Origin of the sequence: Dyella choica, from assembly GCF_003977665.1 — a bacterium.
In the GTDB taxonomy this organism is placed as follows: domain Bacteria; phylum Pseudomonadota; class Gammaproteobacteria; order Xanthomonadales; family Rhodanobacteraceae; genus Dyella_B; species Dyella_B choica.
On the sequence record NZ_RYYV01000026.1, the window covers coordinates 1 to 52,734 of the forward strand.

The following is a 52,734-nucleotide window of genomic DNA, read 5'->3' on the forward strand; positions in this document are numbered from 1 at the left end:
GATGCTCGCAGACCTGGCTGCCGGCTTACTCCGATCCCGCCCCTTGCCGGAGCGGGATCTACGAAACCCTACTGAGACTCGACGCTAATCAAGTGCCCGGCAAGGCCTGCCAGGCGATAGAACAGCAGCACCGGCAAGGCGAGGCTACCGGAGCGCCCGATGGCCACGGTCGCGTACCAGGCACGCACCGGGTCTTTGTCGCCGATCAGCCGTGCAAGCAGCACCACCCGCTCCGGAGTGTCGACACGGCCGATGGTTTCGATCAACTCCTGGACCGAAAGGCTGTAGCCATTGGGAAGATGTCGCAATGCATGGTCGAGTATCGGAAGTGCTTCAGGCGGGAGACCTCCCATGTGCGCGATCGCCCGGATAAGCGCTTCGTCATACAGCGTTGCTGAAGTCGACTGCTCCCGATCCAGCTGCCGCAACAACTTGAGCGTAAGCGACGGGGAGCGCGGCTGGATAGATTCCAGTGAGCCAAGCACGGCCCAGCGCACCGAACTGCTCGAGTCGTCCAACGCGGACTCAAGCGCCTGCGTCGCGGCCACGGCCTGGTCTCTAAGCCGGTCCAGCCCGAGCGCTGCGTTGAAACGCCCGTTCTCGGAGCCCGTGCGCAACAAGACTGCCAACGGCACCACCGCGCTTTCGCCGAATCGGGGCATTTGATCGACCAGGCAAGAGTCCAGTGTGGTGTCAACTGTGCGAAGCATGCCCAGGAGCGTGTTCAACGATGCTTGCCGGGCAGCGGAATCGGATATGGCGCAGGGCGCGCGCCTAATCTGAGTCGCCTGCAACCGAGGTACGCAACATGCCCATAGACAGATCACCGCAACCAAACCGAGCCAGCTTTTCGGTGCATAGATGAAACCTGTAGCGATCACGAAATCCCCCTGATTCATGCATCGACTTCCTCCCTGGTCGCGTATCATCCGGCTTTTTTGCGGATAGCCACGCAGTGACCACAGACCCGATATTACGCGAACAGATTGTCGCCTACGGCTTGAAGCTGACCCCATCGGGCTTGAGCCAGGGCACCTCCGGCAACCTGAGCGTGCGGCACGGCAATGGCTTCCTGATCACCCCAAGCGGCACGCCCTACGAAGAGATCACGCCCGAGGGTGTCGTACAGGTGGCGATGGACGGGAGCCATGCCGAGGGGCTGCGCCCGTCCAGCGAATGGCGCTTCCACCGCGATATCTACGCCGCGCGCCCCGACCTGCATGCGATCGTCCATGCCCACCCGCCCTACAGCACCGCCCTGTCGATGTGCCGCATTCAGATCCCGGCCGTCCATTACATGATCGCGGTGAGCGGCGGTGATTCGATCCGCTGCGCCGACTACTACACCTACGGCAGCCAGGCACTTTCCGACGCTGTGATGCGGGCCATGGAGGGGCGACTGGCCTGCCTGATGGCCAATCACGGCATGCTCGCCGCCGGTCCCAACCTCGAACAGGCGATGTGGCGGGCGGTGGAGGTGGAAACCCTGTCCAGGCAATACGCGCTGGCCCTGCAGGTTGGCAAGCCGGTGTTGCTGACCGACGCCGAGGTGGCGCAGGCGCTGGAAAAATTCAGCAACTACGGCCTGCTGGCGAAACAGCCATCCATGCCGACTTCATGAGGAAAGCCCCGTGTCCGATCCCGATCGCGTACTGCTGTGCTACTGCACCTGCCCCGACACGGCCAGTGCGCAACGGCTGGCACAGGCGCTGGTGAACGAATCGCTGGCCGCCTGCGTCAACCAGGTTCCGGGCATCCGTTCCACCTATCGCTGGCGCGGCGAAGTGACCACCGACAGCGAGGATTTGCTGTTGATCAAAACCACCGAGGCGCGCTTCGGCGCGCTCAAGGAACGCCTGCTGGCGCTGCATCCGTATGAATTGCCTGAACTGATCGCGGTGCCGGTGGAACACGGGCACGCGGCTTACCTGGAATGGGTCCGCTCTGGCGGACATTGAGCTAAGGAGAGGAAGCGATGAACACCGAGGAAAACAAGCGCGTCGTCCATGAATTGTTTGCGCGCATCAGCAGGGGCGACCTGGATGGCATGCTGGCCTTGCTGAGCGATGATGTGAACTGGTGGATCGCAGGTGAGCTGGAAGGGGTTCCTGCCGCGGGTGACCACGACAAAAAGCAGGTGGCCGGCATCCTTGCGAGCATGCATCAGCAGTTGAAAGGCAACCTCCGGCTATCCGTGCACAGCCTTACCGCCGAAGACGAGCGGGTTTGCGCACAGGTCAGCGGCCATGGCGAATTGAACAACGGCAGGCTGTATCGGAATCAATATCACTTCCTGATCGGCCTTGAGGGCGGCAAGATCGTTTCGGTACGCGAGTATCTGGATACCAAGCACGTTGAAAAAACCTGGTTCTCGCCTTGAGTCATTGGCTGCTACCGCAATCTGCTCCCTCCCCTACTGCACGTAGGGGAGGGAGCGCATCACTGCACGTGTTGTCATACGGTTTACCTGGATGGGGGGCGCGCCATCGGTTGTGATGGAGCATTCGCGCTATCCCATACCGTCAACATAGCGCCCGGAGCCGCGACAAAGACCACCAGCATGGTCGCCGGCTCGATGGTGCTCGCATTGCCGCTGACGACGTGATGCGCACCCATCGGCTCGAACCAGCTATCGCCCGGGCCGTACGTGCGCACAGCGTCGCTGCCCACCTGGCTGCGTATGTGGCCACTCAGCACATAGACAAAGGCGTCGCCGCCGTGCCGGTGCGGAGCTGAGGATTGACCGGGTGCATACGTCACAGTGACCGCTTGCAACTGATGGTTGCGGACATCGGTCAACGGCGAGCTCAGCAGGGCGTGTTCTTCGGCGGCCAAACTGTTGCCGGACGCGCCCAGCGCCATACATAGGACAATTGCTGCCATGTAACGCATGGACCTATCTCCCTGCCCGATTCAAATAGCCGACAGCGTCTTCAGTTCATCACCCAAGTGGGCGTCCACCCCCTCGATGCGTCGCACTAGCCGTCCCTGTGCATCGAATACCAGCAAGGTGGGCACATGCATCACGCGGAAGCGACGGAACAGCGCGCCGGAATCGTCCAGGGCCAAAGGCATCCCCAGGTGGTGTTCCTGTTGGTAGGCACGCAGATCGTCCTTGCCTGCCCACAAAGTGGAAGCGATGCCCAGCCAGCGCACGTGGTCGTCACTCGACAGCGCCGTAACCTGCTCGCGCACCGCGCGGCAACTGGTGGCGAGTGCCGGGCGACTTTTCGCGAAATAGCTCTCGCACCACGGCGACATGAAGACCAGCACGGTGGGACGACCGTTGGTTGGCGAGGCATGCAAATCAAACGCGGTGCCCGAGAGGGTGGGAATCGCCAAATCCGGCAGTTGCTTATCCGCGCTGCTGGAGTCGCTTACTGCTGCCGTGGCAACCGCAGTAGAGGGGGCCGCCTCGCGCGCAGCCAGCAGGGCTGCATCCAGCTTCGCATTGGCCTCGTGACCGACGTACAGAATGCGGCCATCGCGTCCGATCACCACATGCTGCGGCGTTACGCGCAGGTGAAACGCCTCGCCGATGCTGCCATCGTCGAACACGATCGGCATCTTCAAACCCATGTCCTTGCGATAGCGGCGCACGTCGTCCACGGTGTCGTCGAAACCGACATCGACGGCGATCACCGCCATGTCCGAGCCTGCCTGCTCGTAGACGTGCCTCAGATGGGGCATCTGCTCACGGCAGGGCACGCACCAAGTGGCCCAGAATTTCAAATACACCGGCTTCTTGCCGTAGTAGCTGTTGAGGTCGATGGTTTGCCCGTCGATCGTCTTGAGCACCAGCCGGGGTGCAGGGGTACCGACCAGGCCGCGCGCCGCCGCCTGGGCATGCTGCTCGCCGGTTTCGGCCTGGACCAGGGCACTGAACAACATCAACAGCAATAGAACCACGATACGCACGTTCATCTCCTCGGATGGGGTGGGTGCATGCTCCCCATTTGGTGGACCGTCGATAAGAGCCACTTTGTGTCATTCCTGCGGGACCACCGGCTTGGTCATTCCGGCACAAGTCGTAGGCAGGGATGGAATCCCGGCATCGGAAAGCCCCATCTAGGAATTTTCATCCCAGCGCACTACCCGATCAGCTTCATCAGCTTGGCGATGCCTTCTTCGATCCGCGCCACATCGATCAGCCCGAAACCGAAGCCAAGGCCGTTAACGATCGCGCCATCCTTCGCATACCAGTCCAGCGGCTCCAGGTTGATCCCACTGGCCTTGGCGCGCTCAAGCCAGGCCTGGCTATCGACCGGCCCATCCAGCCGTGCTGCCAGATGCAGGCCGGCGTCAGACGGATACACATGCAATCTTCCCTTCCCGTACCGCTGCAAGGCATTCAGCAGCACATCGCGCCGATCCGCATACAGCTTGCGCATGTGCCGCACATGACGTACCAGGTGCCCTTCGGCAATGAACGCTGCCAACGTGTCCTGCGCCAGGACGTCGCCATGCCAATCGGCCTGATGCTTGGCATTGGCCAAAGCCGTACGCAGCCATGGCGGCACCACCGCATAGCCGAGCCGCAAGATGGGGAACAGGCATTTGGAAAACGTGCCGACGTAGCAAACGGTGTCGTCGCGGTCCAGCGTTTGCAATGCGTCCAGCGGCCGGGTGCTGTAGCGGAACTCGCTGTCGTAGTCGTCTTCGATCACCAGCGCGCCGTGTGTACGCGCAAATTCCAGCAACTGGACGCGACGCTGCGGCGACATCACCACGCCTAGCGGAAACTGGTGCGAAGGCGTCACGTAGATCACGTTCGTGTCGCGCGGTAGCTGGTCGACGATCAAGCCTTCCTCATCCACCGGAATGTCGACCACACGCGCGCCAGCGGCAAGAAACACTGCACGCAAAGGCGGATAACCGGGATCTTCCACCGCCACTACGGTTTGCCCCGGCGTGACGAGTACGCGCGCCAACAGGTCGAACGCCTGCTGCGCACCGCTCGTGACGACCACATCCTCGGCCTCGCACGACACGGCGCGGGCAAACGAGATGTGCTGCGCGATCGCCTGGCGTAAGGGCAGCCGCCCCTGCGCCAGATCGTAGACTGGTGCGGCCCTGGACAGATTGCGCAAGGCGCGTGCGGAAAAACGCCGCCAGACGTCGTAAGGAAAGGAGCGGCTGTCGGGAATCCCGAGGCGGAAGTCATAGGCGAAGCCGCCCGCCGGCATCGGTGCGGGCAAGCTCGCAAAGTTTTGCCAATACGGAGCCAGGCGGCCGTCGGGGGCCGAGGTGTCGGCCTGGGCATTCCGCCCACTGCGGCGCATGGCGAGATCGGCCACGAAATTACCGGCGCCGCGCCGTGCCTCGATATAGCCCTCACCGAGCAACAGGTCGTACGCCGCCACCACGGTGTTGCGTGACACCTCCAGCGCCTCGGCCAGCTCGCGCGTCGCTGGTAGCCGCAGTCCGGGCTTCAGACGCCCGTCGAGGATGGCGGTACGCAATTGGCGATGCAGGGCAGCCATGCGCTGGCGCGAGCCGCGTTCCGGCAATTCAAGCGGAAATTCGAAGGGATGTTCCACGCGGCAGGCCTAGACCAAACTGGACCCGTAGATTTGCCCTAATGTGGCTCTTTTGCAAGACCACAGCCTTGTCTAATCTGATCTCGAAGCGACGACCCACCGCCGCCGCGCCCGCCAAAACAGGTAGTTACGCCATGATCGATTTCTATTTCGCCGCCACGCCGAACGGATTGAAGGTAAAGCTGTTCCTGGAAGAGGCGCAGCTGCCCTATCGCCTCATACCGGTCAGGCTCAGCAAAGGCGAGCAGTTCAAGCCCGAATTCCTGGCTATCTCGCCGAACAACAAGATTCCGGCGATCGTCGATCACGCCCCGGCAGACGGCAGCGAACCGGTCAAGCTGTTCGAGTCCGGCGCGATCATGCTGTATCTCGCTGAAAAGATCGGCCGTTTCATCCCGCAGGACATCCACGGCCGCGCCGAGGTGCTGCAGTGGCTGTTCTGGCAGATGGCGGGCCTGGGACCGATGGCCGGACAGATCGGGCATTTCAACGTCTATGCCTCGGAGAAGGTGCCCTACGCGATCGAACGCTACACCCATGAAACCGCGCGCCTCTACGGCGTGCTCGATCGCCGGCTGGCCGATCGCCCGTTCATCGCCGGCGAATTCTCGATTGCCGACATCGCCTGTTACCCCTGGGTCGTCCCGCACGAAGCACATGGACAACGCCTCGCCGATTTTCCGCATTTGCAGCAATGGTTCGAAGCCATGGCAGCGAGACCGGCAACGCTACGTACCTATGAGGGCGTCGAGAACGTCTATGCACCCAAGCAAGCCTTGTCTGATGAGGAACGCACGCTGCTGTTCAAGCAGGGCGCAAAAACTCGCGCCTAGGCAAGCTACTGACAGGTCCTGTCACGGCATGGATCTAACCTCGACCCACCGCCCCAGTGAATGCATTCGCCATGAAAAAGTCCGACGTCGCCACGCTTGTACTGCTCGGTGCCCTGTGGGGAGCCTCGTTCCTGTTCATGCGCATGGGCGCAGCTCAGTTCGGCAGCATGGCGCTGGCGGGCATGCGCGCCATCGGGGCTGCCATCTGCTGCATCCCCTTGCTGATGTCGCGCGAGCGGCTAGCGGAATTGCGCGCGAACTGGCGTTCGATCGCCTTGATCGGCCTGGCGAATTCGGCGCTGCCTTTCGTGCTGTTCTCGTATGCCGCGCAGTACCTGCCGTCGGGGCTGTCAGCCATCTTCGACGCGATCGCACCCCTGCTGGTGGCTGCCTCCGGCTGGCTGTTGCTGGGCGAACGCTTGAACGCAACACAGGCGAGCGGCCTGGTGATCGGCCTGACCGGCGTCGTGTGGCTGATCGGCGGGAGCATGGGCTTCGGTCACGGTGGTGCGGGCATCGGCTGGGCGATGGCGGCCTGTGTAGGCGCCAACATCTGCTACACCTTTGGCGCGCACTACAGTCACCGGCGTATGCAGAGCGCCTCGCCGCTGACCGTGGCGATCGGCAGCCAGGTTGCCGCAGCCCTCATGCTGCTGCCCTTCACAGCGTGGATGTGGCCGGCCAAGTCACCCTCGCTGCCGGCCTGGCTCGCCATGTTCGGCCTGGCCGCAGCCTGCACCACGCTTGCCTACGTGTTGTTTTACCGGCTGCTGGCTCGTATCGGCTCCACCAGCGCGATGACGGTGCTGTACCTGATCCCTGTCTTCGGCGTGGTGTGGGGTGCGTTGTTCCTCGGCGAAAAGATCACGCTGGCGATGGCTGGCGGCTGTTCGGTGATCCTGCTGGGCGTGGGGCTCACCACCGGCATGTTGCAAATCCGCCGTTCCGCGGCACCCGCACCGCTGAACGCGGTCGAATAAACCCCAGCTCCAACGGCGAGCTGGCTCATAATCCCCATCGCGCCCCCACGCGATCCCCATGACTGGAGTTGGAATGCGCTCGCTTCACTACGGCCGCGTCGCCGCTTATCTGCTTACCCTGCTGACCTTGGCGTTCGGCATGCAGGCTCAGGCCCAGGACGCCGAAGACAACCTGCTACCGGTCACCGAGGCCTACAAACTCAGTGCCGACGCCAGCACGCCCGGCGTGGTCAAGCTGCACTGGGAAATCGCACAGGACTACTACCTCTACCGCGGGCGCATGGCCTTCAAGGGCGGCAATGGCGTCACACTGGGCGAAGCGCAACTGCCCAACGGCGAGAAACACGACGATCCCTACCTCGGCCCGGTGGAGACCTATCACCACGGCGTGGATGCCAGCATTCCCTACACGCTCGCCCCCGGCACTACGTCGCTGGTCATGAGCGTGCGCTACCAGGGCTGCCACGAGACCGATCCGAAGATCTGCTATCCGCCGCATACCGAGCAACTCACGCTGCCGGTTCCGGCGGCCGCTGGCGCGCCGCCCTCGAACAAGCTCAATGATCTGTTCCAGTCCGGCACACGAGTCTTGGGAGACGTCAGCCATGAACCGCTGCCGGCGGAACAGGCTTTCCATCTCGAGGCGATCGCCCAGGACGCCAATCACCTGCTGCTGCGCTGGACCATCGCCAAGGGTTACTACCTGTATCGGGACCAGACCCGGCTTTCCGTCAAAGACGCGCCAAAGCTTTCGCTGTCGCCTGCCTGGCCGGCCGGCGCCAGCCATGAGGACGCGCATTTCGGCAAGACCACGGTGTATTTCGATGAACTGACCTTGCCGGTGGCCATCAACGGCGATACCAGCGGCATGAAATGGCTCGCGCTGGTAGCCAGTTTCCAGGGTTGCCAGGACGGTGGCCTGTGCTACCCGCTGATGACGCGCGAAGCGCAGATCGATCTGATCGGTGGCAACAGCACGAGCATGCAGACAGCGGCCAATCCTGCGCCGGAGATGCCGCCTGCCGCGGCCAAGCAGAACCATTCGCTCGACGTCAGCTTCGTCTACGCCTTGCTGCTCGCCTTAGGCGGCGGCCTGGTGCTGAACCTGATGCCCTGCGTGTTGCCGGTGCTGTCGATCAAGGCGATCGGCCTGATCGAGAGCGGCGAAAATCCCGCGCGCCGCCGTATGCATGCCTTGATGTACACGGCTGGCGTGCTGGTGAGTTTCGTCGTGCTTGGTGCAGTGATCATCGCGCTGAAAACGGCGTGGGGCGCGCATCTGCAGAGCCCGTTGGTGGTCTCAGTGCTTGCATTGGTGATGCTGGCCGTGGCGCTGTCGATGTCCGGCGTGGTGCAGTTCGGTGCATCGCTCGGCAACACCGGCAGCTCGCTCGCGAATCGGTCTGGCCCGGCCGGCGATTTCTTCACCGGCGTGCTCGCCGTCGTGGTCGCCAGTCCCTGCACGGCACCGTTCATGGGCACAGCCCTGGCGTATGCGCTGGTAGCGCCGATCGCCAGTGCCATCTGCGTATTCGTCGCTTTGGGGCTAGGTTTGTCGCTGCCCTTCCTTGCCGTGGGTTTCGTGCCGGCATTGTCGCGCTGGCTGCCACGTCCCGGCCGTTGGATGGAAACGCTGAAGGAAGTACTGGCGTTTCCGATGTACCTCACGGCGGCCTGGCTGGCGTGGGTGCTCGCCAATCAGCGCGGCGCGGATGCGGTTGGCCTGCTGCTGGTGGCCGCCGTGCTGCTGGCGATGACGTTGTGGTGGTTCGAGCGCAGCCGCAATCGCGGTGTGCCGAGCCGCGTACTGGTGGTCTTGCTCGCGCTGTTCACCATGGCGCCGCTGTATTACCTCGCCACGCTGCCTCTGGTTGCGCGGACGACCGCAGGCACGGATGGCGTCGTCGCCTACTCGCCGGACAAGCTCGCCGAACTGCGCAAGGCCGGCACGCCGGTGTTCGTCGACATGACCGCGGACTGGTGCGTCACCTGCAAGGCCAACGAACACGCCGTGCTCAACGGTGATGACTTCAAGGCGCTGCTCAAGCGCACCGGCGCCGTCTATATGAAGGGCGATTGGACCAACGAGGACCCCACCATTTCCACCTTCCTGCAGGAATACCACTCTCCGGGGGTACCGCTGTACGTGGTCTTTCCGAAGGACGGCAGCACTGGCCGGAAGCTGCCCACGGTGCTGACCTCCGCGCTGGTGGAGCAGGCGCTGACCGAGGCGGCGAAGTAGACGGACTGCGACATGCGGGGCCGCAAGCGCTCATACTTGTGGCCCCGCTACTCGCTCCTCTCTCATGCTGAGCCGCCCCAACCTTTTCATTCTCGCCCTGGCCCTGCTGGCCGCCATCGCCGGCGGATGGCTGCAACATGAAAGACGGCTGGCGCGCGTGCCGCCCGGTGTTCATGTGGCGGATGTCGGCGAACTTCGACCGGACTTGGCCCTGCTCGACTTCGACGGCCACGAGCGCCGGCTCTCCGGCTACCAGGGCAAGCGCCTGCTGCTGAACTTCTGGGCCACCTGGTGCGGCCCGTGCCGGGAAGAGATGCCCCGCTTGAATGCAGCCCAGCACAAGTTCGCCGATCAGGGTGGGATCGTGCTGGGCATTGCCATGGACGAACCGGGTCCCGTACGCACCTACCTGGCCGGGCATCCGGCGAGCTACCCGATCCTTCTGGGCCAACTGGACTCGCCCAGTACCACGCTGCGTTTCGGCGACCTGGACGAAATACTGCCCTACAACGTGCTCCTGGACGAAAACGGGAAGATCCTGGCGATGAAGCGGGGGCGGTTGAGCCCTCGCCAGCTGGAGCGGTGGCTGTCGCCGACAAGCGCGCCCTGACGCCATTTGCGCCGCCATACGTCGACGCACGTTTAACATCTACTTTCTCCGCCAAACATCGCCAAACATCGCCGAACTGGACAATATCCCCGACACCGCGCACACTCTCGCGGATTCTGGACACCCGGGGGATGCCTGGAGCCTATGGCGAAGCTGCTGGTCCTGCACGGACCCAACCTCAACCTGCTCGGCGTACGCGAACCGGACATCTACGGCCGGGAAACGCTGGCCGACATCAACAACCAGCTGGCTCAACGCGCCCAGGCGGCCGGTCATGAACTGGCCTGGTACCAGTCCAATGCCGAGCACGAGCTGATCGGCCGGATTCATCAGGCGCGCGACGAACAGGTGGCGGCCATCCTGATCAATCCCGGCGCCTTTACCCACACCAGCGTAGCGCTGCGCGATGCGTTGGCGGCGGTGGCCATCCCCTTCATCGAACTGCACATGAGCAATGTGCATGCCCGTGAGCCCTTTCGCCACCACTCCTACCTGTCCGACCTGGCGGTAGGCGTGATCTGCGGTTTCGGCAGCGCCAGCTACCGCTTAGGCCTGGAGGCCGCCCTGGCCAGACTTGAACAAACAGCCGCCGGCTAGCCGACGCCTGCCGTTTTCTTCCACCCCAAACCATTCACACCAGGGCCGCCAAGCTGCGGCCCAGACTCTTAAGAAGGCACGCCCATGGATCTGCGCAAGATCAAAAAACTGATCGACCTGCTCGAGGAGTCCAACCTCGCCGAACTGGAAATCAAGGAAGGCGAAGAAGTCGTCCGCCTGTCGCGCGTTCCCAAGGGCAACATCACTGTCGCCGCACCGGCCGCCGTGCACATGCCCGCACCGCTCCCCGCTGCGGCTCCGGCACTCGCAGCGGCTCCTGCCGAAAGCGCCGTGGCAAGCAGCAACCTGCCTGCCGGCCACGTGGTGAAGGCGCCAATGGTTGGCACCTTCTATGCCTCGGCCAGCCCGGGCGCCCCCGCTTTCGTGAAGGTGGGCCAGCAAGTAAAGGCCGGCGAAACGCTGGGCATCATCGAAGCCATGAAGATGTTCAACCAGATCGAGGCCGAAGTCGGCGGCACCGTGCAGGCCATCCTGGTCGACAACGGCCAGCCGGTGGAATTCGACCAGCCGATGTTCGTGATCGCCTGAACGGCCTGACGACTATGCAGAAGCTCGAAAAGGTCGTTATCGCCAATCGCGGCGAAATCGCGCTGCGCATCCTGCGTGCGTGCCACAGCCTCGGCATCCGCACCGTAGCGGTGCACTCCACTGCCGACCGCAACCTGAAGCATGTAGGCCTGGCGGATGAAGCCATCTGCATCGGCCCCGCACCCTCCGTCGACAGCTACCTCAACATTCCGCGCATCATCGCCGCGGCGGAAATCAGCGACGCCAATGCGATCCATCCCGGCTACGGCTTTCTGGCCGAACGCGCCGACTTCGCCGAACAGGTGGAGCAGTCGGGCTTCATCTTCATCGGGCCGACTGCCGACGTGATCCGCATGATGGGCGACAAGGTCGAAGCGATCCGCGCGATGAAATCGGCCGGCGTGCCGTGTGTACCCGGCTCCGGCGGCCCACTCGGCGACAACGTCGAAGAAAACATGCGCATCGCGCGTGAGATCGGCTATCCGGTGATCATCAAGGCGGCAGGCGGCGGCGGCGGCCGCGGCATGCGCGTGGTGCGCACCGAGGCGCACCTGGGCAACGCCATCACCATGACCAAGCAGGAAGCCAAGGCGGCCTTCGGCAACGACCAGGTGTACATGGAGAAGTTCCTGGAGAATCCGCGCCACGTGGAAATCCAGGTGCTCGCCGACGGCCAGGGCAACGCGATTCATCTGGGCGAACGCGATTGCTCCATGCAGCGCCGTCACCAGAAGGTGGTCGAAGAAGCCCCCGCACCCGGCATCACGCCGGAGCTGCGCGCGCAAATCGGCAAGGTATGCGTGGACGCATGCCTGCGCATCGGCTATCGCGGCGCGGGCACGTTCGAATTCCTGTTCGAGAACGGCCACTTCTACTTCATCGAGATGAACACGCGCATCCAGGTGGAACATCCGGTTACGGAACTGATCACCGGCGTGGACCTGGTGCGCGAGCAACTGCTGATCGCAGCCGGCGAAAAGCTTTCGCTCAAGCAGGAAAACATCAAGATCCAAGGCCACGCGATCGAGTGCCGCATCAACGCAGAAGATCCGGAAACCTTCATGCCTTCGCCCGGCACGGTGAAGCGCTTCGAAGCACCGGGCGGCCCCGGTGTGCGCGTGGATACGCACCTGTACGACGGCTACCGGATTCCGCCCAATTACGATTCGATGATCGGCAAGCTGATCGTGCATGGCCCCGATCGCGAAACCGCGATTGCGCGCATGCGCCTGGCGCTCGCCGAGACGGTGATCGAAGGCGTGAAGTGCAACGTTCCGTTGCAGCAGCGCATCATGTCCGACGTAGGTTTCCAGCAGGGTGGACAGAACATCCACTACCTGGAAAAGCGGATGGCGGAGCATAAGGAACATCCGCATAGCGGGCATTGAGCAGATCCGAATCTTGCGCCCTCCTCTACTACACGTAGGAGAGGGCGCAGTTGTCCGCCGACTGAGACATAGCGCCAATGGGGCATACGCATCGCTTCGGCAATGTTGAGCCCGATCGCAAGATTCGCCCGTTACCCTACCTCTTCCCAACCGGGAGAGGGAAAATAGTCGCTCCCTATCTTCCGGAACGCTCATGCCTTGGCTCGAACTCTCCCTGACCGTCCGTGCCGAACAACAACCCCGCGTGGAAGAGGCCCTGGAAGATCTCGGCTCGCTGTCGATCACCTTGCGCGATGCCAATGCCGAAACGCCGGATGAGCAGGCGATTTTCGAACCGGGCGTGGGTGAGTTGCCGTTGTGGCCGACGATCACCTTGAATGCATTGTTCGAGGCAGACACCGATCGCCGCGGCCTGGGTGAGGCGCTGAGCGAACTGCTGCCGTTCCTGGAACCGGACCAGCTCGATTTCCACGACGTTGCCGATGAAGACTGGGAACGCGCATGGATGGACCAGTTCAAGCCGATGCCGTTCGGCCGCCGGCTATGGATCTATCCGTGGAACATCGCGCCGCCGGAAGATGACGATCAGGCGATCGTGCAGCTCGATCCGGGCCTCGCCTTCGGCAGCGGCACGCATCCCACCACAGCGCTGTGCCTGGAATGGCTGGACAGCCTGAATCTTGCGGGCAAGCGGGTGATCGACTACGGCTGCGGCTCGGGCATTCTTGCCATCGCCGCCCTGAAGCTGGACGCTGCATCCGCGGTTGGCGTGGACAATGACCCCCAAGCGCTGACAGCCTCCGCTGATAATGCCGAGCGCAACAATGTAGGTGACCGGCTGGCCTTGTTCCTACCCGAAGACTTTGTCGGCGAGCCGGCCGATGTGTTCGTCGCCAACATCCTGGCCGGCCCGCTCGGCGAGCTTGCGCCCACCTTTGCCGCCCTCGCCAAGCCGGGTGCGCCCTTTGCGCTTTCCGGCATCCTGCTTGGCCAGCAGGAGGAGTTGCTGGAGCGCTATGCCGAATGGTTCGAGCAACTGCGTGTGGACATGCGCGAAGATTGGGTGCGCATCAGCGGCCGGCGCCGCGTTTGATTGCCCGCCACCCTGCTAAGCTTGCCGAACACTAGGTCCCGCGTTCCGCATGTATACGCAATGCCCTGAATGCCTGTCCGTGTTTTCAGTGGATGCGCGCACGCTCGCGCAGGCGCACGGCTTTGTCATGTGCGGGCATTGCGGCAACGGTTTCGACAGTATCGCGACGCTGGCCGATCAACTGCCGCCCGAGCCCTTCGACGAACTGCCGGTCAACGAGCCCGGCGTGGAACCGCCACGTCTGGAACTTGCGGTGTTTCGACCGAAAGCAAAGACCGAGCCCGAGCCGGCCGAAACGCTGACCGGGCTCGACGCTTTCGCGGATCTAGTTGTGACACCGCGCTTTGCACGGGACAAGCGCCGTGACCAACCGCGCCGTTGGCCATGGATTGCTGCATGCCTGCTGTTGCTGCTCGGTCTTGCGGCGCAACTCGGATGGGCCTTGCGCGACACCTTGGTCGCCGACCCCATCACCAGTCCATGGCTGCGGCAAGCATGCGCCATCCTGCAATGCCGATTGCCGGCGGTGCGTGACGTTGGCAAGCTGCATCTGCTGGCACGCGACGTGCAAACGCATCCCTCGGTTCCAGGGGCGCTGTTGATCAGCGCCACGCTGCGCAACGATGCAACGTTTACTCAACCGTGGCCGATGGTCACCCTTCGCCTGACCGACGGCAACGGCCAGGTGATCGCCATGCGCCGTCTCAATCCTTATGAATACCTCGACGACACGGAAGCCTTGCATCGTGGCCTTGCGCCCGGCGCCAGCACCGCCCTGGTCTTCGAGGTGGAGGATCCAGGGCACCAAGCGGTCGCCTTTGACATGGAATTTGAATAACCGCGGCTTAGTGCCTGTTCGGTATGGCGTTATGCGGCTAACGGCGTTTTCATAGCGAAGGCCTCTTAATTTTGTCGCCCGTCGCGAGTACACTCGGTCCCTCGCGCTAAAGGAATGTCCTGTTCCCCGGCGTGCAACGCCTACCCGCCGCGTAAGCGGTAACTGCCAATACATGGCGACGGCCCATGCAGCCGTTGCGTATGGAGTACGTGAGGGGAAATGTCCTTGAACGCCGTCAGACTGCCTGCCAACGAGGCTGTTCGTGAATCCTCGTCGCAGAGCGCACTGAGTGAATGCGTCAGCCGTACAGTGCGCCGCTACCTTGCGGACATTGGCGATACGTCGTGCGACGAAGGTTTGCACGCGCTGGTGATTCGCGAAGTCGAAGGTCCGTTGCTGCGTGAGGTATTGGCTTTTCATGACGGCAACCAGAGCCGCGCCGCGGCGGTGCTGGGCATCAATCGCGCCACGCTGCGCAAGAAGCTCGCCCAACACGGCCTGCTGTAGGCCCTAGGCCGGGGTCGGCCGCCTGCTCCATTTAGCCGTCCAAACACCTGGCACATCGCGCTATAATGCATGGCTTTCACGTTCCGGAAGCCGCCATGTCCGCACCTGCCGTCACCCCCATCCGCCGCGCCCTGATCAGCGTTTCGGACAAGACCGGGCTGATTGAACTGGGCCAACGCCTCGCCGGAGCAAAGGTGGAGCTGCTTTCCACCGGCGGCAGCGCCAAGGCGCTGCGCGAAGCCGGCATACCGGTCAAGGACGTGAGCGACGTGACGGGTTTCCCGGAGATCATGGACGGCCGCGTCAAGACCTTGCACCCCAAGGTGCATGGCGGTCTGCTCGGCCGCCGTGGCACCGACGACGCGGTGATGGCCGAACTGGGCATAGCGCCGATCGATCTGCTCGTGCTGAACCTGTATCCGTTCGAAGCCACCGTTGCCAAGCCCGATTGCACGCTGGAACAGGCGATCGAGAACATCGACATTGGCGGTCCGGCGATGCTGCGTTCCGCCGCCAAGAACTGGAATGACGTCGGCGTGCTCACCTCGCCCGACCAGTACGCAGAAGCCTTGACGGAAATCGAACAGCACGGGGGCTTGGCCCGGGCTACGCGATTCAAGCTATCCGTGGCTGCGTTCAATCGCGTATCCAATTACGACGCGGCGATCAGCGACTACCTCTCCGGCCTCAAGCTCAACGATGCGCAAGACGCCGTCACCGGCCACGCAACCTTTCCCGACCAGCTCAACAACCGCTTCGTCAAGACACTGGATCTGCGCTACGGCGAGAACCCGCATCAACAGGCCGCGTTCTATCGCGACCTGCAACCTGCGCCAGGCACTCTCGCAACCTTCCAGCCATTGCAGGGCAAGGAACTGTCCTTCAACAACATCGCCGATGCGGATGCGGCGTGGGAGTGCGTGCGCAGCTTCACCAAGCCCGCATGCGTGATCGTGAAGCACGCCAACCCCTGCGGCGTAGCGGTAAGCCTGGACGGCATCGGCCGTGCTTACGACCTGGCCTTCCAGACCGATCCCACCTCTGCCTTCGGCGGCATCATCGCGTTCAATCGAGAAGTGGACGGCGCCACCGCGCAGGCGATGGTGGAGCGCCAGTTCATCGAGGTGGTGCTGGCCCCTGCTTATTCCGATGCCGCGCTGAAAGCCTTTGCCAAGAAGAGCAATGTGCGCGTGCTGCATATTCCCGTGCCGGCGGAAAGCACCAGCGCAGCGGGCGCTTACGATATCAAGCGCGTCGGTTCCGGCCTGCTGGTGCAGACGGCTGATCGCGGCATGGTCGGCGCGGCGGATCTCAAGATCGTTACGCGCCGCGCGCCGACGCAGGAGCAAGTCGGCGACCTTATCTTCGCCTGGAAGGTCGCGAAGTACGTGAAGAGCAACGCCATCGTGTACGCACGCAACCGCCAGACCATCGGCATCGGCGCCGGCCAGATGAGCCGTGTGTACAGCGCGCGCATCGCCGGCATCAAGGCAGCGGACGAGAAACTGGAAGTAAGCGGCTCGGTGATGGCTTCCGACGCGTTCTTCCCGTTCCGCGACGGCATCGACGCAGCGGCTGCCGCAGGCATTCGCGCCGTGATCCAGCCCGGTGGCTCAATGCGCGATGCGGAGGTGATCGCCGCCGCGGATGAACACGACATGGCGATGGTGTTCACCGGCATGCGCCATTTCCGTCACTGACGCAAGCCTCGGGGGATACAATCCCAGCACCGCGTGCATTACGTGCATGGCAGTGCTGGGTTTTGCAACCCAGCCTGCGTCAATCGACGATCACCGCCTGTCCGTTGGATACGCCACGTCTTTTGGCTTCAACACGCTGCGCATATCGCCGCGCCAGCACTGCACACGTCATCAGCTGCATCTGGTGAAACAGCATGATCGGCAACACGATCATGCCCAGCATCGGCGCGGGAAACAGCACGTTGGCGATCGGCACGCCGCTGGCCAGGCTCTTCTTGGAGCCGCAGAATACGATGGCGATTTCGTCCTCGCGATCGAAGCCCAGCACGCGTGAACCGTAACGCGTCGCCAGCAGGGCGATAGCGAGCAGGATGGCATTGACGATCAGCAGGCCACCCAATACAGGCAGCGGAAGCTGCTTCCACAAGCCCTGCAGCACGGCCGCGCTGAACGCGGTGTACACCACCAGCAAGACCGATCCCTGGTCGACCAGACCAATCAGAGGGCGATGCCTTTGCACCCAGCCGCCGATCCAGCGCTGAGCAATCTGTCCGGCCACGAACGGCACGAACAGCTGCAGCACGATGGCGCCAGCCGAGTGCCAGGACATGCCGCCCTGCCCGTGCGCCTGCACCATCAGCCCCGTCAGCAACGGCGTCACCATGATACCGATCAGGCTCGAAGCCGATGCGGAACACACCGCCGCCGGCACGTTGCCACGCGCGATCGAAGTGAATGCAATCGAGGATTGCACCGTCGACGGCAAGGTGCACAGAAACAGGATGCCCACGTAAAGTGCCGGCGTAACCAGCGGCAGCAGCAAGGGCTTGAGCAACAAGCCCAGCAGCGGAAACAGCACAAAGGTGCTGGCAAGCACGGTCAGGTGCAAACGCCAGTTCGTCAGCCCGGCCACCACCGCTTCACGCGAGAGCTTGGCGCCGTGCAGGAAAAACAGCAGCGCAATGGCCAGGGTGGTCAGCCCGTCGAACGCCACGGCGGCTCCGCCACGGCTCGGCAGCACGCTGGCCGTGATCACGCTGGCAATCAGGCAGAGAGTGAAGTTGTCGGGCAGGAAGCGGCGCAGGGACATGGCTGCAAGGACGGGAAATCCGGGGGGGGGGGGGGACGTCGTTATTTCAATGCAGAGCCATTGATAACTCCAATCACTTTATTGTATCTATTGATCCGCTATGGGAATGAATGTCAATCTCCGGCAGTTGCGGGTCTTCCTGGCGGTAGCGCGGCAGCGCCATTTCCACCGTGCCGCGGAGCATCTGCATCTGAGTCAGCCCGCGGTGAGCAGGCACGTAGCCGAACTGGAGAGCGAACTGGGCGTACGCCTGTTCGATCGCAGCACGCGCGAGGTGGTGACGACCGAAGCCGGACGCTATCTGGAAAGTGCCATCGAACGCGTACTGGATGAACTGGAAGGCGTGCTCGATCACGTGCATTCCGAAGGCGAGCGGCGGCGCGGCAAGATCCGCATCGCCTCGGTACCGACCCTGTCGGCGAGCCTGATGCCGCTATGCATCGCCGACTGCGCACGCGAATACCCGGAACTCACCATCCAGCTGCATGACCAGACGCAAACCCTGGTGCTGGACAGCGTGCGCGGCGGCGAAGTGGATTTCGGCGTGGCGATCGAACCGCCTCAGGCCGGTGAATTCGCCAGCGAAGTCATCATGCACGATCCGTTCTGCCTCGCCTGCCGCCCGGATCATCCGCTGGCACGGCACAAGACCGTGTCGTGGCGGAAGCTGCAAGGGCAGCCATTGGTGCTGCTGGACTATTCTTCCGGCAGCCGGCGCCTGATCGACCAGCTGCTGCAGAAACACGGTGTAGCTGCGCACGTAGTGCAGCAGACCGGCCATCCCTATACCGCCTTCCGCATGGTGGAAGCTGGACTGGGCGTGACCATAACGCCCACGCTCTCCTCTCCGCCCACCACGCTTGCGGTACGACCGCTTACCCCCACTGAGCGTCGCGCCGTCACTTTGATCCATCGCCGTCAGCGTTCGCTTTCGCCTTTAGCGGCACTCGTGTGGAACCGCTTGCGTGAATTGGCGGCGAAGGGTGCGCTCACACCGCGCTGAGCACAACGACGGTTTTTCGTCACGCCTCATGCACATTCAAGCCCGCTAGAATTTTGCGGGTCACTTATCGTGGACACTTCACTTCGACGCATTCGAAAGGCGCGAAGATGCAGGGGACGCAGCATGAACGTGGATGCTCACCATGACGGCATTGCGCGATGCGCAACCACCGTCGCTGCTATGGCTGACGTCTAAATCTCTTAAGGGGAATCACACGAATACCTCGATCAACGCTGCATAAGCTCCGTTGAACCGTGTTCGGCGTCGCGCTTGCATCCTCTTAAAGAGGATTCAGGAGATGACATGGAAACGAAATCGGCACAAGTCGATTACGAAGAACTTTCGCGGCGCTGGCTGCCATTACCGCAAACCGTGTGGTCGATGACGCAGGAGCAGCCTCATCCCAGCGGCAGGCGCCTTGCATTGGCGTCCGACATCGAAGGCCCCCTGGTGCTGGGAGACCTCGTGCTGGAAGCACTGGCTGAGGCAGTTCGCCCGGCAGGCTCAGATCCAGGAAAGACTCCTCCCTATGGTGCGCTCATTTATCGAGCCTCATACGATGTCTTCAACCAGATGACTGGCGCAACCGACAAGCACTTGCTGGGTCGGACCCACGGAACGAAACCGTCACTGCAAGAGGGTGCGGATACCATCCTCGCTCTTCCCTGGCTTCTGGCTTGCGGGGTCGATTCGGCCAGCCTTGCGCTCAGGGCGCGGCGTGCCATGCCGTCACCCGGCATATTGGCATTGACGCAGGCCATGGATGGATGGGGAATTTGTTTACGAGGCATCACCACTGCGCCGGGAAGCCCGTATCGCGAAGCGCTTCAAGACATCGGCATCGCGGTCGGAACGCGTGTATCCGGCTCCATGTTTCCTTTGGACGAGATTCATGACGCCTTGATCGCGGCGGACCGGTGGGAAGTTGAAATGGGAGCGGTCAAACGCTTTCTCTCCGACGCCTGTGACTTGATCGACACCCATGTAGTCCAAACGTCAACTCCCGGCCCAAAGCAACCTGCGCTCTCGGTGGATGGCAAAGCATCCTTGATGGAACGCATCGTCACCCATTACCGCGACGATTTGGGGCTGTCCTGGATGCCGGGATGCACTCAAGGGTCCGGCAGCTTGCTCGGCCAGCTTCTCACCCGGTGCTTTGTGATAGGTGACCGTGCGAAGGCGGCGCTCGCGCTAGCCTTTGGCCGCAGCATCAAGCGACAGCACCCTGGCTGCCGTTTGGTGGCCATGGGAGATGGGCTTAACGATGCCTACATGCTTAGGCACGCACCGGTTTCCTTTGGCATCAACGGCGCCCACGCGGCGTGTGCCGCCAAGATCGGAGTAATTACCCGCAATATGGCCTGCATGGCACCCGTGCTGCAAGATCTTGCCCGGGGCGAATCCGACCTCGATCGCATCATCGGTCGCGCAAACGCGCAAGCCCGTGGCGAAGCCTTCTTTCACCGCGGCGGCATGGCGGTCCCGGCAGCATTGCTGGAACAACACGATGCCATGAAAGCTCATCTGCGCGGCAGCCATGTGACTTATTGATCTGCACGAAGATGCAGAGCATCCGCCGGAGTCGGTTGGCAAGCAACACATGGCTCATTGGGCGTTTCGCGACAAACTCATTGCGCGGTGCTACACGTTTTTGAAACGGAAAAGTTCATCCTTCATGACAGTCACATCCACCGGGAGCGGAGAGCCATATAGTTCATCGCCTGGCACTGCATGAGAGGACCAAGAACATGCGCTACGAACTCTACTACTGGACCGGCATCCAGGGCCGCGGGGAGTACGTGCGCCTCGCGCTCGAAGACGCCGGCGCCGATTACATCGATGTGGCGCGTGAGCGCGGCGACAAGGTGATGACGCCGTTCCTGCGCGGCACGCGGGATGGCGCCTTGCCGTTCGCACCGCCGTTTCTCAAGGCCGGTCGCCTGGTGATTGCGCAAACACCCACCATCCTGGCTTATCTCGGTCCGCATCTGGGATTAGTGCCAGGCGGGCAAATGGCGGAGATCTACGCGCAGCAGTTGCAGCTGACGATTGCCGATTTCGTGGCGGAAATCCACGACACCCACCATCCGATCGCAGTCGATCTGTATTACGAACAGCAGCGCGCCGCCGCGCGCAAGCGCAGCCAGGCGTTTCGCGAGGACCGGCTGCCGAAATTCCTCGGCTACTTCGAACAGGTACTGGAGCGCGGCAACGGACGGCAAGCACTTACGCGCCATTCGTATGTCGATCTTTCGCTGTTCCAGCTGATCAGCGGACTGGACTACGCCTTTCCCAATGCGATGCGCCGCATGCGCAAACGGATTCCACGACTGCGCGCACTGGCCGAACGCATTGCCGAACGGCCAAATATTGCAGCCTATCTTGCTTCGCCCCGGCGCATTCCATTCAATCAGCAAGGCGTCTTTCGCCACTACGCCGAGCTGGATCCCGCGCGCTGAAGGCGCACCAGCTTGTAAGGACATTACGAAATGCATGCGCGGCAAAGCTGGGATTGCCATCCCAGCCTACGCCGGTCAGAACAACGCGATCACCAGCGAGCCGGCGACGATGAGCAGGCCGCCGACCAGCACCGACCAGCTTGGCTTTTCTCCCAGCACCAGCAGACCGAGCACGATCGCAATGGCCACGCTGAGCTTGTCGATCGGCGCTACTTTGCTCACTGGTCCCAATTGCAGCGCACGGTAGTAACACAGCCAGGAAAGTCCAGTGGCAATGCCTGAAAGCACCAGGAACACCCAGCTGTGCCATGGCCAACCGGACGGCTTGGCCCATTCCGCCCGCAGGCTGAGAATGCCCGCGGTCACCGCGAGTATCACCAGGGTGCGAATGAAAGTAGCGAGATTGGAATTGATGCCCGCCACGCCAAGCTTGCCGAACAACGCCGTGAGCGCGGCGAAGATCGCCGAGCCCAGGGCGAACAACAGCCAGCTTTCGCGCAGGTTCATCCCCAGAATGTCAGTGACCGTCGTCTTCCGCCGACGATTCCGATGCGGGCTTGTGATTGCCCCATTGCAGGATGTTGTACTGGACCGGTTTCACCCGCGTGCGGCTGACCGGATCGAACATGTAGCCGTTTTCATCCACGTTGTACACCTGCTGCGGACCGTGCTTGGGCGTCACTACCACCATGTAGACGCGGCCGTTCTGGCGATATTCCTGGATGGTGTTCTCACCCTCCTGCCGCACCGACACGTCCGGTGGCGTCTGGCCGTTAGCGTCGCGCGGCGCGGGAACACCTGCGACTTTCGGCACCGGGATGGGCTTGCCCGGCAAATGGCTGGGTTCCAGCTCGGCCGGACTGGATACGGGCTTACTGCTGGTGCTGGCCGCAGCTGGCGCCTTGGCCGGATTCACGCCCGGATCGTTCATGCCCGGCGGCGGTGGCGCGGGTGCGAAATGCGGCGTACCGGAAGAAGTCGAAGCGTTCTGCGCGAAGGCCGAAGAGGCGGCCAGTAAAGTAAGGGCTAGCAAGCAAGCTGCATGTTTCATGGCGGGGAAACCTCGTCAAGGTCACAAAAGCATAACAGTGCATGGTTCGCCCGGCGGTGAATGGCCGGGATGCCATGTGCCCCAGGCTATTCCGGCTTGACTCCCTTAGAATCCCCCGCATGCCAAAACTCACGCTTATCGACGGTTCGTCGTACCTCTACCGCGCCTTCCACGCGCTGCCCCCCTTGAGCAACGCCAAGGGTGAACCCACCGGCGCCTTGTTCGGTGTGGTCAACATGCTACGCGCCACGCTGAAGGCCAAGCCCGACTACGTCGCGTTTGTCAGCGACGCCCCGGGACCTACCTTCCGCAATGTACTGTACGAGCAATACAAGGCGAACCGTCCGCCCATGCCAGACGACCTGCGCGCGCAGATCGAGCCGATGCTGAAAATCGTCGGTGCGCTGGGTTTTCCGATCCTGCGCGTCTCCGGAGTCGAAGCCGACGACGTGATCGGCACACTGGCGAGCCAGGCGCACGAGCATGGGGTTGAGGTGCTGATTTCCACCGGCGACAAGGACCTCGCGCAGCTGGTGCGCACCGGCATAACCCTGATCAACACGATGACCAACACCACCATGGACAGCGCGGGGGTGATGGATAAATTCGGCGTGAAGCCGGAGCAGATCGTCGACTTCCTCAGTCTCACCGGCGATACCGTCGACAACGTGCCCGGCGTGAGCAAATGTGGCCCGAAGACCGCCGCGAAATGGCTGGCCGAATACGGCTCGCTGGACGGGGTGATGGCGAATGCCGACAAAGTCGGCGGCAAGATCGGCGAGTACCTGCGCGAAGCGCTGCCGGCGTTGCCGTTGTCGCGTCAGCTGGTCACGATCAAGACCGACGTGCCGCTGGATTTCACCGTGCCGCAGCTGATGTTGCGCGAGCCCGATGTCGAAGCCTTGCGCGAGCTGTACACGCGCTATGAATTCAAGGCTGCACTGAAAGAGCTCGATGGCACCACCGCAGAGACCATCACTGCGCCCCCGCCTGCCACGGCGACCGGCGTTGGGCCGGCACCAGCACCCGCCGCAGCCAAGCCAAGCATCGCATCGGGCAAGGGCGAATACGAGCTGGTCACGACCCAGGCGCAGCTCGATGCCTGGCTGGCGCGCCTCCAGCAGGCACCGTTGATCGCCTTCGATACCGAAACCACCAGCCTGGATTCGATGCAGGCGGATATTGTCGGCGTCAGTCTCTGCGTGGAATCTTGCAAGGCCTGCTATATCCCGCTGGCGCACGATTATCCGGGCGCGCCTCAGCAACTGCCGCGCGACCTGGTGTTGGCCGCGCTCAAGCCGATTCTCGAAGACCCGACGCGCCCGAAAGTCGGCCAGCACGCCAAGTACGACATGAACATCCTGTCGCACTACGGCATCGCGGTGCAGGGCCTGAAGCACGACACCATGCTGGAATCCTACGTGTGGAACGCCACCGCCACTCGTCACGACATGGATTCGCTGGCCAAGCGCTATCTCGACTACGAGACGGTCAAATACGAAGCCGTCGCCGGCAAGGGCGCCAAGCAGATTTCGTTCTCGCAGGTGGACCTGGACACCGCTTGCAACTATGCCGCCGAGGATGCCGACATCACCTTGCGCCTGCATCATGCGCTGTGGCCGCAACTGGAAAGCGAACCGAAACTGCGCCAAGTCTACGAGAAAATCGAAATACCGCTGGTGCCGGTATTGGCGGGCATGGAACAGCGCGGCGTACTGATCGACGTGAATGAGCTGCGCAAGCAAAGCCAGCATCTGGGCAAGCGCATGCATGAGCTGCAGCAGGAAGCGTGGCAGTCGGCCGGACACGAGTTCAACCTCGATTCGCCCAAGCAGTTGCAGGCCATCCTGTTCGACGAACTTGGTTTGCCGGCCAAATTGAAAACACCGACCGGGCAGCCGTCCACCAACGAGGAAGCGCTCGAGGCGATCGCGCACGAGCATGCACTGCCGCGACTGATCCTGGACTACCGCGGCCTGGCCAAGCTGCGTTCCACCTATACGGAAAAGCTCGCTGAAATCGTCAATCCGCGCACCGGGCGCGTGCACACCAGCTACCACCAGGGCGCGGTGGCGACGGGGCGCATTTCTTCCACCGACCCCAATCTGCAGAACATCCCGGTACGCACCGAGGAAGGCCGGCGCATCCGCCAGGCGTTCATCGCCCCCGAGGGCTGGCAGGTGATGGCGGCGGACTACTCGCAAATCGAACTGCGCATCATGGCGCACCTGTCCGGCGACGAAGGTTTGCTGCGCGCCTTCCATGCCGGCGATGACATCCACCGCGCCACTGCTGCGGAAGTGTTCGGCCTGGAACCGGAGGCGGTGAGCAGCAACCAGCGCCGCGCCGCCAAGGCGATCAACTTCGGCCTGATGTACGGCATGAGTGCATTTGGTCTTGCACGCCAGCTCGGCATCGACCGCGGCGAGGCCAGCGATTACATGGCACGCTATTTCTCGCGCTATCCCGGCGTGCATGCCTTCATGGACGCCACGCGCGAGCAGGCGCATCGTGACGGCTACGTTGAAACCCTGTTCGGGCGGCGCCTTTACCTGGAGAACTTGAGCTCACGCAACCAGGCTCTGCGCGCCGGTGCCGAACGCGCCGCCGTGAACGCACCGATGCAGGGCACCGCCGCCGACATCATCAAGCGCGCCATGATAGCCGTGGCCGCCTGGCTGAAAGGCCGCGACGACGCGCACATGCTCATGCAGGTGCACGACGAACTGGTGTTCGAAGTGCGGGCCGATGCAGTTCAGACCGTGCGCGAAGCGATTCGGCAGCATATGTCCGGTGCAGCGGAACTGCGCGTACCGCTAGTCGTGGAGATCGGCGCCGGCAAAAACTGGGATGAAGCGCATTGATGAGGCGGCGCGCTTGCTCCCTGGCGCGAAGAATTGGGGTGGCGCGTATCGCTGCATGAATCACTGCTGACCATCCACCACTCTTTGCATGGCCTCATGCAACTTTTTCGGCCGTGCCGTGTTCTAACGCTTGGATGCACGCAACGGCATCCCCCTGGCGCCCACCTCCCTGGGTCGCCACCCGGAATCGGCCCTCTCCCCTGGGTCGCCGATTCCCCGGCCCCGCGGACTTCCCCCTAAAGTTCGCGGGGCCCTTTCGTATCCGGCGCTTTATCTTGCCCTGCGTCAGGACAGATGGCAGGTAAGCCGTTAGGATGGTGTTGTTGGGCCGGCCACCGCGCCCTGGCCAAACCATGAGTTGCTCTGCAGTGTCCATCAAAGGGAAACCCACTTCCTTCGATATCGCCCACCTGACCGGGGTCTCGCAGTCCACGGTCTCGCGAGCGTTGCGCGGCAGCCCGCTGGTGAGCGAGGAAACCCGCCAGCGCATCAAGGCGGCGGCAGACCAGCTCAACTACAAAGTGGACAAGAACGCCTCGAACTTGCGTTCGCAGCACTCGGGCACCCTTGCCTTGCTGCTGTTCGAGGACCCTACCGCCGACGACTCGCACATCAATCCGTTCTTTCTTTCGATGCTGGGCTCGATCACGCGCGCCTGCGCCCTGCGCGGCTACGATCTGCTGATTTCGTTCCAGCAGCTGTCCGACGATTGGCATGCCGACTACGCCGACACCAAGAAGGCGGACGGCATCATTCTGCTGGGCTACGGCGACTACCTGGCCTATCGCGACAAAATGCAGAAGCTGGCGGCCCAGGGCACCCGTTCCGTACGCTGGGGCGCGGTACTGCCCGACCAACCGGACATTTCCATCGGCTGCGACAACCTGCAGGGCGGCCAGGCGGTGGCACGCCATCTGCTGGAACAAGGCTGCCGGCACATCGCCTTCCTCGGTGATGCATCCAGCCACTACCCCGAATTCTTCGACCGCTATCACGGCTACGTTGCCGCACTGCAGGAGGCTGGCATGCAAGCGGATGCCGCCTTGCAAGTGGATGCCGCGGAGAGCACCGAGCAGGCCGGCTACGAAGCGCTGGAAAAACTGCTGAAGCGCAAGCTGCCGTTCGACGCCGTCTTTGCCGCCAGCGACCTGATCGCCATTGGCGCCATGCGTGCACTCGCCGACCACGGCATCAAGGTGCCGGAGCAGGTGGCGGTGGCGGGCTTCGACGATATTCCGATGGCCCGCTTCCTCAATCCGCCGCTGACCACCGTGCTGCAGGACACCAAGCTGGCCGGCGAGACGCTGGTGGACAATCTGCTGAGCCTGATCCGCCGCGAGCCGGTGCAAACGCAGTTGCTGCCGGTGAAGCTGGTGGTGCGGCGGTCCAGCCAGTCCTCTTCCGCCCGCGGCAAAAGCTAGGATTCAGAACTGTCCGCCGTTGCCGGCTGTAGCCGGCCGTGGCGGAGCAACCGCGACTGGATCGCGCCTTTCGTACGCGCATGTTCCTCCGCCAGATGCTTGATCGGCGCCCCAGCGTCATAGGCTTCCAGCAAGCTTTTATCTTCTTCTTTGCTCCAGGGCTTGCCGGCATTGCCGGGCTGGGGACGCGTCCGTGCCGGTTTCTCGCGCTGTTCCAGCGCCCTTATCGCCTGGAACAGCGCACGAACCACCACCAGGCGGTTGAACGGGGTTTGCTCGGCCAACACCTCGCCGGTAGCCGGGTCCACGCCATTGACGAGGGTTTCGAGAATCTGCCGGGCTTCGCTGGGGTTCATGATCGGGGCGTCCTTGGGCTGAAGGTGCCAACATCGATACACTCGAAATGGCGGCCGGACTAGCGCCGAAACCGTTTATCCCAGCAGGGCTGATCCGGGCCGTCGTGTAGGCATAAAACGAGCAGGGGATCTGGCATACGCTTGCCCTTTCCGGCATCCGAAACCATCTCCTGCCAGCTTGTCGAATTCCGTCTTGTTGCTTCGTCATCTTTCCGAAGACCCCCGGACCGGTTGTGCTGGACGCGGGTCCCCCCGATCCTTTAGTCACGGAGAAAGCACTCATGTACGTCCAGTCCTACCTGTTCTTCAGCGGCCGCTGCGACGAAGCCCTGGGTTATTACGAGAAGCATCTGGGCGCCAAGATCCACGCAAAGATGCGCTACGGCGACGCACCGCCGGATCAACGCCCGAACTCGGACGCAGCCAGTGATCACATCATGTACAGCAACTTCAGCATCGGCGACACGGTGCTGATGGCCTCCGACGATTGCATCAATACAAACACGAAATTCCAGGGCTTTTCGCTTTCGCTGAGCGTCAATACCAAGGATGAAGCCGAGCGCGCCTTCAACGCGCTGGCTGATGGCGGCCAAGTGCATGCACCGCTGAGCGAGACCTTCTTTTCACCCTATTTCGGCATGGTGGTGGACCGTTTCGGCATCAGCTGGATGGTGCTCATTCCGGGGCAGCAGTAGGGAGAACCGTCATGCGCTTCATGATGCTGATGCTGCCCGAGGGCTATCGCGACGCCGCGCCCGACACCCGGCCAAGCGCCGAAGGCGTGGAAAAAATGATGCGGTTCAACAAGTCGCTGCAGGAAGCCGGCGTGCTGCTTGCCCTGGATGGTCTGCATCCCCCCTCGAGCGGTGTGCGCGTGAGCTCCGTCAACGGCAAATCGAAGGTCGTCGATGGTCCCTTCGCCGAAGCCAAGGAAGTGGTTGGCGGCTATTGGATGATCGACGTGGCTACCCGAGACGAAGCGGTGGCATGGGCTACCCGCTGCCCGCTCAATCCGGGCGATACGATCGAAATTCGCCAGGTGTTCGAGATGACGGATTTCCCGGCCGACGTTCGCAAAGCCGCCGAAGGCTTTGAAGATCCGCGCCAGCCGGCGCCTTGATGTGCCGTCATGAACTTGCACAACGCCCAGGCAAGTGCTGTCATCGGTGGCCATGACGGCCACCGACATCCATCGCAGCATCGAAGCAGTATGGCGCATCGAATCGGCGCGGCTGATTGCCGGCCTCGCGCGCATGCTGCGCGACGTGGGGCTGGCCGAGGAACTGGCGCAGGACGCGTTGGTGACCGCGCTCGAGCGCTGGCCGCAAACCGGTGTACCGGACAACCCCGGCGCGTGGCTGATGACCGCCGCCAAGCATCGCGCCATCGACCAGTTGCGGCGCAAGAAGCTGATCGAACGCAAGCATGAGGCCCTCGCCTATGAAACGGAAGGCGAGGTCGAGGACGGCAAGTCGGAGCTGGAAACCATGCTCGACGACGACATCGGCGACGACCTGCTCAGGCTGATCTTCACGGCCTGCCACCCGGTGCTTTCGGCCGAGGCACGCGCTGCGCTCACCCTGCGCCTGCTCGGCGGCCTGACCACGGACGAAATCGCGCGCGCCTTTCTCGTGCCCGAACCGACCATTTCGCAGCGTATCGTCCGCGCCAAGCGCACGCTGGCCGAAAAGCGCATTCCCTTCGAAGTGCCGCGCGGGGAAGAACGCAATGAACGGCTCGCCTCCGTGCTTGAAGTGATCTACCTGATCTTCAACGAAGGTTATGCGACCACCTCCGGCGACGACTGGATCCGCCCAGAGCTGTGCAACGAAGCCATGCGCCTGGGACGCGTGCTGGCCGGCCTGGCGCCGCAGGAACCGGAAGTGCTGGGCTTGATGGCCTTGATGGAAATCCAGGCCTCGCGCCTGCGCGCGCGCACCACGCCGACGGGCGAGCCGATCCTGCTGCCGGACCAGGATCGCAGCCGCTGGGATCCGCTGTTGATCCGCCGCGGCCTGGCCGCGCTGGAACACGCCGAGAAACTGGGCGGCACGCGTGGCCCCTATGCGCTGCAAGCAGCCATTGGCGCCTGCCATGCGCGTGCGCGCACTGCCGAAGCTACGGACTGGAAGCGTATCGCTGCGCTGTATGCGGAGCTGGCGCAGGCGTTGCCGTCGCCGATCGTCGAGCTCAATCGAGCGGTGGCTGTGGCGATGGCATCCGGCCCGGCCGCCGGGCTTGCGCTGGTCGATGCGCTGGCGGATGAGCCGCTGCTGCGCAACTATCACCTGCTGCCCAGTGTGCGCGGCGATTTGCTCAGCCGCCTGGAACGGCACGCCGAAGCGCGCGAAGAATTCGAGCGCGCGGCCACGCTGACGCGCAATGGACGGGAACGAACCTTCTTGCAACAGCGCGCCGCCGCTTGTGCGGAAGCTGCGCGTCATCCGTAGGTTGGGGTTTGCACCCTGAGGCATCCCCACGCTTTTCGATAAAAAACCTTTGCTACATCGGGGAGATAGCTTATCGCGGCGATGCCTCACGTTTTTGCTCGGCCTTCACCGGAATGACGATTCGCTCTGAAATCGCATTGCCTGCACCGTTGATTTTTGCGGAATGCAAGTCAAAAAACATCGGGATATATCAGGGTTGGCACCCCAACCTACGCAAGCGCAGGCTCCTGCACCCTCAACACGCTCAATCCCGCTACCAGCAAGCTGGCTCCGCCGAGCATCAGCGCATAGATCGGCTGGCCGTGAAAGAACAAGCGCAGCAACACGCCAAGCACGCTTGCGGCAAGCAACTGCGGAATCACCACGAAGAAATTGAAGATGCCCATATAGACGCCCATCTTCTCCGCCGGCAGATTGTCCGACAGCAGCGCATAGGGCAACGAGAGGATCGACGCCCACGCAAAACCCACACCCAGCATCGGCAGCAACAGCCAGTGCGGCTCGCGGATCAACAGGAACGAAATCAGCCCCGCGCCACCCAGCCACAAGTTGACCAGGTGACTGATGCGCAGGCCCCAGCGGCGTACCATCCAGGGAACCACCAGCGACGCCAGCGCCGCAAAACCGTTGTAGGCCGCGAACAACACGCCAACCCAATTGGCGCCATTGTTGTACGCCGCCGATTGCGGATCGCTGCTGCCGAAATGAACCTGCGCCACACCGGCCGTGGTGTAGATCCACATCGCGAACATCGCGAACCAGGAAAAGAACTGCACCAGCGCCAGGCGGCGCATGGCGGGCGGCATCGTGTTCACGTCAGTCATCACTTGCGTGAACACATCATTGCCATGCGCCACGCTCACCCACAATTGCGAGAGCCCGAAGGCGGCCAGACCGCCGGCCAGCAGGTACAGCTCATGTTCGAGGTTGTACCTGTGCACGAGCCAGCCACCCAGCAGTCCGGCCAGCAGCCAGGCCAGGCCATGCCTGCTGGCGCTGGCACGTTCCACTTGCATCGGCTCCGGTTTCACCGCGTCGTCGAACACATGCAACTGCTCGGGCGGGTATTCCCGCGTAGACAACACCGTCCACAGGACCGAACCCAGCAACACCGCGCCGCCGATATAGAACGCGTCGCGTACCGTGGCGGGAATGCCTCCGGGGCCGGCCACATTGCTCACGCCCAAATGGGCAAGCAGATAGGGCAGCGCCGACGCCACCACCGCGCCCAGGCCGATGAAGAAGCTCTGCATCGCATAGCCGAGCGGCCGCTGCCCGGTCGGCAACTGGTCGCCGACGAACGCACGAAACGGCTCCATCGACACGTTGATCGATGCATCCATCAGCCACAGCAACATCGCGGCGATCCACAGCAATCCCGAGTTGGGCATCCACAGCAAGGCCAGCGTGGTAAGCACGGCGCCCGCCAGGAAATAGGGACGGCGCCGCCCCAGCCGCCCCCAGGTGCGGTCGGAGGCATAGCCGATCAGCGGCTGCACGATCAGCCCGGTGAACGGCGCGGCGATCCACAGCATGGGGATGTCGCCCACGCTCGCGCCCAGGGTCTGGAAGATGCGGCTGACATTGGCGTTCTGCAGCGCAAAGGCGAACTGGATGCCAAGAAAGCCGAAACACATGTTCCAGATCTGCCAGAAAGACCGGTTCGGTTTGCGATTCATAACGTACCCGTCGCCGGCGTGATGATCAGATCGCCGATGCGTGCATCGTTGAGCGGCCCTTTGCTGCCGCCCTTGCCGCCGGTGTAGTGCGCGAAATGGCTGAGATCGCTCATGTTGAAACCTTGCTCAAGCTCGAAGCGGCACGCGGCACCAGCTTTTGCGGTAATCACGCCCTGGCTAGACGACTGCTCGCCCATGCTGTGCGGCATCACCATGGGTACGCGTTGCGGTGCTTCGTTGCCACAGTGCGCCAACAGTACTTTCACCGCCGCGGTCACGCCGGTGTTGATCGGACCATGGTTGTTTTCATAGCGCAGCCATACTCGATAGCGGCCCGTGGCAGGCGCGGTCCACGCGCGCGGCCAGCTGTCGTCGATCGCCGCCGGCTCACCGCCGCAAACAGTCGGGCTGTGCAGCGATTCGATACCATGTCCGTCCACCCGCGTGACGCTCACGCACGGCGGCTTCGCGCCCTGTGCGATGTAAGTGCTGCCATCAATACTACCCACGCGCTGCCCGTCCGCATACAGCACCAGCTTGCCATCCGCTTCCACCCGCCAACCTCTGTTGTCTTTGTCGATAGCGGGGGCGTCGGGCGATATCGGGCCATACAGCGGCGCGTCGGTGCGCAGGGGAAGCAAGGGCTGGTTGATGGCCTTCAGCGTGACCACCGTTTCGCCACCTCGCTGCCTGATGGTGTCGGCCACCAGCAGATTGCCCTGCAGCTTGTGCGGAAGGCGCAGCGTTATGCTCCGCTCAGGGCCGTACAGCCGAATGTTGTCCCGCTCGCCGAACAGTGTCGGCACCAGGGAGACCGGCAGCTTCGGCTCGATGCGGCCATCCTGCGCAAGGCCGAACACGCCCTCGTTCACCATGTCCAGATACGCAGCCACGGACCACAGCTGCCGCGGCGAATCGACCACCGGCCCGCTGAGCTCACCTTCATCCACGTGCGTGGCCTGCGTGACCAGTTCGTAGTTCTCCATGTTGGAGCCGCTCATGGCAGCGCCCCGCATGATCGAACGCAGCTCATGAGCGATGCGCGCCGGGTCGTCCACAACACGGGCGGCGCGCAGCGCATAGGCGCTGACGAACGGCCAGATCGCGCGATTGTGATAGACCGGTTGATCGCTGCGTTCAGGCCAGATCACCGGGCTGCCCGCCGCCCAGGTGGGATAATTCGCCAGGGCGATGCGCGCGCTTTCGCCTTCGGCGACGCCACTGATGATGACCAGGGCCGTGCCGAGCAGATCGTAGGTTTCGTACGGCGTGCCGTCACCGCCGATGTAACTCATGTACATGCCGCGATCCGCGCGCCAGAACCGCGCATTGACGGCGCGCCTGAGCGCGGCGGCTTGCTCTTCATAACGTCTTGCCTTGGCCGCATCCCCATGCTCTTTCGCCAGCCGCACTGCCAGCTGCAGGGCCTGGTAGTGCAGAACATTGGTGGACAGCGCAAACGACTGGGCAATGAATCCCACGTTGCTCGCCGTCCATGCCGGATAGGTCTGTTCGCGCCAATCCAGGAACGAGGTTTCACCGCGATACAGTCCCAGCTCCGGATCGAACGCATACTGCCGGTCCTGCGCCAGCGTATCGCTCAGCGCGCGGTACACGTTGCCGGCAAAAGCCTTGTCGTCGAGCAGATGCTGCGCTCCCAGGAACCACACCACGCGGTCGGTACTGATCGGCCAGCTGCCGCCCGAGCCGGTGTCCTGCATCACGTACAGCCCTTGCGGCAAGGCCGGATTACGCATACTCGACAGCTTGAACCCCAAGCCGTTGCGCGAACGCTGCGGATCGAATTGCCACAAGCCGAGGTCGATCGCATAGGAAAGGTCGCGCGTCCACACGTACGGCCATTTCGCGCCGGTCTCGAAGCAGTTGCATGGAATCGGCTGGCCATGATCGAACGCGTCGTCGCGAATGGCGGTGACCGAATTCTGCGTCAGCTCCTCCTGCGCCATGGCGAACAGACCGTCGAACATCGAGCTGGCCGTTTCCGTACGCATGCGCTGTGCGCCGATGTCGCGCTTACCGAACGGGCCGGTCAAAATGAAGCGTTCCCCCTTCGCCACGCTCATGTGCGCCTGCTGTCCGCGCCACGCGATCTCGTCACGCCACACGTCTCCTTGGGCGTTCGCGGCCAGAGCCGCCATCATTACAACGCTCAGCATGCGCACTCCGCGAATGGGTAAATCAGAACAGGATGCCGGTTATGGCATGACGCGAAGCGCGGCACATGCTGCAGTTGCAGCAAAGGCAGGCATTTCGCGCAGGTGATCTCGCATGGTAGGCAAGCCAGCACGGGAGCACAGCGTTCTGCATACGTATTCATTTCTCTGCTCCCTCACCCGCTTGTGTGGGAGAGAGCAGACTCGTCGCTCAATGCGAGTCAGCCGCTCGTAACACCACACGCCGCGCCTTCTGCGCCGCAAGTCGCAACAAAGTCACGTCGCCATAGCGATCGTGACCGACTGCCCAACCCTCTCCTTTCGCCGTCTGCAAGGCTTCCGCATTGGCATAGGACTTGAGCGCCCCCGCGCTGGTGGCATTCACGCCATGCACTTTCACCAGAAAATACTTCAGCCCGGGCTTGTAGCTGCCGCGCGCTGCTTCGACACCGAATTCCACGCCATCACCACGGCGCTGTGTAGACAGACGTTGCGAGTAGAACACGTCATGCTCGTAGGCATAGGTGTCGCCGTCATCGTCGTAGTAATCGAAATGGGTCGAGTGCTCGGCTGGAAATACATCGACCGTCAGCTCGGGCACAGGCTGTTCGCCTACGAAATCCGTTGCCGGCTGGTTGGGAATGATCGCACCCTCGCGAACAAACAATGGAATGTCATCCCAGGTCTGGCTGTCGATCGCGTAATGAATGGTCTCGCCGCCCTGGTACCGCTTGCCGGTGAAATAGTCCGTCCATTGGCCTGCCGGAAGGTAGATCAGCTTGTCCGTCTGGCCTTTCTCAACCACTGGCGACACCAGCAGTCCGGCGCCGAACATCCAGGCATCCACGTCGTCGCGCACCTGGCTGTCGTCCGGATAATCGAAGCTGAGCGGCCGCACGATGCCGACGCCCTCCGTGGTGGCAGCACGCTCATAACTGTAGATGTACGGAATCAGCGCATAGCGCAGGCGCATCGCATCTGTCGCGGCCTTCTCGGCGACCGGGCCATACACCCACGGCTGGCGTTTTTCGCCCAGCGTCCCGTGCACGCGGAAGATCGGCACGAAGGCAGCGAATTCGATCCAGCGCGCATAGTTCTCGTTATCCGGATGCCCCTTGAAACCGCCGCTGTCCATGCCCCACTTCATCTCGCCCACGTCGATGGCGCTGAGCATGCGCTGGCGCTGCGCCGCCATGCTGTCGAAACCGGTGTCGATATCGCCCGACCACAGGCCATAGGCGTAACGCTGGGCGCCGAGGTAAAAATCGCGGTTGATCGACCACACTCGGGTCGGCGTATAGGCGCGCTGTCCTTCATACAGCGCACGCTGCATGTTGAGGAATTGCGTGTTGCTGTTGGTGTCGTCCGCCTCGTCGTTCCACCAGCCGACGATACCGGTGTCGAAAGAGTGCTTCAGCGCGTCGTTGAAAAACCACTCACGCGCCGCGGCCCGATCGAAGTCCACGTCGCGCACCGGTTTCAGAGAGAAGTAATCCGTGTTTTGCGGGCGGCTCGCGGCCCACAGCCCGTGCGTCTCGACGTAGCGCCCCTCCACCGTATCGACGTGGATACGCGGCTTCATTATGCCGGTCATATGCATGCCGAGCTGGTCCATCACCGTCTTCAGCTGACCATTGGAACCGCCGGGAAACTTGCTCTTGTTCCAGCGGAATTCGCCGTAGTTGTCCTCTCCCCAGGCCTTCCAGTCGAAGTCGAAGGTGAAGTTGTCGATCGGGATGTGCCGGCTACGGTAGCCATGCACGATGGCCAGCAGTTCCTGCTGGTCGATGCCCCACTGGCTGTTGGTGAAGCCCATCGCCCATTTCGGAAACAGCGGCGCCGGACCGCTGAGGGTGGCGAGCGCCGCGAAGATCTGCGGTGGGGTGCCGGCAATCACGTCGAAGCTCGCATCCCCGCGGCTGATGCCGCTGACGTCGATACGCCCCTCAGCCAGATCGAATTTCGCGCCGACGGTGTCGACCAGCACGCCATAACCATGTGTGCTCCACACGAAGGGACCGCCCGGATAGCCCTGTTCACCGGCCTTCGCGATTTGTACGCCGTGGCGCAGTAGCCCGCCCTTGGCAGGCTCGAAGGCATCGTAGCCGCCGATGCCGTACAGCGGATCGCCGACGTCGTGCTGCAGGCCGATGCGACGATCCACCAGCGTGGCCGGGTCCGTCCATAGCAGCACGCGCCCTTGCGCGTCGGCGACACTGAGGTGTCCGGCCTGCTTGTCCCAGGTCGCGGTCAGCTCTCCGCTAGCCACGGACGCCATGCCCGCAGTAGTGCGGACGCGCAGGTTGGCAAGCGTATCACGTGAACCATGCGGATCCATCACGATGCCGGGGCGCGTACTTGCGCCATGCGGCATGCCGTGGATCTGTACGACGTTCGGGGCGACGAAGCGCACAGTGATCTGGTCGTTGCCCGCTTTGAGTTCGATGCCGCGTGCGTCGGCATGATCGAGCTGGAAGCGTACTTGGGTTTGGTCGGCGCGAACCGGGTGGAACATGGAAGCGATCAGCAAGCCGAAAACGGCCAAATGGCGCAGGGTTGTCATCCACCCATCCTTTCCTGTTGCAAAGAAGCTGGCATGCACAAGCCGCCCGACTATAACCATACTTCGTCCATGCGGGGGACAAATTCCTGGAGATTTCATGCCTCGTGATAGCAGCCCAGACGCGTAGGCTGGGATGATAATCCCAGCTTCCGCGCGGCATCCCGGTGCTGGGATTGCCATCCCAGCCTACTGCAGGATCACCGTGGCATAAGGCGGCAAGCTCAGCTTTCCACCGGCCAGGACGGCACCTTCCTCCGTCTGCAGCAGCACGGAGGCTACGTGTGCATCGCTCCCCAGTTCGAACACGCGCGGCTCCCGCGACAGGTTGTGCACTACCAGGACGCGCGATTGCGCATCCTGCAGCATATACGCCAGCACATGCGGGTCGGCAGCCGGCACATCGTGCAATACGCCATCGCGCAACGCGCTCACCTGCTGGCGCCAGCCGATCAGCTTGCGATACAGATTCAGCAGCGACGCGGGATCGGCATCCTGGGCTTGAACCGAGACAGTTGCGTCGTCGCCGCTGCTCCAATCCTTCCAGCTGGCCGTCCCCTGGCCCTTGCCGTTGCGATACCAGCGCATCGGCTCGCGGATATCCTCATCGGGCTTGCTGCCCTGCATGCCCAGCTCTTCGCCGTAATAGATGAAGGGATGGCCCGGCAGCGTAAGCAGCAGTTCAGCAGCTAGGCGCATATGCAGTATGTTGCCGTCGAGCTGGCTCATCACGCGTTGCTGGTCGTGATTGGAGAGGAACGGCGCATCGTCGAACTCCCCGTTTGCATGCTTGCGAAAAGCCGCAAAGCTGTATTCGAGTCCACCACCGATGCCGAGATTGCGCTCCTGGTCCACGCTCTCGATCAACTGCGTGGCGAGGGGGAAGTCGAACACGGTGTTCAAGGGGCCCATGTAAGGGGTCAGGTCATCCGGGTTCTGGCGTGCCACTTCGCCGACCAGCCATACCTGCGGTTTGGCTGCCTCCAGCGCGCGGCGATATTCGGACCACCAGCGCACGTTCTTCTGCAGCGCGATCGGATCGCTCATATCCGTGCGCAGGTCGTCATAGATGTGCTGCGCGGCATCCAGGCGGAAGCCATCGACGCCCTGCTGCAACCAGAACCGCCCTACCTCGATCATGGCCTTGCGCACGGCCGGATGGTCGTAGTTGAGGTCCGGCATGGCCGCGGTGAACGTGCCCTCGTAGTACGCGCCGTTCGATGCACGATGCCAGGCGGGACCGCCGACCGCGCTGACGGCCTTCAGATCCGTACCGGGCTTGGCCCACAGATACCAGTCGTGGTGCGGGTCCTTGGGATCCATCGCCGCCTTGAACCAGGGATGCTGGTCGCTGGTGTGGTTGATCACCATGTCCATCACCACCTGGATGCCGCGCTTGTGCGCTTCGGCCAGCAGCTTCCTGAAGTCCTGCAGGTTGCCGTACTGCGGGTTGATGCCTTCGTAATCGGTAATGTCGTAGCCGTGGTAGCTCGGCGAGGGGTTGATCGGCATCAGCCAAATACCGCTGACGCCCAGCGACTTGATGTAGTCGAGCTTGGCGGTGACGCCGTTGAGATCACCGATGCCGTCGTCGTTGCTGTCGTAGAAAGCCCGGACGAAGATTTCGTAGTAGACGCCGGATGCCGTTGCGGCCGGCTTCGCTGCCGCTTTTTCCTGCGCCACGGCAGGCAAGGACAGTAACGCCAGCATCGCGGCCAGCAAAACGGAGCGTAGAGCGGTTCTGAACTTGGACATGGGCTCGTCCTCCCGAGGATGGAATGTCGTCGTCACGGCACGGCCGCGCAACGCGGGGAACGACGAGGGCGAAGCGCGTAGCGCCTGGAAAAAAGCCCGGCTCCCCAATCGTCAACGGAGCCGGGCCGGGGGAGTGCGCCGGACACCACGAGAGCGTGTCCGGCGCCTTGTTGCTTTTACAGCTTGAAGTTCACGCCCAGGTAGCTGGTGCGTCCGAAGTACTGGATCGTGCCGGTCTGCTGCGGATTGCCGCCGAAATAGGTCTTGGTCGGCTGGTTGCTCAAGTTGAGCATCTGGTAGACCACGCTCAGCTGCTTAGTGATGTTGTACGAAGCCTGGAAGTCATACACCGTTTCAGCCGCAAACGTCACCAACTGGTGATCCACTGCAATCTGCGTGTCCGAGAGGAACGACGAACGGTAGTTCGCCGACAGACGGGCCGAGAAGGTGCCGTTGTCGTAGAACACTGCAGCACTCGCCACGCGCTTGGACAAGCCTGGCAGACCGATGTACGTGGTCGGACCGGCCAGAGTGGTCGGGTTGTGCACGTTGCTGTTGGTGAGCGCCAGGTTTGCGTCGAAGCCCAGGCCCGACCAGATGCCCGGCAGGAAGTGCGTCTTGGTGAATGAAGCTTCCACGCCGCGCACGTCGCCGCCCTTGGCGTTGTACGAGGTCTGGTACTGGCCATTGGCATACGGCTGGCCAGTGGCCGGGTTGGTCGGCACCTTGATGCCGGCCGCAGCAAAATCGAAGTTGTTGTAGGTGACGTTCTGGATGAACGAATTCACCTTCTTGAAGAACACGCCGGCCGTCACCGCACCGGTGGAATCATCGAAGTAGTGCTCGTAATCCACGTCGTACTGCGTCGCACGCAGCGGATTCAGCAACGGGCTGGTTCCACCCCACACGTTGTACTGACCATTGGACACCCACGAACCGGCACCCGCGAGCATGGTGTTGATCGGCGGACGCGACAGCACCTTCGACGCGGCAACGCGCATCTGATCCTGGTCCGTCCAGTGATAGATCAGATTGAACGACGGCAGGTAGTCGGTATAGGTCTTGCCGGACTTGATTGGCGCATAGTCCCGGCTGCTGTTGCCGTTGCCGTCGACTATCAGCACGCCTGCGCCATTGCCGACTTGCTGCAGGCCGTAGCTGTACTGTGCCTGGCGCGACACACGCACGCCCACGTTGCCGGTCAGCTCGTGACCGAACAGCTGCGAATCGATATCGCCCATTACGAACACGTCACGGGTCTTTTCGTTGACCGAACCGCTTTGGATTTCCGACCAACTCTGGTCGGTGATGTTCTTCACCGGGTTGGCAACAATCCCGTGCGCAGCGAGGATGGCCGGACCATTGAGCGTAAGGAAGCAGGGGAAGCCGCTGAATTTGCCCTTCCAGCACGTGGTTTGCGCAGCGCTGGACGGGATGGTCAGCGGCAGCTCGCCGGCCACGGGCGAAGTGTTCCACTCCGAACCGTAGACGTAGACTTCGCGATCCTGCGCGTAGGTATGGTTATTGAGATAGAAGCCTGCCTCGATCGCCGAGAACACCGGGTTGTTCGGCAAGTCGTATTGCACTGCGGTGCGGAAGGCCTTGTCCTTGTCGTGATAGATGTACGGATAGACACCGTAACGCGACAAAGCCATGTCGTTGAGGTTGGTGTAGAGGCCCGGATTGCTCACCGACACATCGCCGATATTGCGGCCCTTGAACTGGAAGGTCGTCGACTGCGCCATCAGCTGCGGACTGGCAGTACCCAGGCCCGAGTAAGGATCGGCCGTAGTGTCGACGTTGATCTCGTTGCTGGTCGCACGCGACAACGAGATATCGGAGTCGATATGCCAGTTGCCATGGTTCCACTTCATGTTCAGGCCGCCGGAGAACACGCTGGTGTTCTTGGTGTAGTTGTCGGCCGTCGTCTCGTTGGAGAACTGGGTAGTGCCCGTGCCAGAAGCGGTACCGCCGATCACCGTACCCAGTGAGCTGAGCACGGGATTGGTGATCTGCGCGTTGTTGCCGTAGAAATTCTGCGAGCGGAAGCCGTAACCGAACGAACTGTCGTTGAACTTCGAGAAGAAGGTGTCCGCCGTCAGCTGCAGGTCCTTGGTCGGGCGCCAAACCACGGTTCCCAGGTAACCGCGGCGACGCTCTTCACCGCCGTTCTGCTGCAGTTGGTAGCCTTCCGGCAAATAGGCTTGCTGCGCGGGATTGTTCTTGTTCAGCGTATATAGGCTGCCGTCCGACGATTCGCCCACGAACTGCTCGGACACGTGCGGCTGATACATATCCGCAAAACCCAGGCCGACGCCCAGGGTGTTATCGAGGAACTTGCCCTGGTAAGCCACGCTCAGGCGGTAGCCGACTGCATTGGCGCCCGGCACGTCGTGGGCCTGGCCGTCATAGCTGCCGCGCGTATCGATGTTGAGCGACTGGTCCTTGGAATTTTCCAGCGGATTGGCCGTCTGCAGTGCAATGGTGCCTGCCACGCCGCCCGTAACCAGCGAAGCCTGCGAAGTCTTGTACACCGTCGCCATGTTGATCAGCTCCGACGGATACTGATCGAACTCGATGTAGTTGGTGCCGCTGGTGGAGGGCTGCTCGCGGCCATCCAGCGTGGTCTGGATGAAATCGCCCGAAAGACCGCGGATGTTGATCTGCGAGGCCTGGCCGGCGATGCGCTCGGCGGAAACGCCGGGCAGGTGCGTCAGCGAGTCGGCGATGGACTGATCCGGCAGGCCGCCAATGTCCGCAGACGTCACCACGCTCTGGATGGTATCGGCGTAGCGCTGGTAGTCGATCGACTTCTCGACGCTGCTGCTGAAACCGGTCACCGTCACGGTGGACAGGCTCTTGGCCAGCTCCTGCTGGCTTTTCGGATTGGTGGTGGCCTGGCTTGTGCTGGCCGTGTTGGACTGCTGCGCCGTGTCGGCCGCAGTCTGAGCGCCAGTTTCATCCGTCGCTGCCTGCACGCCGAAAGCCATGGTGAGACCGGCCGAAGCAAGAGCCATCACCAGCAAATTACGCTTGAGTATCACGAGTCCCCTCCCCAAAAATCATTTCTTGTAGTCGCCTCTTGTTGGCCGCCGACGCAAATTTCGCAGTACGGTCGGCGCCCACGCAGACGGACGGAACCGGCGGCGTGGGTGGATGGTAGGGCGCGCTTTTCCAAGCAGACCACATCCTGCATACGTATTCATACCTACCCCTTGGCAGCTGTCATCGCAGCGCAACATACGCGCCCCGCTTGCGCGCACTACTACGCTAAAACAGCGAAAAAGGCCGGCGTTACGCAATTTTTACCCAAGGCACGATCGTGACGCCTTGGCGATACCCATTTTTGCCGTGCCGCTCATGCCGCAACCGCAGCACGAATGAATACGTATGCAAGCCCTGCGAGCAACCGAAACCTCGCGACTAAGCTGCACCACGCCAACAAGCTCTGCTTCCTACCCGGGGATCTTCGCCTGGTACATTGGGAATCTTGCATTGGCGTCATTCCCGCGAAAGCGGGAATGACGCAGACGGCGCGGTCGCACGTATCCGCCGTGGGAAGGAAGCAGGGCCGGCGAGTTTCGGCTTTACTAAGGAAAGCGTTTCCAATGACCGATGTATCCTGGTGGCGCGGCGCCGTCATCTATCAGATCTATCCACGCAGTTTTCTGGATACCAACGGCGACGGCGTGGGTGACCTGCCGGGCATCATCCAGCGGCTTGACTACGTGGCGAGCCTGGGCGTGGATGCGATCTGGGTCGCGCCGTTCTTCCGTTCGCCGATGGCCGATTTCGGCTACGACATCGCCGATTACCGCGATGTCGACCCACTGTTCGGCACGCTGGAGGATTTCGATTCCCTGCTCGCCAAGGCGCATGGCCTGGGCTTGAAGGTGATGATCGACCAGGTACTGAGCCATACCTCCGACCAGCATGCCTGGTTCAAGGAAAGCCGCGAAAGCCTTGGCAACGCGAAAGCCGACTGGTACGTCTGGGCGGATGCAAAACCTGATGGCAGCCCACCCAACAACTGGTTGTCGATCTTCGGCGGTTCGGCCTGGCAATGGGAACCGCGGCGCGGCCAGTACTACCTGCACAACTTTCTCGCTTCGCAGCCGGACCTCAATTTCCACCATCCGGAGGTGCGCACCGCGGTGCTCGACAATGTGCGCTTCTGGCTGGACAAGGGCGTGGATGGCTTGCGCCTGGATGCGATCAACTTCTGCTTCCACGACCGGCAGCTGCGCGACAACCCGCCCAAGCCGAAGGAAAGGCGCGTGGGCCGCGGCTTCAGCCCGGACAATCCGTATGCCTTCCAGTATCACCTGTACAACAACACCCAGCCGGAAAATCTCGATTTCCTGGGTGACTTGCGCGCCCTGCTCGACCGCTATCCCAGCGCAGTGACGCTCGGCGAGATCTCCTCGGAGGACTCGCTGGCGACGATGGCCGAATACACCCGCGGCCATCGCCTGCACATGGGCTACAGCTTCGAATTGCTCAGCAGCGACTTCAGCGCCGCATACATTCGCCGAACCGTGGCGCAACTGGAAGCGCAGGTAAGCGAAGGCTGGCCGTGCTGGGCCATTTCCAACCACGATGTGGAACGCGTGCTCACGCGTTGGGGCAACGGCAACACCTCGCCACGCCTGGCCAATCTGCTCACTGCCATGCTGTGCTCGCTGCGCGGTTCGGTATGCGTGTACCAGGGCGAAGAGCTTGGCCTGACCGAAGCCGAGGTACCGTTCGAGGCCCTGCGAGACCCCTACGGCATCACCTTCTGGCCGAACTTCAAGGGCCGCGACGGCTGCCGTACGCCGATGCCCTGGAATGAGGGACCTTTTGCGGGTTTCAGCCCGGTGGCGCCATGGCTGCCGATCGACGAAGCCCACAAGGCGTTGGCCGTGACGCATCAGGAAGCCAACGCGAACTCCGTGCTGCATGGCTTCCGTCGCTTCATGCATTGGCGCGCCGCGCAATCGGCCCTGCGGCAGGGCGACATTCGTTTCCTCGATGTGCCCGAGCCGATACTGGCTTTCGTGCGCCACGATGGCTCCGGGCAGGTGTTGGCGGCATTCAATCTCGGCAAGCTGCCACAGACGGTGGCGCTGGCCGGATTCGATGCAGCCACGCCGCTGGAAGGGCACGGCTTGCAGCAAGGCACACTACAGAGCGGACAACTGGAGCTCCCTGGACATGGGGTCCTGTTCGCCCGGATCGCATAACAGCGACCACGTAGCCTGGGAGGACAATCGTAGGCTGGGTCGGCAAACCCAGCATTGCCATGCACGCAACCGCACGATGCTGGGATTGTCATCCCCGCCTACGACCCGTGAATCAACCCGTCCCGCTTATTTCCATATAAATCAACATACTTAGACATCCAAATTCACGTCATCATCACATTCCCAAGCCTAGGATTTCACACGCAGTAGTCAAATACAGGAACCGGGGCCACATCCTTTGGTAGCCAGGCGGCGCCGCCCCTTCGGCGCCCCATGAAAGCGTGATGGTGACAACCGCTGCCCGGGCCGGCTGCTTCCCGCCCGACAGTCCACAAAATCGGCGGCGGCCGAATCTTCCTTGCAGCACTTTACCGGTCATCCCGTTGTGCCGTTCCTCACGGAGAGAGCCGCCATGCACCGCTTTGAGAGTCTGCCTGCCAATTACGCACCGTTCGCAGCGCCGCTGGAGTACGAGGCACCGAATGGATTGCGCCTGCCGAATCTGCACTATCCCTGGGCGAGCGCGTGCTCCCCGCATGCGCCCTTTGTGGAAGCGCGCATGCAGCAATGGCTGGTACAGCACGGCCTCATTCCCAACGAGCATTACCGGGCACGCATCGCACAGGCCAAATTCGGCTGGCTCGCCGCGCGCTGCCACCCCTATGCGTCGCTTGAGCGGCTGCAGACCATTGCCTATTTCTATGCCTGGTATTTCCTAGTCGACGACTGGTTCGTCGGCCGCACCGAAAAGGTATCGGCCTACACCATTTCCAATCTTGAGGCGGTGATCGATGTACTCGACATCGGCCGCATCGGCAACGAGCCGGTGTACGGCGAAACCGCCTGGGTGGATCTGTGCCGGCAGCTGCGGCTGAGCATGTCCGACGCCCAGTTCGAGCGTTTCGCGCATGCCATGCATCTGTGGGTGGGAATGGCCGGCCTGCGCATGCTGGAACATTCGCATGCGCGCACAGCTCCCGCGCATCGGCATGAAGCCATCCTGCGCCATGCCGGAGGCCTTTATCCCTGTCTGTATCTGATCGATTTCGCCAACGGCCTGCCGCTAGCGCAGGAGGAGCACGACCAGGTCGATGTGCAGCAATTGCGCCGGCATACCAATCGCGTCGTGTGCTGGAGCAGCGATGTGCAACATCTGGGTCTGGACGTCCACCAGTCGGCCCCGCATCGGAACACGGTGGCGCTGTACGCCAGTCAAGGCTATTCGCTACAGCGCAGCTTGGACCGCGTGGGCGAACGCATCCGTACGGAGATCGACGCCTTCATGGTCGCGGCCAGTGCGGTGAGGGAAGACGCCGGCCCCGCGTTATCCAGCTACATCCGCGGACTGAAGCATTGGATGAGCGGGTACCGGGACTGGCTGGCCTCGCAGCATGGAATGCGGGCCTTTACTGAGACAGAAGCCGCGATCAAGGCCTGGTAAGCCTCAGGACCCTCTGATCTATTCCTACGCATCCGTCACCACACGCTCGGGGGCCTCACTGTATGCGCGTCAGGCGGAGCGTAGGCTGGGATGGCAATCCCAGCATTGCCATGCTTGCAGCCGCGCGAGGCTGGGATTGCCATCCCAGCCTGCGGGCCTTCTGGACGTCATGCCGGGCACGTAGGAATAGACCAGAGGGTCCTTGGCGAAACATCGTTCACCACGCTACCCCAAAAGCCCCCGGCGATTGCGAATGTAACCAAAAGTCGACTAGCTGAAAGCTAACGTGGTTAAAATCTCGTGGTTCGGCCGGGCGCTCGCATCCCCCCGCCCGGGCGGCCGCGTCCGGCTTGAAGGACGTCCGCCCTGCGACGCGTCTCCATGTCCCCGCAGCTTGCGCGCTCCCAAGCGCGCACGGCGGGGTCATTGTGGCCGGCGTTGCTCCGACACCATCGAGGAACAAGCTTTTGAACACAGCGAACGACACGGCAGCACGACGCAACCCAGGCGTAAGCGGCATGAGCCTGTATGTACCCCGCCCACGCGTGTCCCTGCGCGACTGGTGCGAATGGACCGGCAACTCCTGGGACAAGGTCCAGGCCGTGGTAGGCCGCAGTTTCCGCCAGCCGGCGCCGTATGAAGACGCCTACACCATGGCTGCCACCGCCGTACTGCGGCTGATCTGCCAGTACAACATCGACCCGCGCAACGTCGGCCAGCTTGCGCTCGGCACTGAAAGCAGCAAGGACAACTCAGCCGGCGCGGTGATCGTGCGTGGCATGGTGGATCGCGAGCTGGAACGCCTGGGGCTGCCGCGCCTTTCACGCCAGTTGGAAGTACCGGAGTTCAAGCACGCCTGTCTGGGCGGCGTCTATGCCCTGAAGAGCGCACTACGCTACGTGGGATTCGATGCCAACGGCCGCCAGGCGATCGTCGTGTGCAGCGATATCGCCGCCTACGAGCGCGGGTCCAGTGGTGAGCAGACGCAGGGCGCCGGCGCAGTGGCGATGCTGGTGGAGGCACAGCCCAAGCTGTTCGAGGTGGATCTGGCCCATGCCGGCAGCGCCTCCGATTACCGCGGCCCGGACTTCCGCAAGCCGTTCCTTCGCCACTTCCATCACGAATACGGCCAGCGTCACCGCCGCCTGCACGATTTCCCGATCTTCAGCGGCAAATACTCCACCTTCGCCTATCTGGACGAAGTGGGCCAGGCCACCGATGCGATGATCCAGCGGCTGGGCGTGTCGGATCTGGACCTCCTCGAAAGCGCGGGCGGGCTGTTCTTCCATCGCCCGTACCACATGATGCCGTTGCAGGCCCTGGCCTTCATCTACGCCCGCGCCCTTGCACGCGCACCGCAGCCCCATGCCGGTTTCCAGGCCCTGTGCGAGCTCTCTGGCGTCTCGCCGGACGGCGTAGTGGCCGAATGCCGCAACACGCCGGACCTGTATGGCGAGTTTGTGCGCCAGGGCGCGCATGCCGACGCCGCCCAGGATGCGCACCCGCTCACCACCAAGCTGTCCGGCGTGGTGCGCAAGAGCCCGGCGTTCCAGCAGTTGCTGGCCACGCGCGTCAACCAGGGCACCGATTGGGCCATGGAGCTGGGCAATCTCTATACCGCCGCGCTGCCGGCGTGGATCGCCGCCGGCTTCGAGCAGGCGCTGGAAAGCAACGTCGAATGGACGGATGCCAGGCTCTATGCGATCGGCTACGGCAGCGGCGACGCCTCCGAAGCCATTCCGCTGCGCGTGGTGCCGGGCTGGCGCGAAGCGGCGGCGAAGATCGGCTTTCGCGCGGCCTTGGCCGAGTCCACCGACCTGACCCGCGAGCAGTACGAAGCGTTGCATGATGGCCACGAGGTGGAACTCGACTGCCCTCCCACCAACCAGTTCGTGATCGCGCGCACTGGCGATACCTACGAAGCGGCGTTCCAGGATCTCGGCGTGGATTACTACGACTACGCGCAGTGATCTTTCCGCTGCCGGACTCCCGCAGGCTGGGATGAATTCCCAGCTTGCGTACCGATGGCGATGCTGGGATTTCATCCTGGCCTACACGGCTAAAATGGCTCCCGTCGGTCCATCAGGCGGGCGGGGGAATGTTCAAGCTCAAAGGCATACTGTCGCTGCAGGTGGGCGACCGGACGCTGGGCGGCGCCGATCGCGTCGCCCTGCTGGCGAAGATCGATGAAACCGGCTCCATCACCGCCGCCGCGCGCGCTCTCGGGATGAGCTATAAGGGCGCATGGGATGCGATCGACGCCATGAACAATCTGGCAGACGAGCCCCTGGTGATGCGCGCGGCCGGTGGCAAGGGCGGCGGCGGCACGCACCTCACCGAACGCGGCCGGCGGTTGGTCGAAACCTTCGCGGCGCTGGAAGAAGTGCATCGCCGCTTTCTCGAACAGTTCGACACGCTGGCCGATACCTCTGCCGCCGACATCAAGCTGATCAGGAGCCTTATGTTGCGCACCAGTGCACGCAATCAGTTTTCGGGGCGCGTGGCGGCGATCCACAAGGGCGTGGTCAACGATACGGTGGAACTGGAGTTGCCCGGCAGCAATCGCGTGGTCGCCAATCTCACCCGCGAGAGCACGGAGAATCTGGGCCTGAAGATCGGTAGCGAAGCGATCGCCCTGATCAAGGCTTCCTCGGTGCTACTGGCCCTGCCGGACTCGGGTCTGCATCTGTCGGCACGCAATCAATTTCCGGGCACGATCGTCCAGGTCATCGAGGGGCCGGTCAACTCGGATGTGCGCCTGCAGCTTGCCGGTGGCAACGTGATGGCGGCGGTCGTGACCACCGAAAGCGCGTCCCAGCTGGGCCTTCGGCAAGGGACTCCGGTAGTGGCCGTCGTGAAAGCCTCGAGCGTGATGCTCGGGACCACCCGCTGAGCAACCCCGTTCGAAACCATCCTAAGGATGGTCTGAAAAAAATCCGTCCTGGATTTTTTCAGACGCGCATCCTTGCACCGCGGAAGCTCTGAATAAATCAGAGCCGCCCTAAGCGGCATCCGGAAACCGTCATATACTCGTTTATATAGCGCCAGGCCGGGCTACCTGGCGATCGGCCACTTGCGATGGGGAATGGGCATGTTGAAGCAACGGGCGCTTGCCGCCATGGTTGGACTACTTGCGGCCTGCGGCGTAGCGCACGCGGACGACGACATCTTCAGTAACGGCCATGTGGACGGCGATCTGCGCCTCTACAACTTCGACCGCCTCTACGCCAGCAAAACCGTATCGAACGCCAGCGCCCTCTCCGCCGGCGCATTGATCAACGCGCAAACCGGCAGCTTCCTCACCGGCTTCAGCATCGGCGGTTCGTTTGTAACGGTCAATTCGTTCGGCACGCATTCGAACGAAACGGCAAAGATCGATACCACGTTGGCCGGCCCGAACAACTCGATCGGCACTTTCAGCCAGGCCTATCTGCAATACCAGCACGGCATCTTCCTGTTTCGCGGCGGCTATCAATACCTCGCCGACGACCCGTGGATGGGTAACAATGATTCGCGCATCATCCCCTCCTCGTACAACGCGCTGAAGCTGCAGATCACGCCCATGCGTGGCTGGAACCTGTTCGCCTTGCGCGAATACAGTTGGAAGAGCCGCACCTCCTCCGGCATGTTCCCGGACAACCTGTACTACCCGTCCAAATACGACGGCGATTCGATGTACGGCAACAACGGTTCGCTGCCGCTGCACGCGCGTTCCGCACCGGGTACCTGGGAAGGCGGCACTACTTACGTCCAAGGCGGGCTGAGCGCGCAGTTGCGCTATTACGACTTCATACATTTCGCCCGCACCGGGTACGCGGTGGGCAGTTACGTGTTCGAGACCGGTTCGGGCTTCAATCCCGTCATCGGCACTCAGTACCTGGTGCAGAACGGCGGATCGGACAACCGCTTCACCGAAACCGGCACCAAGCTCTTCGGCGTGACGGGAACGCACGTGAAAAGCCGTGTCATCGGCGGCGACCTCGGCGTAGTGATTCCCAACGGCCGCTTCGACCTGTACTACAACAAGGTAGCACACGAGGCCGGTGCGGTGGGCGGCGGCGCGGTGATTTCGCCATACACCATGAACTACGGCACCGACCCGCTGTTCACCACTTCGATGATCCGCGGCCTGGTCGAAGCCGGCCCGGGCCGCGCGTGGAAAGGCAAGTTCACCTACGACCTGCTGGACAAGAAACTGGAACTTACGGCCGCCTACGCGAAATACCTGACGGATTACCGAGGCAACAGCCACGACCTGTATTTCGACGTGATCTATCACCTGGACGGCGTCCTCAAGGGCTTGACCCTGCGCAACCGCTGGGAGCTCTCCAACGGCGGCATCGGCAACCTCAACCCAAGCAACAAGACCTTCGTCTACAACCGCGTGATGATCGACTACAAATTTTGAGCGCGGGGCGTAGGCTGGGATGGTCATTCCTGCCTGCAAGTTTTAAGGGCGCGTGAAGCGGCGGCGGAGGCCGTCTTCCTTTTGTACGACGCCGGCGCCTATGATCCCTGCAACTTTTTCGCGGAGCGAAGCATGCGTGCCATCCTGATCATCCTGGGGCTCGGGCTGCTGGTCGGCGGCCTGTGGGTCATCTTCGGCAACGGCAGCTACACCCAAACCGAAACCTTGGTCCAGATCGGCTCGGCCAAGCTCACCGCCACGCACGACAAGGCGATTCCGTCGTGGATGGGTATCGGCGGGATCGTGCTGGGTGTGCTGCTGACGGCAGGCGGCTTGTTTTCCAAGCGCTGAGCGCATGCGTCGGGATGACGACCTGGCCAGAGCAAGGCATACGCAAAATCGCGAGAATGGCCCTCACCCATTCCCAGCCAGAAAGCGGTACCCCACTCCCGGCTCCGTCTTCAGCCACCGCGGCGTCGTCGGATCATCCCCCAGCTTCTGCCGTAATTTGCCGAGCACGATGCGCAGGTAGTGCGTGTCATGCACATGCGTGCCACCCCAGATCTCGCGCAACAGCTGCTGTTGGCTCACTACGCGACCGGCGTGACGCACCAACATCGCCAGTACCGCGTACTCCTTGCGCGTCAACGCAAGCGGCTCACCGTCAAGCGTTACTTCGCGCAAGCCGAGGTCGATATGCAGACGCTCGTCCTGATAGCGCGGCAAGGCTTCAGCGCCGGTGGCACGGTTGCGCAGCAAGGCGCGCAGGCGTGCCATCAGCTCCTGTATGCCAAATGGCTTGGTCATGTAGTCGTTCGCGCCCGTGTCCAGCGCCTTGACCTTTTCGTTCTCGGCATCGCGGACCGAAAGCATCAGCACCGGCACCTGCGTCCATTGGCGCAATTCGGCCAGCACTTCATGGCCTTCGCGGTCGGGCAGGCCGATATCCAGGATCACCAGGTCAGGATTGCGCGTGGCGGCAAGGGCCAAGCCTTCGGCGGCATTGGCCGCCAGCAGCACGTCGTAACCCTCGGCGCGCAAGCCGATGTCGAGAAATTTGCGGATCTGCGTTTCGTCATCGATGACCAGGACGCAGGGGTTGGCGGCTGTCATGGCGATGGAAGAGTGGGCAGTGGAAGACTAATGCGAATGGTCGTGCCAACGCCATCGCCAGGCAAGGCTTCCACGCTGCCGCCGTGCGCCCCGATCATGCCGCGGCAGATCGCCAGCCCCAAACCGGTGCCCTGCGGTGCGCGATCGCCGCGCGCCACGGAATAGAACATGTCGAAGATGCGCGCACGTTCTTCCTCGGGAATGCCGGGGCCGCGGTCGATCACATCGATGAACAGCCGATCCCCCGCCACGCGCACGACCACGCGTACCGGATCGCCGGGTGGCGAAAAGCGGGCGGCATTCTCCAGGATATTGAACAGCGCCTGTTCGATCAGCGCCGGGTGTACGAACAACAGCACAGTTTCATCAGGCAGCGTAGTGTCCACCCGCAGCTCGGGAAACAGCTTGCGCATGCGGGTGATGGCCGAGGCGACGATTTCGGCGGAGTCGGTCCAGTCGCGATTGAGCTTGAGCGTGCCGTGACCCAGGCGTGTCATGTCCAGCAGATTCTGGATATAGCGGTCCAGCCGCTGGCCTTCGCCCAGAATCGCCTCGAGCAGTTCCTTGCGTTCATTCACCGGCAACTGATCCCCATAATTGGAGAGTGTGCCGGCCGAGCCGATCATCGATGCCAGCGGCGAACGCAAATCGTGCGATACGGAGGAGAGCAGCGCATTGCGCAAGCGTTCGGTTTCGCCTTGCACGCGTGCGCCTTCCAACTCGGAAGCGAGCCGCGCACGCTCCAGCGCCTGGCCGATATCCTGCACCATCGCCAACGCGAGGCTGCGCCGGTCGATATTCGGCGAAACGCCGCCCTCCAAGCGCAGCGCCGCTACGCCAAGATGATGGTCCTCGCTGCCCAGCGGCAGCATCCAGCAGCGGGCGGCATTGAGCGTATCGGTGTAGCGTCCGGCCGGTTCGACATGCTGTTCGCACCACTCGGCCGCGGCCATGTCTTGCGTAGTCAGGGCGAGCGTACGCGAACTGTTGGCCGCGACCTGCAAGCGGTGCTCCACGTCACGCGACAGGATGGCCACTTCGCAGCGCATGGCGTGCGCCAGGGCCGTGACGCCCACGCTACGGATACCGTCCGCGTCCGTGCTGGCGGAGAGGCGTTGTCCAAGCGCCAATAGCGCGTGCGAATAATCGTGTGCGGCGCGCAGCGATTCCACCTGGCTGGCCAGGCGCGTGGCCAGGCGGCTACAGATCAATGCCGCCGCGAAAAACAGCGTCACCGCCAGCACATCATCCGAATTGGCGATGGCCAGGGTGTAGCGTGGCGGCGCGAAAAAGAAGTTGTAGCCCAGAAAACACATCGTCGCGGTGTAAACCGCCACTGCCATGCGTGTGCGCACCGCCACGATCATCACGGCGATGAGAAAGATCAGGGCAAGATTGGCCACCGACAGATAGCGGTCGGCGATAAAGGACAAGCCGATCGCGATGGCGGTGACGACGCTGGCGAATATGTATTCGTCGCGACGCCCGTAGATCGGCATCAGCCGCAGGCGTTTGCGTGAACGCAAGCGCTCGGCCGGGGTGGCAATGATGGTGAGTTCCAGGTGAGCGCCGCGACGAAGCAATTGCTGCGTCAACGAACGGCCGAGCATGCGTGCGATCAGTCGCTCGCGCGTCCGCCCTAGGATGATCTGGCCGACGCCTTCACGGTCGGCCTGCACGAGCAATTCGTCGGCAATGGCGTGGCCGCGCAAGATAGTGGCATCGCCGCCCAGGCGCCGTGCCAGGCGCATCGCCGTTTCGATGCGCTCGCGGCGCGCGTCGTCCAGGGCTGCACCGGTGTCCACGAATACCACGGTCCACGGCGCACCGCGGCGCTCGGCGATGCGACGCGCGACGCGCACCAGGTATTCGCTCTGCGCGTGGCCGTCGATGGCGGCCATCACCCGTCGCCGCACCGGCATCTTGCCACCGCGCGCCAACATGTGTTCACGCAGGTCGCTGTCGACGTGACCGGCGACGGTGTCCACCGCCAGTTCACGCAGGGCCGCCAGGTTGGTGGGCGAGAAGAACGCGTCCAGCGCGGCGGCAGCGGTTTCGGGCATGTAGACCTTGCCTTGCCGCAGGCGGTCGATCAGCTCGCGCGGCGGCAGGTCCACCAGCACGATGTCGCGCGCGCGATCAAGCACGGCGTCCGGTACCGTTTCGCGCACGGTGATGCCGGTGATGCGGCGCACCTGGTCGTTGAGGCTTTCCAGGTGCTGCACGTTGAGCGCGGTGTAGACTTCGATGCCGGCATCGAGCAGTTCGGCGATGTCCTGCCAGCGGCGCTCGTGCCGGCTGCCAGGCACATTGCGGTGCGCGAGTTCGTCGACCAGCAGGATGTCCGGTTTGCGCGCCAGCGCCGCGTCCACGTCGAACTCGGTGAATTCGCGCCCTTGATAGCTCAGGGCGAGCCGCGGCAGAACCTCCAACCCTTCCAGCAGCGCCGCCGTTTCGCTACGGCCGTGCGTTTCCACCAGGCCGACCACGACATCCACGCCCTGCCGCTTCAATTCGCGCGCGGCAGACAGCATGGCGTAGGTTTTGCCCACACCCGGCGCGGCACCCAGGAAGATCTTCAGTCGGCGGCTGCTTTCTTCCTGCACGACATCGAGCAGGGCATCGGCGCGGGCGTCACGGGAGGTGTCGGTCATGAGGGAATCATAAGCGTGTGTTCGCGTTCTTGCCGCTATCTACTCCCTCCCCTGCATTGCACTTGATTAGCGTCGAGTCTCAGTAGGTGAGCAGAGGTAGGGCGAGCATGGCGGCATCCCTCAAGCGGAGGTGCCGCCATGCCGATGAACCGCG

Annotated in this window: 43 protein-coding genes; 28 read left to right on the forward strand and 15 right to left on the reverse strand. The window is 62.7% G+C overall.

The annotated features are described in order from the left end of the window. Positions 1–68 precede the first annotated feature (68 nt). Positions 69–710: a HEAT repeat domain-containing protein gene (locus EKH80_RS21020; protein ID WP_126686764.1), complete on the reverse strand. Its 642-nt coding sequence runs from the start codon at positions 708–710 to the stop codon at positions 69–71. Between the two features lie 245 nt (positions 711–955). Here EKH80_RS21020 and EKH80_RS21025 point away from each other — a divergent pair, with 245 nt between their 5' ends. From EKH80_RS21025 to EKH80_RS21035, 3 genes are read left to right on the forward strand one after another with little or no spacing between them, the layout of a single operon-like run. Continuing rightward, on the forward strand, positions 956–1,621 hold the full coding sequence (locus EKH80_RS21025; protein ID WP_126686765.1) for a class II aldolase/adducin family protein: 666 nt from the start codon (positions 956–958) through the stop codon (positions 1,619–1,621). A gap of 10 nt (positions 1,622–1,631) precedes the next feature. Next, positions 1,632–1,958, forward strand: a complete 327-nt coding sequence (gene cutA / locus EKH80_RS21030) for a divalent-cation tolerance protein CutA (RefSeq protein ID WP_126686766.1) — start codon at positions 1,632–1,634, stop codon at positions 1,956–1,958. Between the two features lie 17 nt (positions 1,959–1,975). Next, entirely contained in the window at positions 1,976–2,380 is a 405-nt protein-coding gene (locus EKH80_RS21035; protein ID WP_126686767.1) for a nuclear transport factor 2 family protein, read from the forward strand. 83 nt (positions 2,381–2,463) lie between these two features. Here EKH80_RS21035 and EKH80_RS21040 read toward each other — a convergent pair whose 3' ends face one another. From EKH80_RS21040 to pdxR, 3 genes are all read right to left on the reverse strand, one after another. After that, positions 2,464–2,892: a cupin domain-containing protein gene (locus EKH80_RS21040; protein ID WP_126686768.1), complete on the reverse strand. Its 429-nt coding sequence runs from the start codon at positions 2,890–2,892 to the stop codon at positions 2,464–2,466. Positions 2,893–2,913: 21 nt separating this feature from the next. Then, complete coding sequence (locus EKH80_RS21045; RefSeq protein ID WP_126686769.1) at positions 2,914–3,918, reverse strand: TlpA family protein disulfide reductase; 1,005 nt, start codon at positions 3,916–3,918, stop codon at positions 2,914–2,916. Positions 3,919–4,091: 173 nt separating this feature from the next. Then, a complete protein-coding gene (gene pdxR, locus EKH80_RS21050) occupies positions 4,092–5,540 on the reverse strand; it encodes a MocR-like pyridoxine biosynthesis transcription factor PdxR (RefSeq protein WP_126686770.1) in 1,449 nt (482 codons plus the stop codon). Positions 5,541–5,674: 134 nt separating this feature from the next. On the opposite strand from pdxR, the gene EKH80_RS21055 reads away from it, so the two are divergent. The 11 genes from EKH80_RS21055 to purH all read left to right on the forward strand — a co-directional run bounded on the left by EKH80_RS21055 (position 5,675) and on the right by purH (position 16,877). Then, positions 5,675–6,373: a glutathione S-transferase N-terminal domain-containing protein gene (locus tag EKH80_RS21055; RefSeq protein WP_126686771.1), complete on the forward strand. Its 699-nt coding sequence runs from the start codon at positions 5,675–5,677 to the stop codon at positions 6,371–6,373. A 71-nt stretch (positions 6,374–6,444) separates the two neighbouring features. After that, complete coding sequence (locus EKH80_RS21060) at positions 6,445–7,353, forward strand: DMT family transporter (protein ID WP_126686772.1); 909 nt, start codon at positions 6,445–6,447, stop codon at positions 7,351–7,353. Positions 7,354–7,426: 73 nt separating this feature from the next. Then, positions 7,427–9,595, forward strand: coding sequence for a protein-disulfide reductase DsbD family protein (locus EKH80_RS21065; protein ID WP_126686773.1), 2,169 nt, complete (start codon positions 7,427–7,429; stop codon positions 9,593–9,595). Between the two features lie 64 nt (positions 9,596–9,659). Then, positions 9,660–10,205, forward strand: a complete 546-nt coding sequence (locus EKH80_RS21070; protein ID WP_126686774.1) for a TlpA family protein disulfide reductase — start codon at positions 9,660–9,662, stop codon at positions 10,203–10,205. A 144-nt stretch (positions 10,206–10,349) separates the two neighbouring features. Next, the gene (gene aroQ / locus EKH80_RS21075) at positions 10,350–10,802 is read left to right on the forward strand and encodes a type II 3-dehydroquinate dehydratase (RefSeq protein ID WP_126686775.1); all 453 of its coding nucleotides are present in this window, start codon (positions 10,350–10,352) and stop codon (positions 10,800–10,802) included. Between the two features lie 84 nt (positions 10,803–10,886). After that, positions 10,887–11,351, forward strand: a complete 465-nt coding sequence (gene accB / locus EKH80_RS21080) for an acetyl-CoA carboxylase biotin carboxyl carrier protein (RefSeq protein ID WP_126686776.1) — start codon at positions 10,887–10,889, stop codon at positions 11,349–11,351. A 14-nt stretch (positions 11,352–11,365) separates the two neighbouring features. Further along, the gene (accC, locus tag EKH80_RS21085; RefSeq protein WP_126686777.1) at positions 11,366–12,739 is read left to right on the forward strand and encodes an acetyl-CoA carboxylase biotin carboxylase subunit; all 1,374 of its coding nucleotides are present in this window, start codon (positions 11,366–11,368) and stop codon (positions 12,737–12,739) included. Positions 12,740–12,932: 193 nt separating this feature from the next. Continuing rightward, complete coding sequence (gene prmA / locus EKH80_RS21090; protein ID WP_126686778.1) at positions 12,933–13,832, forward strand: 50S ribosomal protein L11 methyltransferase; 900 nt, start codon at positions 12,933–12,935, stop codon at positions 13,830–13,832. 49 nt (positions 13,833–13,881) lie between these two features. After that, positions 13,882–14,670, forward strand: coding sequence for a zinc-ribbon and DUF3426 domain-containing protein (locus tag EKH80_RS21095; protein ID WP_126686779.1), 789 nt, complete (start codon positions 13,882–13,884; stop codon positions 14,668–14,670). 219 nt (positions 14,671–14,889) lie between these two features. Then, positions 14,890–15,177 carry a helix-turn-helix domain-containing protein gene (locus EKH80_RS21100; protein ID WP_126686780.1) on the forward strand — a complete coding sequence of 96 codons (288 nt, stop codon included), beginning with the start codon at positions 14,890–14,892 and terminating at the stop codon, positions 15,175–15,177. A gap of 95 nt (positions 15,178–15,272) precedes the next feature. Beyond that, positions 15,273–16,877, forward strand: a complete 1,605-nt coding sequence (gene purH / locus EKH80_RS21105; protein ID WP_126686781.1) for a bifunctional phosphoribosylaminoimidazolecarboxamide formyltransferase/IMP cyclohydrolase — start codon at positions 15,273–15,275, stop codon at positions 16,875–16,877. A 79-nt stretch (positions 16,878–16,956) separates the two neighbouring features. Here the strand turns inward: purH and EKH80_RS21110 are convergent, their stop codons facing one another. After that, positions 16,957–17,967, reverse strand: a complete 1,011-nt coding sequence (locus EKH80_RS21110; RefSeq protein ID WP_126686782.1) for a bile acid:sodium symporter family protein — start codon at positions 17,965–17,967, stop codon at positions 16,957–16,959. Between the two features lie 106 nt (positions 17,968–18,073). On the opposite strand from EKH80_RS21110, the gene EKH80_RS21115 reads away from it, so the two are divergent. The 3 genes from EKH80_RS21115 to EKH80_RS21125 all read left to right on the forward strand — a co-directional run bounded on the left by EKH80_RS21115 (position 18,074) and on the right by EKH80_RS21125 (position 21,429). Further along, complete coding sequence (locus tag EKH80_RS21115) at positions 18,074–18,970, forward strand: LysR family transcriptional regulator (protein ID WP_126686783.1); 897 nt, start codon at positions 18,074–18,076, stop codon at positions 18,968–18,970. A gap of 303 nt (positions 18,971–19,273) precedes the next feature. Further along, a complete protein-coding gene (locus EKH80_RS21120; protein WP_126686784.1) occupies positions 19,274–20,521 on the forward strand; it encodes a hypothetical protein in 1,248 nt (415 codons plus the stop codon). Between the two features lie 197 nt (positions 20,522–20,718). Then, positions 20,719–21,429, forward strand: a complete 711-nt coding sequence (locus EKH80_RS21125; protein ID WP_126686785.1) for a glutathione S-transferase — start codon at positions 20,719–20,721, stop codon at positions 21,427–21,429. Between the two features lie 75 nt (positions 21,430–21,504). Here EKH80_RS21125 and EKH80_RS21130 read toward each other — a convergent pair whose 3' ends face one another. Continuing rightward, positions 21,505–21,936 carry an EamA family transporter gene (locus tag EKH80_RS21130; RefSeq protein WP_126686786.1) on the reverse strand — a complete coding sequence of 144 codons (432 nt, stop codon included), beginning with the start codon at positions 21,934–21,936 and terminating at the stop codon, positions 21,505–21,507. 10 nt (positions 21,937–21,946) lie between these two features. Beyond that, a complete protein-coding gene (locus EKH80_RS21135; RefSeq protein ID WP_230473865.1) occupies positions 21,947–22,480 on the reverse strand; it encodes a DUF2782 domain-containing protein in 534 nt (177 codons plus the stop codon). 119 nt (positions 22,481–22,599) lie between these two features. Here EKH80_RS21135 and polA point away from each other — a divergent pair, with 119 nt between their 5' ends. Further along, a complete protein-coding gene (polA, locus tag EKH80_RS21140; RefSeq protein ID WP_126686787.1) occupies positions 22,600–25,344 on the forward strand; it encodes a DNA polymerase I in 2,745 nt (914 codons plus the stop codon). 353 nt (positions 25,345–25,697) lie between these two features. Next, positions 25,698–26,765, forward strand: a complete 1,068-nt coding sequence (locus EKH80_RS21145) for a LacI family DNA-binding transcriptional regulator (RefSeq protein ID WP_196240419.1) — start codon at positions 25,698–25,700, stop codon at positions 26,763–26,765. On the opposite strand, the gene EKH80_RS21150 is transcribed toward EKH80_RS21145, so the two are convergent. Further along, entirely contained in the window at positions 26,762–27,121 is a 360-nt protein-coding gene (locus tag EKH80_RS21150; RefSeq protein ID WP_126686788.1) for a hypothetical protein, read from the reverse strand. The genes EKH80_RS21145 and EKH80_RS21150 overlap by 4 nt on opposite strands. A 281-nt stretch (positions 27,122–27,402) precedes the next feature. Between EKH80_RS21150 and EKH80_RS21155 the strand changes: the two genes are divergently transcribed. From EKH80_RS21155 to EKH80_RS21165, 3 genes are read left to right on the forward strand one after another with little or no spacing between them, the layout of a single operon-like run. Continuing rightward, positions 27,403–27,816: a VOC family protein gene (locus EKH80_RS21155; RefSeq protein WP_126686789.1), complete on the forward strand. Its 414-nt coding sequence runs from the start codon at positions 27,403–27,405 to the stop codon at positions 27,814–27,816. 11 nt (positions 27,817–27,827) lie between these two features. After that, on the forward strand, positions 27,828–28,241 hold the full coding sequence (locus EKH80_RS21160) for a YciI family protein (RefSeq protein ID WP_126686790.1): 414 nt from the start codon (positions 27,828–27,830) through the stop codon (positions 28,239–28,241). A 52-nt stretch (positions 28,242–28,293) separates the two neighbouring features. Further along, positions 28,294–29,571, forward strand: a complete 1,278-nt coding sequence (locus tag EKH80_RS21165) for an RNA polymerase sigma factor (protein WP_126686791.1) — start codon at positions 28,294–28,296, stop codon at positions 29,569–29,571. Between the two features lie 209 nt (positions 29,572–29,780). Here the strand turns inward: EKH80_RS21165 and EKH80_RS21170 are convergent, their stop codons facing one another. The 5 genes from EKH80_RS21170 to EKH80_RS21190 form a co-directional block, all read right to left on the reverse strand. Beyond that, positions 29,781–31,250, reverse strand: a complete 1,470-nt coding sequence (locus EKH80_RS21170; RefSeq protein WP_126686792.1) for an MFS transporter — start codon at positions 31,248–31,250, stop codon at positions 29,781–29,783. Next, the gene (locus tag EKH80_RS21175; RefSeq protein ID WP_126686793.1) at positions 31,247–33,427 is read right to left on the reverse strand and encodes an MGH1-like glycoside hydrolase domain-containing protein; all 2,181 of its coding nucleotides are present in this window, start codon (positions 33,425–33,427) and stop codon (positions 31,247–31,249) included. Before EKH80_RS21175 ends, EKH80_RS21170 begins: the two co-directional genes overlap by 4 nt. 208 nt (positions 33,428–33,635) lie before the next feature. After that, positions 33,636–35,987, reverse strand: a complete 2,352-nt coding sequence (locus tag EKH80_RS21180; protein ID WP_126686794.1) for a TIM-barrel domain-containing protein — start codon at positions 35,985–35,987, stop codon at positions 33,636–33,638. 186 nt (positions 35,988–36,173) lie between these two features. Next, the gene (locus tag EKH80_RS21185; protein WP_230473866.1) at positions 36,174–37,739 is read right to left on the reverse strand and encodes an alpha-amylase family glycosyl hydrolase; all 1,566 of its coding nucleotides are present in this window, start codon (positions 37,737–37,739) and stop codon (positions 36,174–36,176) included. Between the two features lie 176 nt (positions 37,740–37,915). After that, positions 37,916–40,783 (reverse strand): TonB-dependent receptor, encoded by a 2,868-nt coding sequence (locus tag EKH80_RS21190; protein ID WP_126686795.1) that lies wholly within the window; start codon positions 40,781–40,783, stop codon positions 37,916–37,918. Between the two features lie 564 nt (positions 40,784–41,347). On the opposite strand from EKH80_RS21190, the gene EKH80_RS21195 reads away from it, so the two are divergent. The 6 genes from EKH80_RS21195 (at position 41,348) to EKH80_RS21220 (ending at position 49,164) form a co-directional block, all read left to right on the forward strand. Then, on the forward strand, positions 41,348–42,964 hold the full coding sequence (locus EKH80_RS21195; protein ID WP_126686796.1) for an alpha-glucosidase: 1,617 nt from the start codon (positions 41,348–41,350) through the stop codon (positions 42,962–42,964). A gap of 412 nt (positions 42,965–43,376) precedes the next feature. Continuing rightward, positions 43,377–44,405 (forward strand): terpene synthase family protein, encoded by a 1,029-nt coding sequence (locus EKH80_RS21200; protein ID WP_126686797.1) that lies wholly within the window; start codon positions 43,377–43,379, stop codon positions 44,403–44,405. Between the two features lie 467 nt (positions 44,406–44,872). Then, positions 44,873–46,375: a hypothetical protein gene (locus tag EKH80_RS21205; RefSeq protein WP_230473867.1), complete on the forward strand. Its 1,503-nt coding sequence runs from the start codon at positions 44,873–44,875 to the stop codon at positions 46,373–46,375. 128 nt (positions 46,376–46,503) lie between these two features. Next, the gene (locus EKH80_RS21210; RefSeq protein WP_126686798.1) at positions 46,504–47,298 is read left to right on the forward strand and encodes a TOBE domain-containing protein; all 795 of its coding nucleotides are present in this window, start codon (positions 46,504–46,506) and stop codon (positions 47,296–47,298) included. A gap of 198 nt (positions 47,299–47,496) precedes the next feature. Next, positions 47,497–48,813: a hypothetical protein gene (locus EKH80_RS21215; RefSeq protein WP_126686799.1), complete on the forward strand. Its 1,317-nt coding sequence runs from the start codon at positions 47,497–47,499 to the stop codon at positions 48,811–48,813. 132 nt (positions 48,814–48,945) lie between these two features. After that, positions 48,946–49,164 carry a hypothetical protein gene (locus EKH80_RS21220; RefSeq protein ID WP_126686800.1) on the forward strand — a complete coding sequence of 73 codons (219 nt, stop codon included), beginning with the start codon at positions 48,946–48,948 and terminating at the stop codon, positions 49,162–49,164. Positions 49,165–49,227: 63 nt separating this feature from the next. On the opposite strand, the gene EKH80_RS21225 is transcribed toward EKH80_RS21220, so the two are convergent. Then, positions 49,228–49,926 carry a response regulator gene (locus EKH80_RS21225; RefSeq protein WP_126686801.1) on the reverse strand — a complete coding sequence of 233 codons (699 nt, stop codon included), beginning with the start codon at positions 49,924–49,926 and terminating at the stop codon, positions 49,228–49,230. After that, positions 49,923–52,580, reverse strand: a complete 2,658-nt coding sequence (locus tag EKH80_RS21230; protein ID WP_126686802.1) for a sensor histidine kinase — start codon at positions 52,578–52,580, stop codon at positions 49,923–49,925. Before EKH80_RS21230 ends, EKH80_RS21225 begins: the two co-directional genes overlap by 4 nt. Positions 52,581–52,734: the final 154 nt, after the last annotated feature.

Coding starts and splice junctions, on each gene's coding strand:
- EKH80_RS21020 (WP_126686764.1), bottom strand. CDS start 710: ATGCTTCGCACAGTTGACACCACACTGGACTCTTGCCTGGTCGATCAA.
- EKH80_RS21035 (WP_126686767.1), top strand. CDS start 1,976: ATGAACACCGAGGAAAACAAGCGCGTCGTCCATGAATTGTTTGCGCGC.
- EKH80_RS21040 (WP_126686768.1), bottom strand. CDS start 2,892: ATGCGTTACATGGCAGCAATTGTCCTATGTATGGCGCTGGGCGCGTCC.
- EKH80_RS21055 (WP_126686771.1), top strand. CDS start 5,675: ATGATCGATTTCTATTTCGCCGCCACGCCGAACGGATTGAAGGTAAAG.
- EKH80_RS21060 (WP_126686772.1), top strand. CDS start 6,445: ATGAAAAAGTCCGACGTCGCCACGCTTGTACTGCTCGGTGCCCTGTGG.
- EKH80_RS21065 (WP_126686773.1), top strand. CDS start 7,427: ATGCGCTCGCTTCACTACGGCCGCGTCGCCGCTTATCTGCTTACCCTG.
- EKH80_RS21070 (WP_126686774.1), top strand. CDS start 9,660: ATGCTGAGCCGCCCCAACCTTTTCATTCTCGCCCTGGCCCTGCTGGCC.
- aroQ (WP_126686775.1), top strand. CDS start 10,350: ATGGCGAAGCTGCTGGTCCTGCACGGACCCAACCTCAACCTGCTCGGC.
- accB (WP_126686776.1), top strand. CDS start 10,887: ATGGATCTGCGCAAGATCAAAAAACTGATCGACCTGCTCGAGGAGTCC.
- accC (WP_126686777.1), top strand. CDS start 11,366: ATGCAGAAGCTCGAAAAGGTCGTTATCGCCAATCGCGGCGAAATCGCG.
- prmA (WP_126686778.1), top strand. CDS start 12,933: ATGCCTTGGCTCGAACTCTCCCTGACCGTCCGTGCCGAACAACAACCC.
- EKH80_RS21095 (WP_126686779.1), top strand. CDS start 13,882: ATGTATACGCAATGCCCTGAATGCCTGTCCGTGTTTTCAGTGGATGCG.
- EKH80_RS21100 (WP_126686780.1), top strand. CDS start 14,890: ATGTCCTTGAACGCCGTCAGACTGCCTGCCAACGAGGCTGTTCGTGAA.
- purH (WP_126686781.1), top strand. CDS start 15,273: ATGTCCGCACCTGCCGTCACCCCCATCCGCCGCGCCCTGATCAGCGTT.
- EKH80_RS21110 (WP_126686782.1), bottom strand. CDS start 17,967: ATGTCCCTGCGCCGCTTCCTGCCCGACAACTTCACTCTCTGCCTGATT.
- EKH80_RS21115 (WP_126686783.1), top strand. CDS start 18,074: ATGAATGTCAATCTCCGGCAGTTGCGGGTCTTCCTGGCGGTAGCGCGG.
- EKH80_RS21120 (WP_126686784.1), top strand. CDS start 19,274: ATGGAAACGAAATCGGCACAAGTCGATTACGAAGAACTTTCGCGGCGC.
- EKH80_RS21125 (WP_126686785.1), top strand. CDS start 20,719: ATGCGCTACGAACTCTACTACTGGACCGGCATCCAGGGCCGCGGGGAG.
- EKH80_RS21130 (WP_126686786.1), bottom strand. CDS start 21,936: ATGAACCTGCGCGAAAGCTGGCTGTTGTTCGCCCTGGGCTCGGCGATC.
- EKH80_RS21135 (WP_230473865.1), bottom strand. CDS start 22,480: ATGAAACATGCAGCTTGCTTGCTAGCCCTTACTTTACTGGCCGCCTCT.
- polA (WP_126686787.1), top strand. CDS start 22,600: ATGCCAAAACTCACGCTTATCGACGGTTCGTCGTACCTCTACCGCGCC.
- EKH80_RS21145 (WP_196240419.1), top strand. CDS start 25,698: ATGAGTTGCTCTGCAGTGTCCATCAAAGGGAAACCCACTTCCTTCGAT.
- EKH80_RS21150 (WP_126686788.1), bottom strand. CDS start 27,121: ATGAACCCCAGCGAAGCCCGGCAGATTCTCGAAACCCTCGTCAATGGC.
- EKH80_RS21155 (WP_126686789.1), top strand. CDS start 27,403: ATGTACGTCCAGTCCTACCTGTTCTTCAGCGGCCGCTGCGACGAAGCC.
- EKH80_RS21160 (WP_126686790.1), top strand. CDS start 27,828: ATGCGCTTCATGATGCTGATGCTGCCCGAGGGCTATCGCGACGCCGCG.
- EKH80_RS21165 (WP_126686791.1), top strand. CDS start 28,294: ATGACGGCCACCGACATCCATCGCAGCATCGAAGCAGTATGGCGCATC.
- EKH80_RS21170 (WP_126686792.1), bottom strand. CDS start 31,250: ATGAATCGCAAACCGAACCGGTCTTTCTGGCAGATCTGGAACATGTGT.
- EKH80_RS21175 (WP_126686793.1), bottom strand. CDS start 33,427: ATGCTGAGCGTTGTAATGATGGCGGCTCTGGCCGCGAACGCCCAAGGA.
- EKH80_RS21180 (WP_126686794.1), bottom strand. CDS start 35,987: ATGACAACCCTGCGCCATTTGGCCGTTTTCGGCTTGCTGATCGCTTCC.
- EKH80_RS21185 (WP_230473866.1), bottom strand. CDS start 37,739: ATGTCCAAGTTCAGAACCGCTCTACGCTCCGTTTTGCTGGCCGCGATG.
- EKH80_RS21195 (WP_126686796.1), top strand. CDS start 41,348: ATGACCGATGTATCCTGGTGGCGCGGCGCCGTCATCTATCAGATCTAT.
- EKH80_RS21200 (WP_126686797.1), top strand. CDS start 43,377: ATGCACCGCTTTGAGAGTCTGCCTGCCAATTACGCACCGTTCGCAGCG.
- EKH80_RS21210 (WP_126686798.1), top strand. CDS start 46,504: ATGTTCAAGCTCAAAGGCATACTGTCGCTGCAGGTGGGCGACCGGACG.
- EKH80_RS21215 (WP_126686799.1), top strand. CDS start 47,497: ATGTTGAAGCAACGGGCGCTTGCCGCCATGGTTGGACTACTTGCGGCC.
- EKH80_RS21220 (WP_126686800.1), top strand. CDS start 48,946: ATGCGTGCCATCCTGATCATCCTGGGGCTCGGGCTGCTGGTCGGCGGC.
- EKH80_RS21225 (WP_126686801.1), bottom strand. CDS start 49,926: ATGACAGCCGCCAACCCCTGCGTCCTGGTCATCGATGACGAAACGCAG.
- EKH80_RS21230 (WP_126686802.1), bottom strand. CDS start 52,580: ATGACCGACACCTCCCGTGACGCCCGCGCCGATGCCCTGCTCGATGTC.